This is a genomic window from Flavobacteriales bacterium (assembly GCA_016779995.1).
Classification (GTDB): Bacteria; Bacteroidota; Bacteroidia; order Flavobacteriales; family UBA7312; genus UBA8444.
The window spans coordinates 1-50,024 of the sequence record JADHMO010000012.1 but is presented as its reverse complement, the minus strand read 5'-3'; the positions used below and the strand labels follow the sequence as shown (position 1 = coordinate 50,024).

Annotated in this window: 40 protein-coding genes; 24 read left to right on the top strand and 16 right to left on the bottom strand. The window is 31.7% G+C overall.

Annotated features, from left to right (window positions below):
- Positions 1-643 precede the first annotated feature (643 nt).
- Entirely contained in the window at positions 644-2,881 is a 2,238-nt protein-coding gene (locus ISP71_07515; protein ID MBL6663934.1) for a T9SS type A sorting domain-containing protein, read from the bottom strand.
- Positions 2,882-3,057: 176 nt separating this feature from the next.
- Between ISP71_07515 and ISP71_07510 the strand changes: the two genes are divergently transcribed.
- Positions 3,058-3,261, top strand: coding sequence for a hypothetical protein (locus ISP71_07510; GenBank protein MBL6663933.1), 204 nt, complete (start codon positions 3,058-3,060; stop codon positions 3,259-3,261).
- Positions 3,262-3,373: 112 nt separating this feature from the next.
- Here ISP71_07510 and ISP71_07505 read toward each other — a convergent pair whose 3' ends face one another.
- The 5 genes from ISP71_07505 to ISP71_07485 all read right to left on the bottom strand — a co-directional run bounded on the left by ISP71_07505 (position 3,374) and on the right by ISP71_07485 (position 8,849).
- The gene (locus tag ISP71_07505) at positions 3,374-3,805 is read right to left on the bottom strand and encodes a hypothetical protein (protein MBL6663932.1); all 432 of its coding nucleotides are present in this window, start codon (positions 3,803-3,805) and stop codon (positions 3,374-3,376) included.
- A gap of 159 nt (positions 3,806-3,964) precedes the next feature.
- Complete coding sequence (locus ISP71_07500; GenBank protein ID MBL6663931.1) at positions 3,965-4,441, bottom strand: hypothetical protein; 477 nt, start codon at positions 4,439-4,441, stop codon at positions 3,965-3,967.
- A gap of 45 nt (positions 4,442-4,486) precedes the next feature.
- Positions 4,487-5,251 carry a hypothetical protein gene (locus tag ISP71_07495; GenBank protein ID MBL6663930.1) on the bottom strand — a complete coding sequence of 255 codons (765 nt, stop codon included), beginning with the start codon at positions 5,249-5,251 and terminating at the stop codon, positions 4,487-4,489.
- A 1-nt stretch (position 5,252) separates the two neighbouring features.
- The gene (locus tag ISP71_07490) at positions 5,253-5,717 is read right to left on the bottom strand and encodes a hypothetical protein (protein ID MBL6663929.1); all 465 of its coding nucleotides are present in this window, start codon (positions 5,715-5,717) and stop codon (positions 5,253-5,255) included.
- A gap of 141 nt (positions 5,718-5,858) precedes the next feature.
- Positions 5,859-8,849, bottom strand: a complete 2,991-nt coding sequence (locus ISP71_07485) for a lamin tail domain-containing protein (GenBank protein ID MBL6663928.1) — start codon at positions 8,847-8,849, stop codon at positions 5,859-5,861.
- An 81-nt stretch (positions 8,850-8,930) separates the two neighbouring features.
- Here ISP71_07485 and ISP71_07480 point away from each other — a divergent pair, with 81 nt between their 5' ends.
- Together ISP71_07480 and ISP71_07475 are read left to right on the top strand one after the other, a co-directional pair.
- Positions 8,931-9,968, top strand: coding sequence for an endonuclease/exonuclease/phosphatase family protein (locus ISP71_07480; protein ID MBL6663927.1), 1,038 nt, complete (start codon positions 8,931-8,933; stop codon positions 9,966-9,968).
- 2 nt (positions 9,969-9,970) lie between these two features.
- A complete protein-coding gene (locus ISP71_07475; GenBank protein ID MBL6663926.1) occupies positions 9,971-10,675 on the top strand; it encodes an SDR family oxidoreductase in 705 nt (234 codons plus the stop codon).
- 3 nt (positions 10,676-10,678) lie between these two features.
- Here the strand turns inward: ISP71_07475 and ISP71_07470 are convergent, their stop codons facing one another.
- Genes ISP71_07470 through ISP71_07450 form a run of 5 tightly spaced genes read right to left on the bottom strand, consistent with a single transcriptional unit; the run spans position 10,679 to position 16,719 of the window.
- Entirely contained in the window at positions 10,679-10,888 is a 210-nt protein-coding gene (locus ISP71_07470) for a hypothetical protein (protein ID MBL6663925.1), read from the bottom strand.
- On the bottom strand, positions 10,881-11,693 hold the full coding sequence (murQ, locus tag ISP71_07465; protein MBL6663924.1) for an N-acetylmuramic acid 6-phosphate etherase: 813 nt from the start codon (positions 11,691-11,693) through the stop codon (positions 10,881-10,883). Before murQ ends, ISP71_07470 begins: the two co-directional genes overlap by 8 nt.
- On the bottom strand, positions 11,694-14,111 hold the full coding sequence (locus ISP71_07460; protein ID MBL6663923.1) for a transketolase: 2,418 nt from the start codon (positions 14,109-14,111) through the stop codon (positions 11,694-11,696).
- Between the two features lie 45 nt (positions 14,112-14,156).
- Positions 14,157-15,011: a UbiA family prenyltransferase gene (locus ISP71_07455; GenBank protein ID MBL6663922.1), complete on the bottom strand. Its 855-nt coding sequence runs from the start codon at positions 15,009-15,011 to the stop codon at positions 14,157-14,159.
- A 7-nt stretch (positions 15,012-15,018) separates the two neighbouring features.
- Positions 15,019-16,719 (bottom strand): M61 family metallopeptidase, encoded by a 1,701-nt coding sequence (locus ISP71_07450; GenBank protein MBL6663921.1) that lies wholly within the window; start codon positions 16,717-16,719, stop codon positions 15,019-15,021.
- A gap of 140 nt (positions 16,720-16,859) precedes the next feature.
- Between ISP71_07450 and ISP71_07445 the strand changes: the two genes are divergently transcribed.
- From ISP71_07445 to ISP71_07345, 21 genes are all read left to right on the top strand, one after another.
- Positions 16,860-18,707 (top strand): type IIA DNA topoisomerase subunit B, encoded by a 1,848-nt coding sequence (locus ISP71_07445; protein MBL6663920.1) that lies wholly within the window; start codon positions 16,860-16,862, stop codon positions 18,705-18,707.
- Positions 18,700-19,179, top strand: a complete 480-nt coding sequence (locus tag ISP71_07440) for a hypothetical protein (GenBank protein MBL6663919.1) — start codon at positions 18,700-18,702, stop codon at positions 19,177-19,179. Before ISP71_07445 ends, ISP71_07440 begins: the two co-directional genes overlap by 8 nt.
- A complete protein-coding gene (locus ISP71_07435) occupies positions 19,176-21,803 on the top strand; it encodes a DNA gyrase/topoisomerase IV subunit A (protein MBL6663918.1) in 2,628 nt (875 codons plus the stop codon). The genes ISP71_07440 and ISP71_07435 overlap by 4 nt, the downstream gene beginning before the upstream one ends.
- Before the next feature lie 46 nt (positions 21,804-21,849).
- Positions 21,850-24,228, top strand: a complete 2,379-nt coding sequence (locus ISP71_07430) for a choice-of-anchor B family protein (protein ID MBL6663917.1) — start codon at positions 21,850-21,852, stop codon at positions 24,226-24,228.
- Between the two features lie 9 nt (positions 24,229-24,237).
- Positions 24,238-25,059: a prolyl oligopeptidase family serine peptidase gene (locus ISP71_07425; protein ID MBL6663916.1), complete on the top strand. Its 822-nt coding sequence runs from the start codon at positions 24,238-24,240 to the stop codon at positions 25,057-25,059.
- 37 nt (positions 25,060-25,096) lie between these two features.
- Positions 25,097-25,840, top strand: a complete 744-nt coding sequence (locus tag ISP71_07420; GenBank protein ID MBL6663915.1) for a polysaccharide biosynthesis/export family protein — start codon at positions 25,097-25,099, stop codon at positions 25,838-25,840.
- Between the two features lies 1 nt (position 25,841).
- Positions 25,842-28,184, top strand: coding sequence for a polysaccharide biosynthesis tyrosine autokinase (locus ISP71_07415; GenBank protein ID MBL6663914.1), 2,343 nt, complete (start codon positions 25,842-25,844; stop codon positions 28,182-28,184).
- On the top strand, positions 28,184-29,350 hold the full coding sequence (locus ISP71_07410) for a hypothetical protein (protein ID MBL6663913.1): 1,167 nt from the start codon (positions 28,184-28,186) through the stop codon (positions 29,348-29,350). Before ISP71_07415 ends, ISP71_07410 begins: the two co-directional genes overlap by 1 nt.
- A 1-nt stretch (position 29,351) precedes the next feature.
- On the top strand, positions 29,352-30,500 hold the full coding sequence (locus ISP71_07405; GenBank protein ID MBL6663912.1) for a glycosyltransferase family 4 protein: 1,149 nt from the start codon (positions 29,352-29,354) through the stop codon (positions 30,498-30,500).
- 7 nt (positions 30,501-30,507) lie between these two features.
- Positions 30,508-31,665 carry an O-antigen ligase family protein gene (locus ISP71_07400; protein MBL6663911.1) on the top strand — a complete coding sequence of 386 codons (1,158 nt, stop codon included), beginning with the start codon at positions 30,508-30,510 and terminating at the stop codon, positions 31,663-31,665.
- On the top strand, positions 31,640-32,734 hold the full coding sequence (locus ISP71_07395) for a glycosyltransferase family 4 protein (protein ID MBL6663910.1): 1,095 nt from the start codon (positions 31,640-31,642) through the stop codon (positions 32,732-32,734). The genes ISP71_07400 and ISP71_07395 overlap by 26 nt, the downstream gene beginning before the upstream one ends.
- 46 nt (positions 32,735-32,780) lie before the next feature.
- Positions 32,781-33,908 (top strand): glycosyltransferase, encoded by a 1,128-nt coding sequence (locus tag ISP71_07390; protein ID MBL6663909.1) that lies wholly within the window; start codon positions 32,781-32,783, stop codon positions 33,906-33,908.
- Positions 33,909-33,919: 11 nt separating this feature from the next.
- A complete protein-coding gene (locus ISP71_07385; GenBank protein ID MBL6663908.1) occupies positions 33,920-34,483 on the top strand; it encodes an aminodeoxychorismate/anthranilate synthase component II in 564 nt (187 codons plus the stop codon).
- Positions 34,484-36,585: 2,102 nt separating this feature from the next.
- Positions 36,586-36,669, top strand: a complete 84-nt coding sequence (locus ISP71_07380; GenBank protein MBL6663907.1) for a PD40 domain-containing protein — start codon at positions 36,586-36,588, stop codon at positions 36,667-36,669.
- Between the two features lie 349 nt (positions 36,670-37,018).
- Positions 37,019-38,143, top strand: coding sequence for an N-acetylmuramoyl-L-alanine amidase (locus ISP71_07375; protein MBL6663906.1), 1,125 nt, complete (start codon positions 37,019-37,021; stop codon positions 38,141-38,143).
- Positions 38,143-39,129 carry an MCE family protein gene (locus ISP71_07370; GenBank protein ID MBL6663905.1) on the top strand — a complete coding sequence of 329 codons (987 nt, stop codon included), beginning with the start codon at positions 38,143-38,145 and terminating at the stop codon, positions 39,127-39,129. Before ISP71_07375 ends, ISP71_07370 begins: the two co-directional genes overlap by 1 nt.
- Positions 39,130-39,138: 9 nt before the next feature.
- Positions 39,139-40,446 (top strand): (Fe-S)-binding protein, encoded by a 1,308-nt coding sequence (locus ISP71_07365; protein MBL6663904.1) that lies wholly within the window; start codon positions 39,139-39,141, stop codon positions 40,444-40,446.
- A complete protein-coding gene (locus tag ISP71_07360; GenBank protein MBL6663903.1) occupies positions 40,439-40,864 on the top strand; it encodes a phosphoheptose isomerase in 426 nt (141 codons plus the stop codon). The genes ISP71_07365 and ISP71_07360 overlap by 8 nt, the downstream gene beginning before the upstream one ends.
- 3 nt (positions 40,865-40,867) lie before the next feature.
- Positions 40,868-41,656 carry a (Fe-S)-binding protein gene (locus ISP71_07355; protein ID MBL6663902.1) on the top strand — a complete coding sequence of 263 codons (789 nt, stop codon included), beginning with the start codon at positions 40,868-40,870 and terminating at the stop codon, positions 41,654-41,656.
- Positions 41,657-41,658: 2 nt separating this feature from the next.
- Positions 41,659-42,126 carry an ABC transporter ATPase gene (locus ISP71_07350; protein ID MBL6663901.1) on the top strand — a complete coding sequence of 156 codons (468 nt, stop codon included), beginning with the start codon at positions 41,659-41,661 and terminating at the stop codon, positions 42,124-42,126.
- A gap of 44 nt (positions 42,127-42,170) precedes the next feature.
- Positions 42,171-43,334 (top strand): hypothetical protein, encoded by a 1,164-nt coding sequence (locus ISP71_07345; GenBank protein ID MBL6663900.1) that lies wholly within the window; start codon positions 42,171-42,173, stop codon positions 43,332-43,334.
- Positions 43,335-43,341: 7 nt separating this feature from the next.
- Here ISP71_07345 and ISP71_07340 read toward each other — a convergent pair whose 3' ends face one another.
- The 5 genes from ISP71_07340 to fahA form a co-directional block, all read right to left on the bottom strand.
- Positions 43,342-44,808, bottom strand: a complete 1,467-nt coding sequence (locus ISP71_07340) for a hypothetical protein (GenBank protein ID MBL6663899.1) — start codon at positions 44,806-44,808, stop codon at positions 43,342-43,344.
- Between the two features lie 31 nt (positions 44,809-44,839).
- The gene (locus ISP71_07335; protein MBL6663898.1) at positions 44,840-46,105 is read right to left on the bottom strand and encodes an adenylosuccinate synthase; all 1,266 of its coding nucleotides are present in this window, start codon (positions 46,103-46,105) and stop codon (positions 44,840-44,842) included.
- Between the two features lie 10 nt (positions 46,106-46,115).
- Positions 46,116-46,568: a transcriptional repressor gene (locus tag ISP71_07330; GenBank protein MBL6663897.1), complete on the bottom strand. Its 453-nt coding sequence runs from the start codon at positions 46,566-46,568 to the stop codon at positions 46,116-46,118.
- A gap of 68 nt (positions 46,569-46,636) precedes the next feature.
- Positions 46,637-48,856 (bottom strand): bifunctional (p)ppGpp synthetase/guanosine-3',5'-bis(diphosphate) 3'-pyrophosphohydrolase, encoded by a 2,220-nt coding sequence (locus ISP71_07325; GenBank protein MBL6663896.1) that lies wholly within the window; start codon positions 48,854-48,856, stop codon positions 46,637-46,639.
- Positions 48,853-50,024: fumarylacetoacetase (gene fahA / locus ISP71_07320; protein ID MBL6663895.1), on the bottom strand; the 1,172-nt coding region annotated here is incomplete at its 5' end. The genes ISP71_07325 and fahA, both read right to left, overlap by 4 nt.

Below are 50,024 nucleotides of genomic sequence, written 5' to 3'. Positions count from 1 at the left end.
ATTAGAAACTGAGCTTTTCACTCTTTGCTTATTAGAGTTCCAATTCTTTTTGGAGCATTGTAAACCAATTGTTGTTTGCAATCGTTTACCGTTATAGCTTATGCTTAAAAGTATATTATCTCTAGTCCCTATGTAAAAATTGACTTTCACATCTCAAAAATAAGTGTTTAACAGTTTGTTTAACACTTTTTTGGTTACCTAGTTATTCACGGATGAACTGAGTTTTTGACAGATTTTATAAAAACTTTAATTTACTAGGTTATATTGTCAATCCTTGTAAATCCTCGTAAACTATTTGGGAGTTCCGTCCAGACCGCTAGAGGGAGTTTGCGCTCCCTTTTTTTATGTCTATTTTTCACCAGTGATTAGGCTTGTAAGCAATTGAATATCAGTTTTTTATAACTTTTCAAACTAATTATTTTTTACCCATTTAAACCCACATAAGCCCATATAAATTGGTGTTTGGTTGACTAAGCGTTGACTAAAACCACATAATTTTGTTGAATGAAAAAAAACTAATTAACTATGGCAACAATTAAGTATGTGTTACAAGGGGATTCTTCTATTTCACTAAATTTATTGGTAGTGATAAGTAGAGTGGGGTGTAATAAAAAACCCCCACTAAAAAGTGAGGGTTTAGAATTTACTGAAGAATCAGTTTATGATTACTTATTCTATCAGAGGTTTTAATAGTGAGGTTGTAAACACCTTTTTGCTCATTAGATAAATCTATTTGAGTATAAAGCTCCCCTAAAGTATTTATAGATTCAAAATAAACTTGCTCTCCTAAGATATTTGTCACTAAAATTTCAGTTTCAGAATCTGAGTTAAATTCAAGATTAAAAATGTTAGATGAGGGGTTAGGGAATATATTTACATCAATTAAATTTTCATTAATTGAAGATATATTTTGACATACTTGTTCACAATCGTTTAAAGTAGAAAATTCACCACTTCCATCTAATGGGTCTACACAAGCATCGTTAACACAATTCCAACTATCTTCAATTATAACTGAACAGTTAGATTCGCATTCTTCTAGAGATTGAAAATTTCCACTTCCGTCAGATAATTCAACACAAGCAAATTCATTATTACAAGACCAAGTGGATTCATTTTCATCACAAATATCTGTTCTTTCTGCTGATCCAATATCTTTTATGTTAACAGGAACTTCTGTATTAACAATTGAACCCTCAAAATTAGGGTCGCCATTGTCGTGTGCTATACTACAATAATCTGCTAAAAGGTAAGGTGTTATTGATGAATTATCATCAATCAATGAAAGATTTAAATCAGAAATACCATCAAAATTAGTTTCAGGTAAATTGTTTAATGAATTACTAAAAATATTATAACCAGAAGCAATTATAGAACTTCCAAATGTAAAGTTAATATGACCAACTATACTATTATAAAAAGTTACAGAGCCTGTCTCCTCAGGCTGCCATTGAATAAGATTTAAACCAATTTCATTTTGATAAAATGTTGAAGATTTAACGCTGATATCAGTTCCAGAACCAAAATAAATTACATTATCATTATTGTAAAATGTAGAATTTTCAATTTCTAAATTACCTCCAAATTGATAAATCATATAATTAAATGAATAAAAACCACCTTGGTTATTACTAAAAAATGACGATTTTATAAAAGTGTTACAATTTTGACATTGTTCGTTATCAATTACTAAACTTAAATTATCATTATCTTTTAAAATACAAGAAACTAAACTTAAGTTATCTATGTCATTTGTTGATAAATTCCCATTGAGTGAACTTTCAATAAAAGTGTAATTATCAACTAGTTCATTTCCATTTAATAGAATATCACAATCAAAAATATTTTTATTAAAATCTAGGCTGTAATTAGCATCATAACTATCCAAAGAAAATGTCATAAAATTGTTTTGTGATCCATTTGATGATATTGTTGAATTATTAATGCTTATTAATTCTAACGCTAAAGATTCAAAATTGTTTATATCGACATTTTCAAGATTTCCCTGACCACGAAATTCTAAAAAACAATTATTAAAGTTAGAATTAGCTATTTGTAAATCAGTAAAAATTTCATAACCTAAGCTAGGGTTAAAATTTAAATTAGAATTGTAAAAAGATGATGAATCTATATTTAAATTTATGTTTTCACCTAGATAATAATAAGACATATTGAGGCCATTTGAATTTGAAATATCAAAATTATTAAATGTTGAGTTAAAAATTTCTAATTTTTCGATTGCTGTATTGGTGATAATCTTTGAATTATTAAATTCTGAATATGAAATTGATATATCAGAGGACCCATTTAATATAAAATCATCTATAAATGTATTTATGTTATTTCCATAGCAAAAACTTAAATCAAAATTTATATTGGGAGAATGTAAATAAAATAATTTACCAGGAATATTTATAAAATTACTATTTTGAATGTTAATATTTATATCGCTATTTTCAGACTGAATTGAAAAGATTTTAGCACTTGATTCAATATTATAGGCATATGAATTTATAAATTGAAAGTCATTGTATATGTGGAAAAAAACAAAATCTTGTAATGAATTAGGATGAATGTCAATACTATCAATTATTAACTCACCGTAAGAAAAAAAGGAGTTATCAAATTTAATCAATGATGATGTTTGGTCATCAGCATTACCAACAATTCTAATGTTGGCATTAGAAGTTAAACTGCTTGATAAAGTAATTGTTTGATTATTAATACTCTCATCAAATCTAATAGTAGTTCCATCAGATGCGTTAATAACTGCATCTCTAAGAGAGCCTGGACCAGAGTCATTAGTGTTAGTAACATAAACAGTTTGTGAAATTCCAATAAATGGAATCAATAAAATAAGTAGAGTAAATAATGTTTTCATAATTGAATAGTTAAGTGCCCTCAAATCTAATAATTTAGTTTGAATGAAATAGTACAATATAAGTACTTATGTAAAGAGCTTAGGAGCTAACTAATAAGTCACTAAGTTTATTGGTAAGTGATAGGATAGAATTAGAAATTTAATATATTTGAATCTAATTATTAAACTTAACCATTATGAATTTCAAATTAATTTTATCAATTCTTTTTATTTCATCTTTTACATTTATGTCTTGTGGTAAAAAATGTGTAGAATGTGCAGATTGCCCTTCAGAAGTTACTTTAGACCAATCAGAAGTATGTGAAAGTGACTTTGATAGTAAAGATGAATATGACCAAACTGTTGCAGTTATCGAGGCCTTTGGTTGTGAATGTAAATAGATTTAAATTAAAACCCTCACTAAAAAGTGAGGGTTTAGAATTTACTGAAGTATCAGTTTTAACTGCAAGTTTAAAATTTCTTTAGAATAGTTGGATTAGACTGAGATGTAATCTAATCTGCAATAATACCATACATTTCACCAATAGTAGTGTTATTAGGACAAAGGTCTGTTGGAAAATTAGCATACCCTATTGAATAACTTCTATTTTCATATAGGCTCCCGTTAAGATATGTTTTTGCATTTACATCTACACATCCATCATTATTTGCATAGTCAAAGTATAATTGCATCATGTAATAAAATGTAGTTCCACTTAATGCTGTGGCAGAAAATGTATTAGTAGTAAATGAAAAACTATTGGAGTTGGCTGTAAAAGATTCACTTCCAGCTTGAGTCATTACATTAAAGGACCTACCATTTCCATTTGTAATATCAAAAATTGTATAAACTAAATTTTCATTCATAGTAACTTCTTCTTCATCACCACAAGAGTAAAAAGTTGAGATAGTTAAAAGGATAAGTAGATAAAAAAATGCTTTCATAATTGAATAGTTAAGTTGCTTCAAATCTAATAATTTAGTTTGAATGAAGTAAATAATTAACAGTTTTGCTAAAAAAAGCTTAGGTAGGCAATTAAGTTTATTAACAGACCAAATTTTCAGCTTTTATATTTAAGAAAGACCAGATGCTCAATTCCTTAACTATTTTGTTGTAAAGTAATTATCAAAATAATCAATAGAAAACTTCTTATAGTTTAAAGTTTTATGTAAGCTGATGAATTCATCTCTAATCCTTTTTCTATTAGCGATTTTCGTTTCGTTAGAATGATTATATATTAGTAAAAATACACTAACAATATCTTCGTAACTGTATCTAATTTCGTCAAAATTAAATAATTTGAAATATTGTTTTTCAAGATTTTTCTCTTTGGTGAACTTGTAATAAAAAGAGCACATTAAAAAATAAATATTCAGATAAAATAACATGTAGTCACTATTGAATATTTGATTTTCATTTTTGAAATAATCTATGACATATTTCATTATTGTAATGTTCTTATCGATGATAGCGATAACAGAGATTTCTAGAAAATAATCAATATTTTTCTTTTCTAAAATATTATGTTTTTCAGAGTAATTATGTAATAAGTCGTTAATATTATCATAATTTTTAGCCATAATTTTCACGGACAATAGACGACTACACAAAACAGGGTGTAAATTTTAGCTAAAAGCCATCTTTTCAAAATTATCTTCAACTTTTTCATTATTTAGATGTTTTTTGAATTCTAAAATAGCTGAAGTAAAAAGCTTAATCTCTTTGTCTCTTGAAGTTTCATTGATGTACTTGGCCCACTCTCCATAGTAGCTATTTATACTACTATAATCAACAAATATTAAGAAGACAATCCTTAGGAAATTGTTATTTTGCAACAACTCTTGATTTACTACATTTTTTTTTCTAAAAATAATTCCAATAGAATTTCCTAAGCTTAAAATTTCATGATATGAAAAGGTCTCATATTGTAATTCTTTCAGATAAAATATATTATTCAAGGCCTTGAATTGTTTATTGTAAATAAGTTCTCTGATAAGTAGAGACAATAAGCTTATATTATCTTCAGAACTTTTTCGAATATCTTTTACTAGTTGATTAAGCTCTTTTTGTTCAGGTTTATTGATGACTTTGTATATTCGATCAGAAATTGTAAGTCTATTTTTGTAAGAATAAGTTTGTATATAGTGTGAGTAACTTTTATAACCATTAAAACGAGCTAAAATATCAAGAGTTTTAGTTCGAGTATTTACATAAGGTGCCAAGCCATAAATTCGACGAATAGTGTTGTAGTTAACGTATTCGTCAATGGTTTCGAGAATAATTTCAGAAAGAAGGTTACAATTACCTAAGCTATTGACTTTAAATTTTACTTTATCCTCGGTATTATTTTTTAATTCATCGAAAAAGTATGTATGCTTAACTTTGTACATTTTAATCGACTTTCATTTTGTTAATGTTATCGATTAAATTTCTTCTTTCATCTTTACTTAAAATAGAAACATTTATGCGATGCTTATTTTTTGTTTTGATTGTTATCAAAAGACTTTTTTTGAGACCTAGAAAGCTTGATTTATCTTTGACGCTAATTGTAGGAAGCTTTGGAATTTGAATGGTCTTTGTTTTATCTTTAGAAAACCATAAAAATACATTAGTAGATTTTATTTTCAATAAATCCTCATCAGAGTAAATAGTGATTTTATAAATTCCAACGATTGATAGTATGGCTGGTATAAGGGTGGGTAAAATCAGTAATATTATATTACTTTTAATGTTAGTACTTATCATTCCATTGGTATTAATCAGTATAATAAAAGATAATACATAAAATGCTAGTATTTGATAATACAAAAGCATTAAAAATAAAATTTTAACTTTTGAGCTAAGGTTTTTTTTCATAAAATATTAACAACTATAAATAAAATATTAAAGTATGTTATTGTTTAGACGCAATTTGAGAATACTATATTAGAATAATATATGTCGAAAGCAAGTACCTATTTAGTACAAATTATAAAAAAAAATAAAAACAACACTTTTCTAGTGTAGAAATATGGTTTTATGAATAGAAAGTGAAACTGTTTTTGCTGAAATTATATAAATAGCCTTAGGTAAATTGCTCAAATCAATTCTATGTTTGTAAGAATTTGTTTGTGTTTGTACGTCTTGAAAAACAATTTGACCGATATTATTAGTAATTTTAATTTCTACATCTTCAATTGATGTTAGGCTAAGGTTTACATTAAAGACCTTTTGAGATGGATTGGGATAAACATGGAATACATAATCTTGATTCGCAATTCGATTAGATCCAAGTGTATAAAATTCTAAAGCTGTAAATGGTGTAGCCCAAGACGTACCATTACTACCACATGCTCCTCTAATTCTCCATGAATAATTACCTGTTGTTAGACCGAATTTGGTTTTTGAATTTGAGTAAGCTGATACATCATTCCATGCCCATGTTTGTCCTGTTGTAAGATTGTTAAGCTCTAAAAAATAATGGTCTGGATAGCCGTTAGTAGGGGTGTCCCATAACATTGTAATAGTCGTATTTGCTGCATTGGATGTAGTTGACAAATTATAAGGTGTTTTGTCACAAATATCTTCAGTAGTGAAAGAACTATACTCTCCCCAAGATGAGTGATACATTAAGTCAGAATTTCCAAATTCATCAACATTGCCAGTACACCACGCTTTGGTATGCCATTCGTAATTGGTATTAGCCTCAAAATTACCTTTTAGCACGTTGATACTATTACTACCATTAACATACCTATATTCTGATGTTCCTACTTTTCGAATTTTGCCTTTAGATTGCCATATATCAAAATCACCATTTGGAGAATCTGCTGTGAGTGTCACCCAATTGGCTTCCGTAACCACAGCTAAGTTTTCAAGGTTAGGACAGTTAGGGAGTGTAATGAAATTGGCTATCTGTGACCACGCCGATTGGCATATTACATTACCTTCATCATCTATTACTCTAGCTCTAATAGACCAGTCGTAATTTGTATTGGCTTGTAAGAAGTAGCGAGTCCTAGAAGTCCCACTATATGGATTTGTATTTTGTGTTCCTGCAGTCATAACCGTCCAAGAGCTACTGCCAGTGGGTCTGTAACGAATCATATAATAGGAGGGGAGCTCTTGAGGTTGACTCCAATTGAATTGCACTCTGTTGTGAATGATATTGTCAACATATAATCCACTAGGCACATAGTCACAAGGGCTATCTTCGATAATGCAACTACTATCATCTAAAGTTGCATCAGGATTATAATTAGATGCTAAAGGATTCGTACAGCCACTAATGTATTCACAGCTACCATCATTAAAATAAGCATTAGGATTGTAATTGGTAGCAATTTCATCAGTACAACCTAAATAACAACAAATACAAGAGCCGTCATCGACTGTTGCTTGGTCATTATAATTAATGGAATTAGGGTCTGTACAACCTTGAATGATAATGTCACAAGGAAAGTAATGTTGTCCTAAATCAGACCAATCGTTATTTGGTAATACTTGCCATTCAGAATTTTCGGCAGTACTTCCAGAAGATGCTGTCCAATCTTCGTTTCCTTGACTAACAGAACACTTTCTAACTAGAGTGTGGTCTTTTGTAGCATTAGAAACTCCAGCTACTGACCAGCCATTTCCTGGGTCACCGTTCCAATCGCCAATTCTATCTACTACGGTATATCCACCAGCTGATGGGCTTGTGTTAGTTGAGGGCTGATTTCCATATACTAAAGCTATACCATCATCTCCATTACTGAGGTGTGTGGTGGTCATATCAGCAACAGCTAAAATAGCAGCATCAGAATAGGGGTGAGCTACAATGAAAACGCCATTGGCAGGAACAGATGAGCCAGTATCAAAATAGTGCCAAGAATCATACACTCCTACTTGAGTAGGAGCATTTACCACTAGTGCCATAGCGTAATTTTCTAGACTAACTGCCGATGATGTAGGATTGTAGATTTCGAGGTATTTGTTATTGGAAGAACCTTCGGCATATTCAGAGAAAAACAGCACCATATTATCATTGCCAGTATCGTAGGCGCAAGAACCATCATCGGTAATTGCATCAGGATTATAATTGAGTGCTAAAGGGTCGGTACAACCGTTAGTATAAACCAAACTTATACCCACAGGCATGTGGTCGGTAATAAATGCATCGTAGGAACTAAAACCACCACTAATATAATTATCTACTGGTATGGTAGTAACATCACTTTCGCCAGAGTTAAACTCATCAAAAAGCTCATTGGTAATGAGAATGTGGTCAATATGACTTGGCCAGTTTGGAAAAGAAAAATTCTGAGGATTTCCTGTTGCAATGCTCATATCAGCAAACAGGTAATTATCGCTATCGTCAATGAAATTTTGAAAAACATTATCGTCAGTATTATCGTCCAATTCATCGTTGTAATCACCAATAACCAATACATTTTCACTAGATAAATTATTGTCTATATAGGATTTAATATGGTTTAGGGCAACTAACCTTCTGTTTTCCTCATCTGATGAATCTGAGGTGTTCAGGTTGCCGTCACCACAGCATTTAAGGTGTACATTAATGATATAATACTCAATGTTGTTTTTTTCTACATGTATCAAATAAGGAGGTCTTCCAGCGAAAGCATAACTATAAGTGCTAGAAGATAGTATGGCATACTCATCAATAACGCTAACATCATTTTTGACTGCAAAAGCCATATTTATACCTCCATAGTTAGCATCTAGCACATAGCCGGTATAGCCCGATGTAGATTCCATCATAGTATTGAAAGCCGATATATTGTTTATTTCTTGAAAACCGATGATTTCTGATTCTAGTTCAACGATAATGTCAGAAACATAATTCTCAGTCGTACCATCTACTTTAGGAAAGCTTTCCAAATTCCAAGTAATGACATCGAAAGTATTGTCATTACCAAAGCCTAAGTTACTCAATGATTGAGCATAGTTAGTTATGTAAAATAAAAGGAGTACAACTATGAATAGACTTCTATTGAAATGAACCATAAAGGATAAAGATTATTAAAAGGCTAATTTAATAAGAATATTCGTAGTTATTAGTATAGCTTTAAATTGTAAATTTGCCCTATGCGTAAAACCTTAATACTTCTATTTCTTTTTGTTTCAACGTTTACATTTTCTCAAAGTTTATCTGACCTCGTTTTTGGTGCTGAAGGTTCTTTTGAAGTAGTCACGTGGAATCTAGAATTTTTCCCAAAAAACAAGCAAACTACTATTGATTCGACTTCGGTAGCTATGGCTGCTATGCAAGCTGATGTTTATGCTTTACAAGAGATAAATGACGAAGAAGCTTTTCAGGAACTAGCTAATAGCTTAGAAGATTATACAGGCTACATTATACCCAATAATTACAATAATTTAATTCTAGCCTATTTAGTACACAAAGATGTAGAAGTCATTTCTCATTATTCTATCTTAAATTCCAACCAATACTCCAATAATTTTGCAGGCAGACCACCCTATTTAATAGAGCTTAGTTTTAGTGGTATGACCTTTTATATCATAAACATACACCTCAAATGTTGTGGTGATGGTACATTAGACGAATCGGACTCAGGCGATGAAGAAACTAGAAGACGAGCAGCCAGTAATGCCATAAAATATTATATAGACAACAACCTCTCAGATAAAAATGTTCTCATAGTAGGAGATTATAACGATTTGATAGAAGATAACATCAGTAACAACGTCTTTCAATCCTTTATAGACGATAGCGAGAATTATCTGTTTACTGATACACCAATTTTGGATTTTCCTACTTCACAATGGTCTTTTCCTTCTTGGCCTTCACACCTAGACCACATAATCATTACTAATGAGCTTTTTGATGAGTTTAATAACGCATACAACTATGTGACAACCATGAATATGGCGCAATACTTTAGTAATGGTTTTTATGGTTACGACAACTGCATCTCTGACCATTTGCCAGTAGGCATACGACTATGGCCATACACCTCAAATATTGATGACAAAGAGGCCAAGCCCAACCAACTTAAGGAGATAAGAAACCTTGAGGGAAAGACTATACAACCTACATCTAATCAGCTACAATTTCTGATTTATAAAAACGGTTCAGTTGAAAAAAACATCACTTTAGACTAAATATGAATTTAAAAGGTAAACACATACTTCTGACTGGCGGTAGTCTAGGAATAGGCAAAGAAACAGCCAAAATTTTAGTACAAAAAGGAGCGAAAGTTTTGATTACGGGACGGTCTGCTCAAAGACTTGAAGAAGCTGCTAAATATACGGGAGCTCAAACCCTAGTTTTTGACATTTCAGACCAAGAAAATATTTCTGATAACGCTCAACAATGTATAGAAGCTTTAGATGGTAAAGTAGATGCTTTGATTAATAATGCGGGAATAGGTACTTTTCAGAAAATAGAAGAAGTTACTTCATCTGATTTTGAACAAATTTTCAATACCAATGTTTTTGGACTGGCTTTATTATCAAAATCCATCATATCGGTAATGAAAGAACAAGAGAGTGGTACTATTATCAATATTGGTTCTTCGGCTAGTGTAAAAGGTTTTGCTGGAGGAAGTGTCTATGCCGCTTCTAAATTTGCTGTCAGAGCCTTAACACAATGTTGGCAAGCAGAATTGCGACCATTTAATATACGCGTTTGTCAGTTGAATCCTAGCGAAGTAACTACGGCTTTTTATAACCAAGAACGTCAAGAAAGGGCAGAAGTGCACAACAAACTATCTCCTAAAGAAATAGCACATTCTATTTTGTCCGTTTTGGAGATGGAAGATAAAGGTTTCATTACGGAGCTTAACGTATGGGCAACTAATCCGTTTTAGAATTTACTTCTCTTTATCAAAAAAAGCGTCTAGTGTGGTTTTTAGCCCTTTGTAGGCAAAGAAAAATAAGCAAAGGATAAAGAATATACCAAGCCCCTTTAGAAATAAATTATCTTTACTATCGGCTATGTATAAGGTCATGGCAGCAGTGAAGATGAAGAATATGGACATGGATATCCACATCATACCATTGGCTAATTTTTGTTTATCCATTGTTTTGGTGTTTTTCAATGGCAGCACGTACACTACCACATTCGTTTAATAATTCTTTGGCAAGTTCGTAATCTAAACCCGTTTGTTGAGCAACCATTAGAGTTCCTCTGTCCACCAATTTGTTATTGCTCAATTGCATATCCACCATTTTATTTCCTTTGACACGTCCTAGCTTAATCATTACAGAGGTGGAAATCATATTCAGGACTAATTTTTGGGCTGTACCTGCTTTCATTCGTGTTGAGCCTGTTACGAATTCGGGCCCTACCACTACCTCAATGGGGTGATGAGATACTTTAGATAAAGCAGAGTCTGCATTACAACAGATACAAGCCGTAAGTATCTGATGCTTATTGCATTGTTCTAAGCCCCCAATAACGTAGGGTGTTGTGCCAGATGCAGCAATACCAATAACCGTATCTAAGTCATTGATTTGGTATTCTTTCAAATCTTTCCAAGCTTGTTGCTTATCGTCTTCAGCAAATTCTACAGCTTTACGGATAGCCGAATCGCCACCAGCTATAATACCAATAACCCAATCGTGTGGTACACCAAAAGTAGGAGGGCACTCAGAAGCATCTACAATGCCTAGTCTTCCAGATGTTCCTGCACCAATATAAAATAAACGACCACCTTGAGCCATTCTAGAGTATATGGCATCAACCAAAGGTTCTAACTTAGGAATAACTCTTTCAACGGCAAGTGAAACCCCTTTGTCTTCTTGATTGATTCCTTTTAAAAGACTAAGTGTATCCATCTTATCTAGATGGTTGTGATTGGAATCTTGCTCGGTTGTTTTGTTCATTTATAGTGTTGGATATTGAGTAGGGTTGTGGTCGTGCATTATGGCATAAACACTTTCAAAAATATCGTCTGCATTGGGTTTAGAGAAGTAATCGCCATCTTCGCCATAGGCTGGTCTGTGGTCTTTTGCAGATATGGTTTTAGGCTCACTATCTAAATAAAAATAGCCTTTTTGTTCTTCTAATACTTTTTGCATCATGTAGGCCGTAGCACCTGCCGAAACATCTTCATCTATAAATACAACTTTATTGGTCTTTTTCAAACTTTCTACAATGGAGTGCTTAATGTCAAAAGGCAATAGAGATTGTACATCTATTACTTCACACGAAATTTCTACTTTTTCTAATTCTTTGGCAGCTTCAGAGACTAATCGCCAAGTAGAGCCATAAGTTACTAAGGTAATGTCACTCCCTTGTTTTGTAATTTCTGGAATACCTACAGGAATGGTAAATTCTCCTAAGTTAGCAGGTAATTTCTCTTTGAGTCGGTAGCCGTTCAAACATTCTATGACAATAGCTGGTTCATCACTAGCTAAAAGGGTGTTGTAAAAACCAGCCGCTTTAGTCATATTTCTAGGGACTAATACATGCATACCTCTTAGACCGTTAAGCATCATACCCAAAGGCGAACCAGAATGCCAAATACCTTCTAGTCGATGTCCTCGTGTTCTAATGATAAGGGGTGCTTTTTGTTGCCCTTTAGTTCTGTAATGTAGAGTTGCTAAATCGTCAGATAAGCCTTGAAAGCAATACAATAAGTAGTCTAAATATTGAATTTCAGCAATCGGTCTCAGCCCTCGCATAGCCATACCAATACCTTGACCCAAAATAGTAGCTTCTCTAATGCCTGTATCCGATACTCTTAATTCGCCAAATTTTTGTTGTAAACCTTCCAACCCTTGATTAACACCACCAATCTGACCGCTATCTTCGCCAAAAATCAGTACCTCAGGCTTATCAGCCAAAATACGTTCGAAGTTATCTCTTAAAATGACTCTAGCGTCCACTTCTTCAGATTGTTCATTGTAAGTAGGGCTAACTTCTTTAACTTTAAGAATAGATTGTTCAGATTGACTGTATAGGTGTGAACTGTATCTTTCTTGGTTTTGTGTATTCCAATCCGATAGCATTTGCTTAAGCTGTGCCTTAGCATTGGTGTCTTCACCTCTAACAATACGTAAGGCGGAACGAATAGCACCAAAAATATTTTTTCTGTGGGGGTTTAGTTTAGCATCAAATTCTAATTGTTCTTTAATAGGCTTTATAAACACACCATTTGGACTTTCATCTATTAGCTTATCCAATAAGACAACAGCCTGATTGAGTTCTTCAAGGATAGGATTCTGATAGGCTTTCCAAGCCATATTTTTTTGTTTAGAAACCTCTTTTTTGATATCGGCTCTCATTTGTGTTAACTCATCGTCTGATGCAATAGAATTGGCAATTAACCATTCTTTAAATAACTCTATACAATCGTAATCGTTTTCCCATTGAAGCCGCTCTTTCGACTTATATCTTTCGTGAGAGCCAGAAGTAGAATGACCTTGTGGTTGAGTCATTTCAGTAACGTGTACCAAAACAGGTAGGTGTTCTTTTCTAGCTAATTTTTCAGCTTTTTCATAAGCTTCTATCAGAGCAGGGTAGTCCCAACCCTTAACTTTAATTATTTCAAAACCTTTATCTTTTTTATCTCTTTGAAAACCCTTTAGAATTTCAGAAATATTTTCTTTAGTGGTTTGGTGTTTGCTATGTACAGAAATACCATAACCATCGTCCCATACGGAAACAACCATAGGTATTTGTAGTACACCAGCGGCGTTAATGGCTTCAAAAAAATGTCCTTCTGAAGTTGAGGCATTGCCAATAGTACCCCAAGCAATTTCATTGCCATTTTTAGAAAAACTCGTCCATTCTTTTAGCAACTTATTTTCTCTAAATACTTTGGAGGCTTGTGCCAAACCTACCAATCGAGGCATTTGTCCAGCAGTACACGAAATATCAGATGCAGAATTGTATTGCTCAGTCAAATTCTTCCAGCTACCATCTTCATTTAAGGACTGAGTAGAAAAGTGAGCTACCATTTGTCGTCCACCAGATTGTGGTTCGGCATCAATATCGGCGTGACCGTACAAAGCAGCAAAAAATTGTTGTACTGTTAATTCGCCGAGTGCCATCATGAGCGTTTGGTCACGGTAATATCCTGAGCGAAAATCGCCTTTCTTGAAGCATCTTGCCAAAGCAATTTGGGCTAACTCTTTACCATCGCCAAAAATACCAAAGCTACCTTTACCAGAAAGAACTTCTCTACGACCCATCAAACTCATCTCTCTACTTTCACAAGCTATTTTATAATCTCTTAAAACAGAAGATTTAAAATCATTGAAAGTCAGTTCTTGAGTATCGGATTTCTTAGTAGCCATAAATCTTGGGGTTTGATGAGGCGAAATTAAGAAAAAAATGAGGATTTAGAAGAGTAGTCCTAAAATGACAAATGCACCAAAAATAATAGAGGCAATTCCATTTGTAGTAAAGAAAGCTAAATTGACTTTAGAGAGGTTTTTTTCTGATACCAAACTGTGTTGGTAGAACAGTAATAATGTAAATATTACGAAACCTATCCAATACAAATATTGGGTTTCTAATAGTTGTCCTGCGTAAAATAAACTAGCTGCTGTAACAAGGTGTAAAAAACGACTCAACAGGAGTGCATTTTTTCGACCTAAGGCTACTGGAATTGAATGTAATTGATGTGCGCTATCAAATTTATCATCTTGCAAAGAATAGATAATGTCAAAACCTGCTACCCAAAATAGCACTGCAACAGAAAATAATAGAGGTACTAATGAAAATTGAGCCGATACTGCTAGAAATGCACCTATTGGAGCTAATGATAATCCTAGACCTAATACTAAATGACATAAGGCCGTAAACCGTTTGGTATAACTATATCCTAAAATAACCAATAAGGCAATGGGCGAAAGGTAAAAACAAAGTGTATTGATAAAGTAGGTTGTAGCTACAAAAGCTAAACTGTTAAAAATAACAAATAGTAAAGCCGATTTTGGCTTAATTGTACCGTTTGGAATTTCTCGAACTTGTGCTGTCCTAGGGTTGTCCAAATCTATATCTCTGTCGATGTAACGATTGAACGCCATAGCTGCTGAACGAGCAAATAGCATACATAAGAGTACATAAATTAAAGTGTGCCATTCAAAACCATACTCCTTACTGGCTAAAAAGAAACCAATTAGAGCAAATGGTAAAGCAAAAATAGTATGACTAAACTTGATAAGTGATAAGTAATTTTTAAAGGTAGCCATAGTTAAATTATTTAGCCCAAACGGTTCTGTATAGTAATTGTTTGTCATCGGCATTTTCTAGCTTTTGTAGCTGATAAATAGGGTAGTAGTGACCACATTCTAAATCCATTTCACTAATGCCAAATCGTTTCTTTATTTTAATGCTCACTGTTCCTGTGCTATCACTAAGTAAGTCATTCATTGTTTTGTCTTTGGTTTCAATACCATTAATACTCATTACTTCATCATCAACAGCAATGCCATTAGCATCGGCAATACTGTTATTTTGAACTTTTTTAATGATGTGTTTACCATTATCTACTATGGATATAAAACCAAACTTATCGGCGCTTAAGTTGGGGTTATTAATTTTTACCAATTCAAAGCCAACAACCTCTAGGGCTGATTTTAAACTGTTTGTATAATCTTCTATTCCATAAATGTGATTGCTGAACACTTCACTTACTTTCAAGCCACCGTACTCAACACAAAGTTGTTGAAAGTCATCTTCTGTATATCCAGTAATTGAATACTCATCATACAATCGTTTCATGACATCATTGAGTGAATATTTGCCGTCAGAATTTTCTATGATAAATAAATCAATCATCAGCATATTCAAAGCGCCATCAGCATAAATGGAAGTTTTTCTATTGGGTATTCCTAGAGAATAGCCGTCTAGCCATGAATCAAAACCACTATCAGCAACTGACATATTGTGTCTACCATCGTTTTCATAATGACGTTTTAGGTTTTCATCTTGAGTTTTTAGAAATTGTTGCCAATTAAATACACCACTTCGTTTTAACATCAAATCTCCCATGTAGGTAGTTACCCCTTCAGCCACATAGCCTAGTCTTGAGTAATTTTCCTTGCTGTAATCATAAGGCAACATCTCCTTTGGTCGAATAGCCTTGATGTTCCAGGTGTGATACAATTCGTGAGAACAAATGCCTAAAATGTTGTCGTATTGTTTTTCAAAAACATCTTCGACATTACCCATCAAGATAACAGTTGAATTGGTATGCTCTACTCCATGATAACTTCTGTAAGGGGTGATTTGAAACAAAAAATGATAATCATTGACAGGTAAGCTGCCAAAATTTTTGACTTGCTCAATAGTAAAAGCCTTGAAGTCAGCGGATAATTTATCTAGCTTAGGATGGCAAGGTCCTTGAATCCATATATGGTAAGTAACACCTTCTACTTCGTAACTGACGTATTGCATACTGTTTGAAGCAATAAAGGGAGATTCCGCCAATACATCAAAATTTTCGGCTACAAGTGTGCCGTTATTTTCTTTAATACCACAAGCAATTTGATAGTCATTTGGTATATCTAGTTCAAGACTATATTTTTCATTTTCTCTCCCTACTACATACATACAGCAGTTTACTGGATTGACGTACAACTGGTTTTGGTCTAAATACGATGAACCAGCATCAAGAACATTTGCATAATAGTTGTAGGTAATGGTCACTTCTTCAACACCATCACAGGCGACTTCCCAAAGGTCTTTAGTAATTTTTCTGAATGGTATTTCATTTCCATTTTCATCAAAAGCGTTCCATTTTTGGATGTTTTTTGCAAAGTCTGCTAACTCATATCTACCGGGTCTCCAAGCTGGAAGTTGAAATGAAAGTGATTTTTCGCCTCTAGTCTTGACTTTTAAATCAATATCAATGAAGTGTTTGTGTGCATTTTTGTATGAAAATAGATATTCAATCATAGTGCCAAAATTAAGTTTCAAAGATACGTTTTCTTAGTTGAAAACTCTGTTAATAAAGTTGAGCCATTTAGAAGTGATTTTGAATAGTCTTTTTTAATTTTACAATCCTTTTTTATAACACCAAGAACTAAAGCTAATCAATGGCAGAAAATCAGTATACAGAAGACAACATTCGTTCCTTAGACTGGAAAGAGCATATCCGTCTTCGCCCTGGAATGTACATTGGTAAGCTAGGAGATGGCTCATCTGCTGATGATGGTATATATATCCTTATCAAAGAAGTCATCGATAATTCCATTGATGAGTATGTGATGGGTAATGGAAAAACTATTGAAGTTTCTATCCGAGATAAAAAAGTCACTATAAGAGATTATGGTCGTGGCATACCTCTAGGAAAAGTTATCGATTGTGTATCTAAAATAAATACAGGAGCTAAATACGATTCTAAAGCCTTTAAAAAATCAGTTGGACTGAATGGTGTAGGTACTAAAGCTGTTAATGCACTTTCTAGCTATTTCAAAATTCAAAGTGTTAGAGAAGAACAAAGTAAACTAGCAGAATTTGAAAATGGTGTTATCATCAATGATGCACCAATTGAAAGTACTTCTAATAGAAAGGGTACTAAAGTTACTTTTATTCCTGACAATACCATTTTTGGTAATTTCCGCTTTCTTAATGAGTATGTGGAAAAAATGCTTTGGAACTACTGTTACCTTAATCCAGGTTTAACTATAATTTATAATGGAGAGAAGTTCTATTCTGAAAATGGACTTAAGGATTTATTAGACCAAAATATCGACTCTAAAATTGTTTATCCCGTTATGCATCTAAAGGGAGAGGACATTGAGGTGGCAATGACACATTCACAAAAGGGTTATGGCGAACAATATTTTTCATTCGTAAATGGTCAGCACACCACCCAAGGAGGTACACATCAAGCGGCTTTTAGAGAGGCTGTTGTTAAGACTGTAAGAGAGTTTTACGGCAAAAATTTTGATGCCGTTGATATCCGCCAAAGTATTGTTGCGGCAGTGAGTATAAAAGTTATAGAGCCAGTCTTTGAATCCCAAACCAAAACAAAATTAGGTTCTAATGAGATAGGTCCAGGAATGGTGACTATTAGAACCTTTGTTAATGATTTTATCAAAACGCAATTAGATAATTATCTTCACAAAAACCCTCAGACGGCAGAGTTGTTTTTGAAGAAAATTATTGAAGCAGAAAAAGAAAGGAAAGCACTAGCAGGTGTTCGTAAGTTGGCTAAAGAACGTGCTAAAAAAGCTAATTTACACAACAGGAAACTTAGAGATTGTCGGATCCATTTCAATAATGAGAAAAATGATAGAAGATTAGAAACTACGTTATTCATTACAGAGGGAGATTCAGCAAGTGGTTCTATCACCAAAGTAAGGGATGTGAATACACAGGCTGTTTTTAGCTTAAAAGGTAAGCCTTTAAATTCTTACGGACTTACCAAAAAAATAGTCTATGAAAATGAAGAGTTTAATCTACTACAAGCCGCTTTAAATATTGAGGATGGCCTAGAGGGATTGAGGTACAAAAATGTAGTTATTGCTACTGATGCCGATGTTGATGGTATGCATATTAGACTGCTGTTGATTACATTCTTTTTGCAATTTTTTCCAGAGCTTATCAAGGACGGTTATTTATACATTCTTGAAACTCCATTATACAGAGTTAGAAATAAAAAAGAAACTATCTATTGTTATTCTGAGGAGGAAAGGGTTAATGCTTTAGAAAAACTAGGAAGAAGCCCTGAAGTAACACGATTTAAGGGCTTAGGTGAAATATCGCCTAATGAGTTTAAGCATTTTATAGGAAAAGACATGAGGCTTGAACCAGTAATCATTGGTAAAAAAATGAATATTGAAGACATGCTTTCTTTTTACATGGGCAAGAATACGCCAGAAAGACAAGAATTTATTATCGAAAATTTAAGAGTTGAAAAAGATATTAGTTATGAATAATAATAAAGACATTTTTTCAAATGATAATAAACTCTTTTTGATAAAGAGTATTTATTTAATTATGCTAGTGTCATACTTTATTTTTTTTGTTTTTCTATGTTTTACTAATGGCAGTATCCGCTATTTTCTTCAACAAAATATGTTATATATTTTATTACCTATGGCTCTACCATTATTATTGTCATTAGTAGGCTTAAATGATTTTAAAATTGAAAAAAATGCTGAACACTTGAAAATTTACTCCAGTTGTATTTTTATGAGTGAATTTTCTGAAAACTATAGAGAGAAAATTATAGTCAACATCAAAGAACCATTTGAAAATAATATTTCTACATCCCATTTTGGATTAAGAAAATCTTTAGTTGTCAGACAAATGATAAAAAATAAATCAGTGAAAAGTAAAGTTAACATATCTCTTTTATCACGAGCAGAGCAAGAAGATTTAAAACAAAAATTAAATTTTAGCAAATAGTGGAAAATAATTCAGAACATAACAATTTGCCACAAGACATTTCTCACGTCAATGGAATGTATAGGAATTGGTTTTTGGACTATGCTTCTTATGTTATTTTAGAACGTTCTGTCCCCTTAATTGAAGATGGTCTTAAGCCAGTACAAAGACGTATTCTTCATGCTTTAAAAGACTTAGATGATGGCCGTTTTCATAAAGTTGCCAATGTAGTAGGTCATTCTATGAAATACCACCCGCATGGAGATGCTTCTATCTACGATGCTATGGTTCAAATCGGTCAAAAGGATATACTTCTTGACTTACAAGGAAACTGGGGAAATACCCTGACTGGAGATAGTGCAGCGGCAGCTAGATACATTGAAGTAAAACTATCCAAATTTGCACTAGAAGTAGTGTACAATGCCAAGATTACAGAGTTTACTCCATCGTATGATGGGAGAGGAAAAGAACCTGTCGCTTTACCTGTCAAATTCCCATTATTATTAGCTCAAGGTGTTGAAGGTATAGCAGTAGGTTTATCGACAAAAGTATTACCCCACAACTTCAATGAATTAATTGATGCCTCGATTAAAATTTTAAAAGGTAGCAAACCCAAAATATATCCAGATTTTCCAAATGGTGGACAAGCAGATTTTTCTAACTATAATGACGGTAAGCGAGGAGGAAAAGTCAGAGTCAGAGCTAGAATTTCAGTTTTAGACAGTAAGACACTTAAAATTAGTGAACTACCGCATGGAACCACAACAGTTTCTTTGATAAACTCTATTCTCAAAGCTAACGATAAAGGAAAAATTAAGATTAAAAAAATAGATGATAATACTTCTGAAGGTGTCGAAATTTTAGTCTATTTACATCCAGGAATTTCACCAGACAAAACTATCGATGCCTTATATAGTTTTACAGATTGTGAATTAGCCATTTCCCCATTAGGCTGTGTTATTGACAGAGACACTCCACGTTTTATGGGAGTTAGTGAGATGCTACAAGTATCGACACAGAATACCCTTGAGTTGTTAAAAAAGGAGTTGGAAATAAACCTTAAAGAGCTACAAGAAAAATGGCATTTTTCCTCTTTAGAAAAGATATTCATTGAAAATCGTATCTACAGAGATATTGAAGAATGTGAAACCTGGGAATCTGTAATCCAAGCCATTGACAAAGGACTTAAACCTTTTACTACTCATCTTCTTAGAGAAGTAACTCAGGATGATATCGTTAGACTTACAGAAATAAAAATTAAGAGAATATCAAAGTTTGATAGCTTTAAAGCAGATGAGGATATTCTAAAACTTGAGGAGCAAATTGCAGTCATTAAAAATCACTTGGCTAATCTAGTCGATTATGCGGTTGATTATTTTAAAAATCTGAAAAAGAAATACGGTGAACACAGGGATAGAAGAACAGAAATAAAAACTTTTGATAATATTATTGCGACCAAAGTTGTTGCTAAAAATCAAAAACTTTACGTCAATAAAGAAGAAGGATTCATCGGCACTAGTATGCGTAAAGATGAATTTGTTTGTAATTGTTCTGATATCGATGAAATAATAGTATTTAGAAAAGATGGTAAAGTCGTAGTTACCAAGGTTGATAAAAAGACCTTTGTTGGTAAAAATATCATACACGTTGCTGTGTTTAAGAAAAAAGATGATAGAACTACTTACAACATGATTTATACCAATGGGGTTACTAAAAACTCCTACATGAAGCGTTTTCACATCACTAGCTCAACAAGAGACAAAGAATATGACCTTACCAAAAATGGAAAAGGGGAAGTCATTTACTTTTCTGCAAACCCAAATGGTGAAGCTGAAAAAGTTACCGTTCACTTAAGAGCATTACAGCGTCTAAAAAAGCTAAAAATTGATATCGATTTTTCTGAATTAGCTATAAAAGGTAAGCTATCTATGGGTAACCTTGTTTGTAAAACCCCCATCAAAAAAATTGAACTTAAAGAAGAAGGCGTATCAACATTATCTGCTAGAAAAATTTGGTTTGACGATGTGATAAATAAACTGAATATAGAAGAAAGAGGTAAGTATTTAGGCAAGTTTGAAGCAGATGATAAAATACTTGTTGTTCAAAAATCTGGTGTTTTACAACTCATCAACTTCGATTTAGGTAGACATTTTAATGATGATATTTTACTAATTGAAAAGTGGAAAAAAGAAAGACCGCTTACAGCAGTTTACTTTGACAATGCCAAAGACTGTTACTATGTAAAGCGATTTCTCGCCGTTAATAATGACAAAGCAACTTCTATAATCAGTGATTCTAAAGGTTCATTTTTAGAAATTATTACTTCACATCCTGCTCCTGAATTGGATATATCTTTCATTAAAGAAAGAGGTAAAGAAAGGAAAGAAGAAAATATCATTTTAAACGATTTTATTGCCATTAAGGGAGAAAATGCTCAGGGTAACAAATTGAGTTCTAAAAAAGTCCATAAACTCACTTTAATTGAGAAAGAAATCGAAGAAGAAGTTGTTGTTGATGATGTTAGTGCTTCAGAATTATCCGATGAAAAAAATGAGTCAGAACCAATAGAAAATGAAACAGATTCTGAAACTAAAATTATAATTGACGAGGATAGTACTGACAATCAGTTTAAACTTGAGCTTTAAATAGCTCAATTCCTTTTTGAAGTATATTTGTACCAAACTGCACATTATGAAAAAGCTATTAATTCTACTAATTCTAACCTTTTCCTTTTCTGTTTTTTCACAAAGTAGTAGCAACATATCTCTTGTTGGTTCTTTAGATTATCCAGGTACGAAAGGTAATGATGTTTGGGGCTATGTAGATTCTACTGGTACTGAGTATGCTTTGGTAGGACTGCAAAATGGTTTTTCAGTGGTAAATTTATCAGTCCCATCTAATCCTACAGAATCATTTTTCATTCCAGGAGTTCAATCCATTTGGAGAGATATTAAAGTATGGGGGCATTACGCTTATGTTACTGCCGATGAAGGCTCAGATGGTCTGTTAATTGTTGACTTGAACGATATGACTGGGGGTACATACCTGTATACAAATAATGATTACTCAGGCAATTTTATGTTCTCAAAAGCCCATAACATTTATATAGATGAATTTGGTAAAGCCTATATATTTGGAGGTAATGTAGGTGGAAGTTCTCAAAACAATGCTGGTGCGCTTATTTTAGATGTAACTGACGTTTCTTTAGAACAAGGTAATATTGTGTTGCCAGAAATTTTAGGCTTATTCGATGACTTCTACTTACATGATGGTATGGCTCGTGGTGATACCCTTTGGGGCTCAGCAGTTTATGAAGGTTACTTTTTTGCTATAGATGTTTCAAACCCTTCAAATCCAGTAATTTTTAATGATAGTCTAGCCTTTCATGAAACGCCTAACGCCTTTACTCACAACTGTTGGATTTCTGATGATGGTAAAACCTTATTTACTACTGATGAGAAAAGTGGTGCATACATAGCGGCATATGATGTTTCAGACTTGAGTAATATTCAAGAGATTGATAGAATTCGTTCATCTCCAGAAATAGCTACAGTTATTCCACATAACGTACATGTTTACGGGGATTTTCTCGTCACTTCATATTATAGAGATGGTATAGTTATACATGATATTTCTCACCCCAGCAATATGGTGGAGGTAGGGCATTATGATGCCTTTTCAGGAGGAGGAGATGGCTTTGATGGTTCGTGGGGTGCATACCCTTATTTACCATCTGGACTAGTGCTATCTGTAGAAATAAATAGTGGTCCAAATGGAGAAGGACAACTTTTAGTTCTTGACCCTGAATATGAAAGAGCAGCTTTTCTAGAAGGTCTAGTCAAAGACTCACTCTCTGGAAATCCTATACCCAATGCGACCATTAGAATTTTAACCTATAATATTATTAGTGCTTCTACAAACTTATCTGGTAATTACTTTATGGGTATAGATAACGCAAACACCTATGATGTAGAGTATAGTAAAGACGGTTATTTTACTGATACATTAGAAGTCACTTTAGTTAACGGAGAAATTGTAGTTCAAAACATAGCTTTATTACCAAAGGAATCTTTTTCTAAAACAGGTAAAATTGTAGATAGTCAAGGTAACGGTATTCCTAATTGTAATTTGATGATTTCTAGCAACTTTTTTAATGACTCATTAACAACCAATCAGCTAGGTGAGTTTATACTAGACACGCTTTATCAGTCAGACTACACCTTTTATTATGGTAGTTGGGGTTATCGTACAAAATGCGATGTTCTTACTATATCAAATGATAGCTTACCTTTACTATTAAATTTAGAGGATTCATATTATGATGATTTTACCTTTGATTTTGGTTGGCTTGTTAGTGGTAACTCATCGAGTGGTGTTTGGGAAATAGGAAATCCTAATCCTACTATTGAAAATGGTGAAATCTATAATCCAAGTGATGATATTTCTGGTGATTGTTACAGCAATGCTTTAGTTACAGGAAATGCTTTAGGAGGTGGAGCCACAGCAGATGATGTAGATGACGGCTATACCTTAGTAACTTCACCAATATTTGATTTAACAACTTATAATAATCCTACAGTAAGGTACTTTGAATGGTTTGCTAATGGAAGCGGTTGGTCAGATGGTGATGATTCCCTAAGTGTGTACCTTTCTAATGGTATGACCTCAAAACTAGTTTCAACTACTATTGGACAATTGAATAACCAATGGATAGAGAAAAATATTAATATTTCTCAATTTATAATTCCTACATCCGAAATGAGAATTTCATTTAAGGTTTCTGATTACAACCCATACAATCATTTGGTAGAAGCTGGTATAGATGGATTTGAAGTTTATGAAGACAATTCTGTATCTACTAACTATGATTTAGCCATTGACGATTTTATATATCCTAATCCAGCCGAAAATCAGATTAATATTTCCATTGTCGGATTAAAGAATATATACAATCTTTCTGGCAAGTTACTTCTTTCAACTAATGAAAATGTTATTGATGTCTCAATGTTAAAAGCAGGAGTGTATTTTATAAATACCAACGAACAATTTTATAAATTCGTTAAATTATAAATTATTCCTATGAAGACTTTTGTTATTCCTAGTCAGAGAAACAAAAACATAACTCTTGATATAAATTTTACTAAATCTAAAAATAGTCCTTTAGTAATATTTAGTCATGGCTTCAAAGGTTTTAAAGATTGGGGGCCATTTAATACCGTTTCCAATATTTTTGTAGAATCAGGATTAAATTTCCTGAAATTTAATTTTTCTCACAATGGTGTTTCTTCTGAAAAGCCACTTGATTTTACCGATTTAGAAGCTTTTGGCAACAATAACATTTCAATTGAATTAGAAGATTTAGAAAGTGTTATTGAATGGGCTAAAAATAATTTAGAACAAAAAGTTGATTTAAGTCGGATTTATTTATTGGGGCATAGTAGAGGTGGAGGTATTTCTATTTTAAAAGCAGCCTCAAATTCTATCATTAAAAAACTAGTATCATGGGCAAGTGTAAGCGATTTTGAAAAAAGAATCGAAAATGATAAAGTTAATCTATGGAAAGAGAGAGGAGTAGTTTATGTTTTTAATAGTAGAACGAACCAGCAAATGCCACTCTACTATCAATTTTATGAAGACTATATAAATAATAAATCTCACTTTTCTATTCCTAAAGCTTGTCGAAAGTTATCAATTCCTACATTAATAATACATGGCGATAATGATCAAACAGTAGATTTTGCTGAAGCACAGGAATTATATGCAAATATTTCAAATTCTATGTTGTTGAAAATTAAAGATTCTGATCATGTTTTCAATGCTAAGCACCCTTTTGATGTAAATTTTTTGCCAAATCAATTAAAAAAGGTAATTGCTGAAAGTATTTCTTTCTTTAAAATTTGAAATCCATTATATTTGTAGGTACTCAAACTACCTAAACATGTTTAGAAATACCACTTTTTACCTTTTCTTAGTTTTTTTGTTATCTTCTTGTATTACAAATAAGGATTTAGATATTTTTCATTCTAAGAACAATTCTAAATTAAATATTGTAGAAAATAAAACTATATTATCAGATGGTGATTTACTTTATGTAGAGATTAAATCTTTGACGCCAACTAATTATGATTTCTTTAATAGAAGCCAAGATAATTCAACTTCTAGATTAATTAATCCTCATATTTACGGCTTTTTAGTAAACGATTCAGGCTATGTATCTTTACCTATTTTGGGAGAAATATTTGTTAGAGGAAAATCTCTAGAAGAAACAGAAAAAATAATTAAAAATGTAGCTAAAGATTATTTTTCTAATCCCTTTGTTAAGGTTGTCTTTCTTAATTTTAACGTAACTATTTTGGGAGAGGTGAATAGCCCTGGCACAAAAAATATTATTGAACCATCAATGAATCTTATTGATGTTATTGGATTGGCAAATGGTTTTACTTCTACTGCAAATAGAAAGAAAATTAAAGTTATACGTCTTGATGGTGAACAGCCAGAAATTTTTTATGTTGATTTAACAGACTTGAATACAGCAAATACCAATAAATTCTTTGTTAAATCTGGTGATGTGATTAACATTGAGCCCGTCAAAAAACGATTTTTTGTGATTAATAGTTTATCCTCTGGATTATCTGTATTAATCTCAAGTTTAACCCTTTACTTTTTACTTACAAACGAATAAAATGGCTAAATTATTAGATGAAGATTTTATACCTATTAAAAAGTTTGCCTTTTTAATTTTAAAAAACTGGCAATGGTTTGCATTAAGTATATGTTTATCCTTGCTAGTATCTTTACTTATTAATAGATATTCTGCAAATATTTTTTCAAATTCTATAAAGATGAATGTTAGCAATTCATCTAGTGTAATAGACCCTTTAGAATCTGTTTTGGGTGAAAAAACATCAAAATTTAATTCAGTAAATTTTTCCGATAAGATTTTTATGATTACTTCTTATCCTTTGGTTTATAAAACTGTAAATGATTTAGGATTTAATGTAGAGTATTTTATTCAAGGTAACATAAAAACTGCAGAATCATACAAATACAGACCAATTACATTTAGTCCTATAGATTTTAATCAGAAGTACGGTCAGGAATTTAGTATAAAGTTATTAAATCAATATCAATATACCATTGAGTCTAGTGTAATGGCTAAAAAGACTTACCAGTTTAATGAAGTTGTTAATTCGTCTTATGGTTCTTTTTCAGTATCACTTAATGATTATTTTGATTTAGGAAAAATCAATGATTATCCATCATTAATTGTTAAGGTTAAAAATCCGCATTCTATCACTAAACTCTATAAGAATAAGATTAAAGTAAACAGAATATCGAATGATGCATCTATCATAAACATCACAGTAAAAGGAGAGGATTTGGTAAAAGAAACTGAATTCCTTAATAAACTATGTGAGAATTATATTCAAAATGATTTAAACACTAAAAATGAAGTTTCTACAAACACAATAAATTTTATTGATAAACAATTGAATGAAATTAAGGATTCTTTGAATCTAATTGAAGCTCAACTACAGTTATTCAAAAAAAACAATGGGGTTGTTCAAATTAGTGTTGAGTCTGAAAATTTTTACGATGATATCAAAGGTCTACAAAATGAAAAATCTAAACTCTTAATTGAGAATAAGTACTTGAATTATTTATCTGAATATTTATATAAAAAATCATCATTTAAAGATGTAATTATTCCAGTAAGTTATGGAATTTCTAATAATCTTTTGAATGATTTGACTACTGAATTAGTTGATTTACAACTAGAAAGAGATCAGTTAAACCCCAATGGGAATTTAATAAATCCTATTATATCTGAACTAAATGCTAAAATTGATAGATTGAAGTCAACACTTAATGATATGATTTCAAATTTGAAGTCTAAAAATAGTATTTTAATCAACGATTTTAGCAATCGAATCAAAGTTTCAGAGGATTTGTTAAAGACTTTGCCTAGTGTTGAAAGAGAGCTCATCAATATAGAAAGACATTATGATTTGAGTGAAAATATTTATTTACTACTAATGACCAAAAGAACTGAAGCTGGAATTTTAAGTGCTGGTAATGTTTCTGATGCTAAAGTGGTTGAGCCAGCAATTATACAATCAGGAGTTTTGGTTTCTCCTAATAAATCTCAAAATAATATTCTAGCATTGTTGATAGGTATATTTTTACCATTCACAGTATTTACTCTTATTGAATTATTTTATACTAGAATTACAGGGCCAGGAGATATAGAAAAGAATTCTAAAATACCTTACCTTGGATATGTTGCAAGTAATAATACTGGTTTTGATTTGATTGTCAATGAAAAACCTAAGTCAAGAATTTCTGAATCATTTAGAAACATCAGATCCAATATAGAATTTATCCTTCCAAAACACAAACTTGGTAAGACTATGTTGTTTACATCTTCAATTAGTGGTGAGGGAAAAACATTTTGTGCTAAAAACATTGCAACAGTTTATGCTATTTCTGGTAAAAAGACCATTGTAATTGGTGCTGATTTAAGGAAACCAAAAATGTTTTTGACTTTTACTGAAAATAACGATGTTGGACTATCAACTTATCTTTCAGGTATTTCTAGTAAAGAAGAAATCATATTTAATTCCAAAATTGAAAATCTTGATTATATAAAATCTGGACCAATCCCTCCAAACCCTGCTGAGCTTTTAGGAAGAGACATGATGAAAGATTTAATTAAGGATCTTCAAAATAAATATGATTATATAATTATTGATTCTCCTCCTGTATTTATTGTGTCAGATTCTATGGCACTCATGGAATTAGTTGATTTGAATGTATATGTTTTAAGACAAAATTACACCAAACGTGAATTATTAAATTATGCAAATAGCTTCTACGATTCTGAAAAAATAAAAAACATTTCCATAATTTTAAACGATGTCGATTTTTCTAATAACTATGGTTATAACTATGGCTACAATTATGGTTATAACTACGGTTATAATTATGGCTATAATTATGGCGGTGGGTATTATGATGAAGAATAATGAAAATTTATAACTATTTAAGATTTTTTTGTTCATCTTCTTTTTATCATTCATTAAGTGTTATCTCTTACTTAAAATCTAATGATAAAACTGATGTTTTTCTTTATTACCCTCAGCACTTTAGTTTTCAATCAAACTATCCTTTATTCCTTTCTCCTTTGATTGAAAGTATAGAGAAAAATGGACTAAGTAGTATAGTTATTGAAGAGCCCAACATTGATATTAAAAACAAACGCTCAAAAGATGTAATGCCATTTGATTTTATTTGGTTTTTAGTCATAGTATTGAGAAAGTTTTACAAGGGAAAAAATTATAGTAAAATTGATGTAAAAATTGGCAAGCTATTATCAAAATTTTTTGGAATTAGACGTGATGTAAAAAATATCATAACTGTTTCACAAAGCTTTCAGTCTATTTTTAAAGGAATGTTTCCAAAGGCTGTACTTTATGATTATCAACATGGGCTAATTTCCTCTAAATATTATGGTTATATTAATGGTAATTCAGTTGCTGAACATATTTTAAAAAATCAATCCAATGTTTTGCTTTATGGTCAAGGGTTTAGAAATAAATTATTGTCGCTTGATGGAGGAGAATATTTTAAAGAGCATTCTTTTGTAATTGGATCCATTTATAAAGAGTACAGTAAACCGAAGTTAACTTTTAACGGAAACATTTTATATACATTACAGTTTACGAAAAGTCATTCCAAAGAGTTCAATGAGCTACTTTTAAATAAAACTATTGAATGTTTTGATAAAATAAAATCACATAAATTAGATATTGTACTATTTCTTAAAGAACACCCTAGATTTGAAAACTGTCTGTCAACAGATGTTCTTTATGAGTATGATTTCGTTAAATGTGCTCCGCACAATTTAGATGATTGCTTTGAGCTTTGTAGTTTGCATATGACTGAATATTCATCAGTACTTTTTGATTCACTGAGAGCTGGCATACCAACAGTATTGACAGCTTTTACAAAGGAGATGAGTATTTATGAAAACGAATATCATTTTCCATCTGATGAGATGAGTATCATTGAAAAATTCAAACAAATTAAAGATGATTCATTTTATAAAAATATGATTAGTAAACAGATAAAATGGTCTAAGGTATTGTACGAACCCTTTAACGAAAAACATTTCATTGAAGTAATTAAATAAAATGAATAGCTATATAGTAATAACGCCTTTTTTCCCTTCATCTGAATCATTTCGTGGCTCATATTTATTAGATCAGGCAAAAGCTATTCAGGCCAATTCAAATTATAATTTATTAGTAATTATATTATCTCCTTTTTTAGAAAAAATTCAAGAGGATTATATAATAGAAGGTGTAACTTGTAAAACCTTTAGACTTATTGATTTCCCATCTTTTATTTTTCCATCTTTTTTTAATAAAATCAATCTCAAGAGATTTGATATGTTTTTGGAGGAAAATAAAATAAAAGTTGATAGTAAATCCATTATTCATGGACATATAAACTATCCATCTCTCAACTTTTTAGATTTTTTTTCAAGAAAATTCTCTTGCAAAACTATTTTACAACACCATGGATTAGATGTTTTACAAAATGAAACAGGTATTTCTATTCCATTGTTAAAATGGATTCAAAATAAGCTTATTTTAAAGCGTTTTAACAGACTTTCAGGGCATGTAACCACACATATTGCTGTTAGTAGTGTTGTTAGGTCAAATCTTATTAAAATTAATCCTAGACTTGAAAATAAAATCTATATATGTGTAAATGGAGTTGATACCACAAAGTTTTATGTAAACTCATCAAAAAAAATGAATAACACTAAATTCATAATTGGATGTGTGGCTAACTTTTGGGAATTAAAAGACCAAATAACTTTATTAAAGGCAGTAGATGTTTTAAAAAGAAAAGGGATTAATAATTTACATTTAAAGTTTGTCGGTAGTGGCAAAACATTAAATAAGTGTGTTCAATATGCTAAGAAGAATAATATTGACTGCGAGTTTATAAATGAATTAAAACACACAGAATTATTATCATTTTACAATGAGTTGAATCTATTTGTCTTACCATCAAAATATGAAGCTTTTGGATGTGTTTATTTAGAAGCTTTAGCTTGTGGTGTACCCTTTATTGGGGTTAAAAATCAAGGTATTGAAGATGTCGTTAAGAATGACCTTAAAAAATATCAGCTTATAGAAGCTGGGTCTTATCTTGATTTATCAAAATTGATTTACTACTTTTATTCAAATGAATTGACAATCCAATTTGATACAACATATTCGATTGAAAATACTATAAAAAAAATGCTAAATCACATAACAGCTCAATAGAACTAGGATGAGTAATGTAATTAAATATTTAGCCTTTATTTTTCTTTTAAACAATATATTCTTTGGTTTTAAAGACTTTAATCAATTATCTGAGAATTCATTCCTTATAATAATGGGTTTTTCTTTATTGCTTACAATTTATTCAATAAAGATTCTAAAGAATGTAGTTTTTGATAAATCATTCAAAATATTCTTTTTTCTGAATTTTCTGAATTTAATCTATTATCTTTTTATTGAAATAGGGGATTTAGAGTCTTTAAAATATTTGGCTGCTAGATTTGTACAATTCTCTATTTTCTCAATTTCTGTATATCTATTGCAAGATGATTTCGCTAATAAATTTGTCAAATTTTTAAAATTTGTAACTATTGGGAGTCTATTGGCATCATTAGCATTAAAATTTCCAGATTTTGAATCTAGATATCAGGGGATTTTCTTTAATCCTAACGAGTTTTCTATTATAATGGTAATAGGCTTTGCTCTTATATTATTTACTGAAAAGAGAACAACTATCAACTATTCACTGATGTTGTTATTTTTATTTGTTATTGTTATCTCAGGTTCACGCTCAGCAATTGCGGGTCTTGGAATAGCGATTATTACTTACATCTTACATCATAAATCACGAAACTTACTAAATATCTTTTTTATTGTTGGTTCATTATTACTATTCTCTTTTTTTGGTGGTCAAAACAATGCAATTCAAAGAATGCTTGAATTTGATTTATTAATTAATAGAAAATATGAATACTTGTACGCTATAGATACATTTTTACAAAAACCATTATTCGGTCATGGACTAAAAAACTATGCCTATATCGATTTTTCATTAATACAGTTCGATGATGTGAAAATAAATTTTGGTGCACATAATGGATATATTTCAATATTAGTTCAGTATGGCGCTATTTTTTCAACACTATTTTTCTCTATATTAATTTATAATTTGAATAAAATATATAGAGCAAAAATTGAAATTTTTGGAGAGAATATTTTACAGACTAAGTTTCTTTTTTTCTTGATTACTTATGCTTTATTTAATGGTTTGTTTGAAAATACTATTATTGGTATTAACTTCTTTCAAACTAATTTGTTTTGGCTGACATTAGCCTACTTTTTATACGTTTTATATCAAAAGGATGAAAGTAATAGTATTTCTGACTGAACCGGCTTCATATACAATTGATTTAGCTAACATGGTTTATTCGCCTAACGATATAAACTACAAATTTTTATATACTTCTTCTTATTCAAATCCAGACACTTTAGAACAGTTTGATGACAATTTATTTTTAGATAAACTATCCGTTATTTCTCGTTTCAAAACGCTAAAGAAAGATTATGATGAAAATGATGTTGTTCTATTCAGTGGATACACTTCAATTTCATTTCTTTTATTATGGATTATTCATGTCTTTTCTAAACATAAAAAACCTATTTCTCTCATTTCTGACACTCCCCTAAAAATACCTTCAAATCCTTTTAAGCGTATGGCTAAAAAATGGTATTTGAACTATTTATTTAAGAATCCATTTTTAAATGGTTTGGCTGGAGGAAATAACACCCAAAAGAATTTGTTTAGATATTATGGAATGCCATCTGAAAGAATACATTTTTTACCAATGGTTGTTGATGTTAATCAGTTTAAATTTTCTCCTATAAGAAAAAGAAATGAAGTGTTTACATTTCTTTTTGTTGGACGTTTCATACCATTGAAGCAGATAGAAATTATCATTGAGGAGTTTTTAATGAAGTTTGAAAAAGATACATCTGTACAATTGATTCTTGTTGGAGATGGACCAAAATACGCTAGTATTTATGAAAACTATTCTAAATACACTAATATTTTGTTTAAAGGTCGATTGACTGCAATGGATTTAAAACGTGAATTTGAATTAGCTCACGTTTTTGTATTAGCTTCCAATAATGAAAATTGGGGCTTAGTCATCAATGAGGCTATGTCGGCATCATTAGCAGTTTTATCTAATCTTGGCATAGGTGCTAACTACGATTTAATTCAAGACAAGGATACAGGATTAATTTTTGATGCCTCTAAAAAGGGAGATTTGGCAAATAAAATGCAAATTTTACATAGAAATAAAGAGCAATATCAAGTCTTAACTAAAAATGCCTATTCTTTAATGCATGAATATTGGAATTTTAACTTATATCACAAACAGTTAAATTTAGCTTTAACAAAAATTTTAAAATCGAAACAAATTGATAATTTTTGAAAATAGTTCTTTTTAATTAATTGTATTTTGCAAAACATTTTTTAAAATGAAATTAGTTGTTGTTATCCCATATTTTTACCCTGCATATATTTATGGCGGACCTGTTTTTGCTGCATATCATTTATGTCAAAAAGTGGTTGAGCATGGGGTCAATGTAGATGTAATAACAACAAATCTTAATGGTAAGGGAAAGCTAGATGTTGTGCCTAATATTTTCACTTCTCAATCTGGGTTTAATGTCAAGTACTACAATAAATGTTTGTTACCATTTTTCTCATTTAAAATGATTCTCGGATTGGCAAAAGACATAAAAGATGCTGACGTTGTTCATGTACAGTCTATATATTCGTTAAGTACTCCTTTTGCTTTATTTCATTCTTATCTTCAAAATAAGGTTGTTTTTCTATCTCCTAGAGGTAGTTTAACTCCTTGGTCATTCAACCATAGAGGTTTTTTAAAAAAGCTTTGGATTAAATTATTAATTAAGCCATTTCATAAACGTATTTTTTGGCATGCTACTTCAGAAAAAGAGATTGGAGATATTCAACATTTTTTTCCAAAAGCTGATATTGAATTAGTTAGTGATGGTGTAAGCTTTGAAGAAAGTCAGATAAAAAGTGAGTGTAATACTAAATGGCAAAACAGTTTTTACATTGCGTGTTTAGGAAGGCTTCATAAAGTCAAAGGTTATGATATTATGCTGAAAGCTATGCCACATATTTTAAAAACTCATTCTAATTTAAAATTATTTATTGCAGGTATGGATGAAGGGGAACTAGATGAACTCATAGACCTTTCTCAAGCCTTGAATATTCAAAATAGTGTAGAGTTTGTGGGACAACTTGATGCTGATGATAAGAATTGTTTTTTAAAACATGCACAATGCTTAGTTATGCCATCTCACACTGAAAATTTTGGTTTGGTAGCGGCTGAAGCCTTATTCCAAAATACACCAGTAATAGCCTCTAAACATACTCCTTGGGAAGTATTAGAAACGAAACAGGCTGGTTTTCATATTATTAATACTCCTCAAGCGATATCACAAGCGGTGATAAGAATACTTAAAGATATAGAATTGTATAGGAAAAATACTAACCGTGTTGTAGAACAATTTTCTTGGAGTAAAATTGCTAAAACCTATAAATCAACTTTAATAAAAATATCTAAACGTTAATCCATCACTTAATGAAGGTTTTATTAGTTGATAATTACGATTCCTTTACTTTTAACTTGTTTCATTTATTACAAGATAAAGTATCTGTAGTAGATGTGGTTCGAAACGATAAAATTGATTTTGATAAAGTAAATCAATACGATAAAATTGTTTTATCTCCAGGTCCAGGATTACCTTCCGAGAGTTCGTTACTTAAACCTCTAATTGCAAATTTTGCTTCTAAAAAAAGCATTTTAGGTGTTTGCTTAGGGCATCAAGCAATAGGAGAGGTCTTTGAATGTAAGTTGTTAAAAATGAGTAAAGTAAGACATGGTGTTAAGTCAATATTGACTAATTATGACAAGTCGGATTACCTTTTTAGAGGATTAAAAGAACCCATTGAAGTAGGTCATTATCATTCTTGGCATTTGGATAAAAACAGTATTTCAGATTCAATTAAAATAACAGCCCAAAGTGAAGAAATAATAATGGCATTGTCACATCAGCAATTTGATGTTAAAGGGCTACAATTCCATCCAGAGTCAATATTAACGCCACAAGGAGGAAAGCTAATAGACAATTGGATAGCCTATTGATAGTCATACCAATCTTTCTTCTTTTCCCATTTTAAATCTTGCAATACTGAAGCTTTAACTCTTATAGTAAAATTATAGCTTTGTCTGTATCCAAATGGAATCCACTTGACTAACATTTCCCAGCAATGCAAATCTCTATAAATGTTTAAAGAGGTATAACTCAAATCTTTAGCATCAAAATCATATCCAGAGTTAAAGCCAATTTTCCATTTTTCAGTCAATTTCAAATCACCTGAAAAGTTTAACGATTGGTTCAACTTTTGAGTAATAGATTGTTTATTGTAACTCATCGTATAATTTACACTCAAATTCCAAGGAATATTAAAGTCTACATAATCTAGCCAGTGTGCGATATTATTATCTTCATTTTTTGCTCCTCCGTTTAATCTAAAATTTAAACTTGCATTAGCATTAGTTAATCTAGCAGGAAGATATGTTTCAGAGAAATAATATTTGTTGACTCTATTGCCATTAACAATTTGATAAGGGTCGTATGAACCATTGAAAGTAATATCAAATTTATTAAATAATCGAGTTCTACCGTTGATATTAATGTTGGCAAATCGCATAGAATCTGCCAATAAGTTATAGCTTGAGGAAATATTTAACCCTTCTAGTAATTTAATCTTTTTTATGGGGTTAATGGTATCCTTTGAAAGTGCTTTCATTTCAAGAATATTGCCTAGGGAAAATCGTAATGAACCATTCGATTGACTTCCTGGAGTTCCGTAAATACCATTTTGATAGTAGGAGTATTGCTGTAAGTTACCAAGAGTATCAATTTGAACTTCGTCATAAAAGTTGAAATTTTCTGAAGAAAAATCAGGAGAATAACTTAGTGAAACAGAGGGGTTAGCAACATGTCTTATTGCTTTTATTCTTTTGTTTTTAAAATTTACAATTCCATAAATCTTTGTACTAGCTGACAGACTGTAAGAGTAATTAAACGCTCTATAAAAACCATTTACAGTATCGGTATTTAGTTCGTTATCAAGCCATTGTTTTTCTGTTCTATCGAAATACCACCTTTCTCTGTAACTGAAAGAAGGGGAGATATTAATGTATTTAAGGACTGTAAAAGAAGTAGAAATAGGAATATTATGCATAACTCCATTTCTGAACTTAGTTAATGTAGATGGCTGAAAAAGTAAACTATCGGCTATAGAAATACTATTCTTTAAGTTAGTAGAATAATTGATATATAATTTATCATACCATTTAGGCTTATTACTGTTATTAAAACGCTTTAAGGGATAGAAACGATTTAAGTTAAAACTCATCTCTGGCAAACTTAAATTTACTTGTTTAGAAAGGGTGTTTTGACTATGTCTAAGGTTCATGGACATATTCGCAGATTTCCAATTTCTTGAATAAGATAAGTTAGATTGAAAGGTGTTGCTTAGATAATCCTTATCTGAAAATGAATTGTTTTGCTGATAGGAGCTACTTCCAGCATTAATGTTTGCGGAAAATCGTCTATTTAGATTAGCTTTAGGGTCTTGTTGATGTTTCCAACGAATAAAAAAATCTCTTCTGTCTGTATTATCACCAACTAGAGTATTGCCACTTTTTAAGCTAGAGTAGCTAAGATTAACATTTCCTTGATAGCGGTATTTTCTCTTGTAATTAGAATTAACCTTTAAATTCCAAGAACCTTTAGTGTAAATATCTCCAATAAGTGATAAATCCACATAGTCGTTAATAGCAAAGTAGTACCCGCCATTTCTTAAAAAGAAGCCTTGATTGGAAGATTCTCCATAAAATGGAAAGATGATACCTGAACTTTGTTTTTTCTGATTTGGAAAAAAGCCAAATGGTATGGCAAGTGGAGTAGGGACACCATTAAATTCTAATACTGCTGGACCAGTAATAATTTTCTTATTGGGTATGGTTTTAATCCTTTTTGCTTTAATAGAAAAATGTGGTGTTTCGGCATCGCAAGTGGTGTACCTACCACGAGAAGTAAATACCACATCATCTTGATTTTTCTTGACCTTTTCTCCAAGAATATAGCTATCACCCTCTTGAGTGCGAACCTCTTTGATAATACCTTTTTTAGTATTGAAATTATAAGTTATCTCTTTTGAAGTAAAGCTTTTACCATCTTCAGTAAAGACGGGATAACCGTAGTTTTCACCAGTACTATCATTGACAAGACTTTTGGCAAAAACAATATTTTTATCTGAATCAAGTTCAATATATGCGGCTTGAAGTGTTATGCTTCCGTATTTAATTTCAGCGTTATTGTATAAAAATACTTTGTTATTTTGAATATCATAATCGATAGAGTCTTTAGCAGAACTTATAACCAGTTCATCAATTTTATCGGCTGAAATTAAATTAGAATTAAGAACGATAGAATCGCTTTTAATTTCTTGTGCATTGCTTGTTGAAAAAACAAATAATGAGACTAAGAAGTAGCACATAAAATATGCTACTTTTGAGAATGATTTTGAAATGTAAAGGTGCTTTTTCAACTACACTTGTATTTGGATTCAAAACTAATCATTTCTACTATTTAAAAAGCTTGATATTATGAAACGCCATTATTTTATATTTCTTGCTCTAATAATGCTCTTTTTTGCTAGTAGTGTTTTAGCTCAGAAAAGTGTTGTTCAAACTATTGTGCTAGATGCTGGTCATGGGGGTATAGATTCTGGAGCTCCAGGCACAGGAAGGTATGCCAAAACAGAAAAGCACATTGCCCTTGATGTGACTCTTAAATTGGGAGAATATCTAAAAGCAGCCTATCCAGAAATGAAAATTGTTTACACTAGAACTAACGACACTTTCCCAACTCTAAAAGATAGAACAGACTTGGCTAACAATTCCAATGCCGATTTATTTATTTCTATTCATTGCGATTCTTTTACAAAGACATCTGCCAAAGGAAGTTCTTCCCACGTCATGGGTTTACGTTATACAGAAGCTAATTTAAGAGTTGCTCAAAAAGAAAACTCCGTAATTTTTCTTGAAGACAATTATGAAGAAAATTACGACGGTTTTGATCCAAACTCACCAGAAAGTATTATTGCTTTTTCTCTTAGTCAAACTACATATCTAGACCAAAGTATTCTAATTGCTCAGAAAATTCAAGAACAATTTAGAGAAAGAGTTAATAGAACAGATAGGGGAGTTAAGCAAACCCCATTATGGGTTACACGAGCCACTAACATGCCTAGTGTTTTGGTAGAATTGGGTTTTATTTCAAATCCTAGTGAAGAAGACTTTTTAAACTCTGAAATTGGACAATCTTATATGGCTTCGGCAATTTTTAGAGCTATAAAAGACTATAAAAAAGAATTAGAATTGTCATCGCCTAATCTAGCAGTAACACCAGTTTTAAACGAAACAAAAATTGATTCCACAAAGTTATTACCAAAAAATGAAACCACTCAAAAAGGTGTTATATTTAAGGTCCAAATTAAAACCTCTTTAGAGGATAAAGAAATTGCATCAATAATGAATTTTAAGGTAGATGTTTTCAAAGAAAAAAATATGTTTAAATACACTATCGGTAATGAAATGCAATTAGAAAAAGCTAAAGAAATCCAAAAAATAGCAGTTGAAAATGGCTACAAAGACGCTTTTGTCATAGCCTTTTTAAATAATAAGAAAATAGGAATTTCTGATGCTATAAATTTTCAAAAACAACAATAATGAAAGCAGAATTAAAGATTGGTATTATCGGTATTTTCTCTATTTTATTACTCATTTGGGGAATTAATTTCTTGAAGGGTAATAACATTTTTGGAAACTCTAATGAGTATTATTCCACTTATAAAAATATAGATGGTCTTGAGTCTTCAGCTCCTGTGAGAATAAATGGTTTGACGGTTGGAAATGTAACTGAAATATATTTTCATCCCAATAATTCAGGTGACATCATAGTTCAATTTACTCTGAATGATGATATCAGATTTCCTAGAAATTCAGTTGCCAAAATATATAATTCGGATATAATGGGTACAAAAGCGGTTCAGTTAGTTTATGGCAATTCTAATTTATATGCCTCTCCTGGTGATACATTATTCGCTGAAATAGAAAACGGCCTCAAAGATGAAGTGAATAAACAAGTACTTCCATTAAAGAATAAAGCAGAAGAACTCATTTCATCTATTGACTCTGTTATGACAGTAATTACTACTGTATTGGATAAAGATGCTAGGGAAAGTCTTTCAAGTAGTTTGAGAAGTCTTAATAGGACTTTTAGCACTATGGAGTTGGCAATGGTAAAATTGGATAGTGTAATTTATAAAAATGATTTAAGAGTAACTACTATACTTCAAAATGTAGAGTCTATTACTACCAACTTGCATAACAATAACGATATGATTGCAAGAACCTTAAAGAATTTCGAATCTATCTCAGATTCTTTAGCTAAATCTAATGTCAAAAATACGATCAATAATTTAGATAAATCGCTAGCAGACTTTGATAAAATTCTTCAAAAAATAGAAAAAGGTGAAGGAACTATTGGCTTACTTTTAAACGATAAAGAAATGTATAACAACTTAACTAGTGCTTCCAAACAACTTGATTTATTAATTGAGGACATGAAAAAACATCCTAAGCGTTATGTAACCTTTTCTTTGTTAGGTGGAAGAAGAACAGCTTTTGAAGTTACAAAAGATACCATTAAATAAGTTTAGTTTATGGGGATAGGACAAGTCATTTTCATATTAGTATTTATTGGATTTACGCTTTTGTTTATTAAAAACTTTAGAAGAATTCTTAGAAACATCAATTTAGGTAGAGATGTAGATAGAACAAACAACTCCTCAGAACGATGGAAAGTAATGACTCGTGTTGCTCTTGGGCAATCTAAAATGGTTAGCAGACCTATAGCAGGTTTTTTACACCTTTTAATTTATGTTGGTTTCGTCATCATAAATATTGAGGTTATTGAAATAATAATTGATGGAATTTTTGGCACACATAGAGTGCTATCTTTTTTAGGACCTTTTTATGCTTTCATAATTGGGGCTTTTGAGATATTAGCTGCTTTAGTTCTTATTGCTTGTGTCTTTTTCTTGACTAGAAGAAACATAATGCGTATTCCAAGATTCTGGAGTAAAGAAATGCAGGGTTGGCCTAAAACCGATGCAAATCTAATTTTAGTATTTGAGATAGTTTTAATGTTTGCTTTTCTATTGATGAATGCTAGCGACTCTTTGTTGGTTGCTATGAATTCTGTTCATTACAATGTAGAGTTTGCAAACCCTATAAGTCAATATTTCATTCCTTTAATTGATAATTTACCAGAAAGCAGTTTGATATTTGTCGAACGTATTTGTTGGTGGTTTCACATTATAGGCATTTTAGCATTTTTAAATTACTTAGTCATTTCTAAGCATTTACATATCATTTTAGCTTTTCCAAATACCTATTACTCTAACATAGAAGCTGATGGTAAATTAGCTAATATGGATTCGGTGACTAATGAGGTTAAAAAGATGCTAGACCCTAATATAGACCCTTTTGCTGCTAGTGATGATGCTGCACCAGAACGCTTTGGTGCTAAAGATGTTCAGGACTTAAGTTGGATTCAATTAATGAATGCTTACAGTTGTACAGAATGTGGTCGTTGTACTTCAGAATGTCCAGCAAATCAAACCGGAAAATTACTCTCTCCACGAAAAATAATGATGGATGTGAGAGATAGGCTTGAAGAAGTAGGTAAAGGAATTGATAAAGATGGGGAAACATTTAACGATAACAAATCCTTGTTGGATTCAATAACTAAAGAAGAATTATGGGCTTGTACTTCATGTAATGCCTGTGTAAATGCCTGTCCTATAAATATTGACCCCTTATCAATAATTATAGATTTAAGAAGATATCTAGTGATGGAAGAATCAGCCGCACCGATGGAATTGAATACTATTTTTACTAACATAGAGAATAATGGTGCGCCTTGGCAATTCTCTATGTCAGACCGATTGAATTGGAAAGATGAATAACAAGATTAATTTAGAAGACAAAATTGTAAATGGACAACATATAAGTCCAGTATTACCAGAACATGTTAAAAATTATATGATTGATATCGATGGCACTATATGTGACGATATCCCTAATGAAGAGCCTGAAAGAATGGCTACTGCAGAATTATATCCAGATGCTTTAGTGACTTTGAACAAATGGTATGATGAAGGACACATCATTACTTTTTTTACTTCTAGAATTGAAGAACACCGAGAAGTAACAGAAACATGGTTAAAAAAGCACGGATTTAAATACCACGGTATGCTTATGGGCAAACCTAGAGGAGGCAATTACCATTGGATAGATAATCACTTGGTAAGAGCGACTCGATATGAAGGTAAGTTTACAGATTTAGTAGAAAAAAATGTAACTATTCAAGTATTTGAAAAATAAGATATGAGTGAATTAGTAGTACCAACAATGGCAGAACTTATGGCCAAAGGAGAAAAAGCAGAAGTTCTTTTTTGGGTAGGTTGTGCAGGAAGTTTTGATGACAGAGCAAAGAAGATTACAAAAGCATTTGTCAAACTTTTAAATAAAGCAAATGTCAAATTTGCTGTGCTTGGTACTGAAGAAAGTTGTAGTGGTGACCCTGCAAGACGAGCTGGAAACGAATTTTTATTCCAAATGCAAGCTATGGCAAATATTGAAGTCATGAATGCTTATGAGGTTCAAAAGGTGGTTACAGCTTGTCCACACTGCTTTAACACCCTAAAAAATGAATATCCAGACTTAGGTGGAAAATATGATGTAGTACATCATACTCAATTGCTGAAAGAGTTGTTAGACAATGGCAAACTAACTATTGAAGGAGGAAGTTTTGAAGGTAAGAAAATTACTTTTCATGACCCTTGTTACTTGGGTAGAGCCAATGATGTTTATGAAGCACCAAGAGAATTGATTCAGAAACTTGATGCCGAATTGGTTGAAATGAAACGTTGCAAAGCCAAAGGCTTATGTTGTGGGGCGGGAGGTGCTCAGATGTTTAAAGAGCCAGAAAAAGGCAACAAAGACATTAATATTGAGCGTACAGAAGATGCTTTGGCCGTAAAACCTGAGTTTATTGCTACAGGCTGTCCATTTTGTAATACTATGATGACAGACGGTATCAAAAACAAAGAGAAAGAAAATGACATTCAAGTCATGGATATTGCTGAAATGATTGCTCAAGCTCAAGACCTTTAAACATGTACGTTCCTTACGATCAAATAAGCTCTGATGCTAGAGTATGGATTTATCAATCTGATAGGGCTTTTAATGCTGCTGAAAAGACAGATATAGAAAGTCAACTCACCGATTTATGTAACAATTGGAATACCCATGGCACAGCATTGCATTGTTCATTTCAGATACACGATTGGTTCATTTGCTTGTTTGTAGATGAAAGTATGCAGGGGGCAAGTGGTTGTTCTATTGATAGTTCGGTAGCAGTAATCAAAGCTATCGCTAATCAATACAATATCGACTTTTTCAACAGAATGAATATTGCCTTTTTGGACGGCGAATTAACTCAGGCATTACCTCTAGCAGAGTTTAAAAAACAGCTTACTCCTCAAACAGTAGTGTATAATAATTTGGTAAGGACCAAAAGTGAATACGAAAGTAAATGGAAAGTGCCATTATCAGAAAGTTGGTTAGCTAAGTATATTTCCTAAACTATATAATTTTCATACATTTGTTATACCTTAAAATTAATGTCATGAAAACTAAAATTGCATTACCTCTTTTATTTCTAATCTTTATATTTTCTAATTTAAATGCTCAAATTGAAAATGAAATAAAATCATTTTCTGATTCCACAACTGAATTTGTGAATAATGGTAGAAAGCTATTGATTCAATCCATTGCCAAAGAAGACTATGAAAAAGCAAAAGAAATTAGCCAATATTTAACTGAATACACAGCAGATAAAGCCTATTCTGCTTTTTACTATTTAGAAAATTTAAATATTAGTTTACTCACATCAGATTTTTCTGGCTTTTTAGAAAAAGTTGAAAATTATGAAAAATACAAGAATCAAATGCTTTATCCAGATTCTTACGAGATAGGCAATGTATTGCAAAAAGAAATTTACAATAAAAAAGAAAACATATTAAGTAACTTAAAAAAGACTTCTATAGAAAGTGAAGGGAAAAGAATAATAGATATTTATTTACACCAAGTTATAGAGGGTTCTAAAAATGAAGAATATTCTAAATTATTAAGGAACTATAAAAGTGATTTTCCAGAAACTAAATATTCTGAATTTGTACAGAAGGGATTGCCTAAAAAACATAATCCAGCCTATTTTACGTATACATTTGGCACAGGTGGTGTTGGCTTAACTAATAATTTAAAAAATACATTTTCTACTAACCTAATTTTTAACATGTCTATGGATTTAAGAATTAATAAGGTATTTGCTAGTTTTTATCTTAATACTACTAACTTTAAAGTAAAAACTCCATTTTTTGGATATTCAGATAATAATGAATCCGTTAATTTTGAATTGAACGAATCCATAACATATTTCAAAAGAGGTATATTTTTGGGTTATTTCACGGATAATTCTGAAAGGCTAAACTTTGCTCCGTATATTAACCTATCAGCGACTTCATTGGAGAGTAATAAATTTGAACCCTCTGAACATGACAAGGAATATGTTTTAATAAATAACTTCACTTATGGAGTTGGTTGTCGTGCAGAAATTAAAATAGCTCAATTTGATGCTAAATATCCGTATTATGGAATGCTTAGTCCAAAACATCATTTTGCTTTGGCACTAAATGTTGGATACGATATCATTTCTCAATCAGATGAATTTTTTGAAGGTAATTTGTATTACGCCAATATTGGTATAGTTTGGGGTTTTGGTGATTTTTAGCTAAAAACTACTCCCAAATATCTTCTTTGTCAATAATACGTTCCGAATAACGTTCTTCAAAGCCTTCTAGCCTTTTCCATTTTTGTGGTAATTCTTCTATTGGATAAATGGTTGCATTGGGTTGTTTTTGAAAAGATATACGATGTATTTCTTTGTTATCCACATATATATTCATTTGGCTACAACTAACCGTATTAATACCAGAAATTTTATCTTCCTCATCTTTGATAACATAAACGGCTTGTCCATTACCATTAACATTAATTTTATGCAGTTCATTTCTTTTAAAGAAGCCCATCATATTTCTACCTTTAATTTGGTTGTATAAATCCAAGCTATCTTCAGAAATAATAAAGGCATTTTGCAAGAGATTCATTTTGTCAATGGCATTGTTTTTAATTTCTAAAATAACATGCTCTGAGCTTAATTGATAATTGTCCGACCAAAGTATGGGTTCGTTATACATTTGAATGGTTGAATCCCTCATATAATAATAGAGTAGCTGACATTTACCCTGCAAATTTTCACTATAAAATTTAGCACCTGTAAAGGCTTTGATTTGCTGGTGTTGTAAGCTATCTAAATTGGCAATAATAGTATCAGAATGTAGGTATAAGGTATCGTCATCAAAATCAGCCACTAATAAAGGTTCTATGGTAATTATTGAACTGTCTAATTTTTCAAAATATTCAGCTTTATGACCATATATTGTGTAATCGTTAGCCGTATCTTCTATAGCTATGTTATTCAAGGCTTTACCGTAGCCATTTTTTCTATCGTAAAACAAGATATCTCCAGATAATTTTTGATTATCATTTTTAAAATAAGCATTACTACTAAATTCAGATTTATCGGTGAGCGTATTATACCAACCGTCTTCACAATAAATGAAGTTACTATCCGATGTTATGGTTGTAGGTCCATAAAAATAAGCTATCTCTGATTCTGTATTGTAGTGTAGGGTGTCACACTCGATGAGATATTCAGGATTGTCTAAAGTGACATCGCTTTTAAAGACTAGAGTTTTTGAAGATGAAAGATAATCTCCCTTTTGGCTTTTTAAAACATTTTCTTTATTAGTGATTATTGCTCCTGAATAATAGGAAGCGATGTTTGTTTTTAAAAAATAATGCAATTCTTCTGTTTTTAATTGCATATCTCTATCTTTCAATACAATATTGCGTTGTAATATAGCTTTGTGGTTAGAGCCGTTATAATCTAGTTTTTCTCCATATAAATGGATGCTATCTCCTTTATTGATATGTATATTGCTGTAGGCTTCAAAACGATTTTCCTTAAAATAATGCCAAGCACTATCGCAATTCATTATAGCACCTTCGTGCATAAATCTAACATCACCGACTAATCTTCGAATATCGGGGTATTTACTCTGGTCAAAGTAGGTGTAATTGGCGTTAATAATCTCTAATTGACTTTTTTCTTGAGCATATATCACATTAATGAATACTATCATTAATGCCATATTTCTAAGTAAAATCAAATGCTTATCTGTTAAGAGTTTGGGTTCTATCAGGGCCAACCGAAACCACTACAATAGGTGTTTCTAGTTCTTTTTCAAGAAAATCGATATAGTCTATCAATTGAGATGGAGCATCATCAAGAGAAGACAATTGAGTTAAATCTTCTTTCCAAGCGGCTAATTCTTTATAAACAGGCTCAATAGTATCTTCACTAGCATCAAAGGGTAAATAGTCAATTAATTCACCATTGTATTTGTAGTGTGTACAAACTTGAATGTTTTCCAAGTTACTAAGCACGTCTGCTTTCATCATCATTAACTTAGTAACGCCATTAATAGCAATAGCGTATTTAAGAGCGGGTATATCTATCCAGCCACAACGTCTTTTTCTACCAGTAGTTGCACCAAATTCATTACCGACTTTTCCGATAAATTCGCCTACTTCATCAAACAATTCGGTAGGGAAGGGGCCACTACCAACTCTTGTACAATAGGCTTTGAAAATTCCATAAACATCACCAATTTTATTTGGTGCTATTCCTAATCCTGTACAAGCACCAGCAGAAATGGTATTAGAAGAAGTTACAAAAGGATAGGAACCAAAATCAATATCTAATAAAGTACCTTGTGCGCCTTCAGCTAGTATCTTTTTACCTTCTTTTTGTGCTTGATGCAAATAGTGTTCACTATCAATGTGGGTAAACGACTTTAATACTTCTATGCCTTCAAACCATTCTTTTTCTAAACTATCTAGCTCAAAATCCATAAAATCATTATCCAACATGCGTTTATGTTTAGCTACAAGTTTATCATAACGATTCTTAAACTCTAATGAATTGATATCGCCTACTCTAAGACCATTTCTGCCTGTTTTGTCCATATAAGTAGGTCCTATTCCTTTTAAAGTAGAGCCTATTTTGCTTTTACCTTTGGCTTTTTCAGAAGCAGCATCTAATATTTTATGAGTAGGTAGAATAAGATGGGCTTTTTTTGAAAGCAATAATTTTTTAGTTAAATCGACTTCCATCTTATTAAGGGCATCTATTTCCTTTTTGAAGATAATGGGGTCTATAACCACTCCATTACCAACGATGTTGATGGCGTTTTTATGGAATATACCAGAGGGTATAGTATGTAACACATGTTTTATTCCATCAAATTCAAGGGTATGACCTGCGTTAGGACCTCCTTGAAAACGAGCAATAATGTCATAGTCTTGAGTAAGTACATCAACAATTTTACCTTTTCCTTCATCGCCCCATTGTAGGCCTAGTAATACATCTACCGACATCTATATATATTTATTTTTTTGATTGACACTTTTCACATAAACCATAGAGGTTTAAGGAATGATTTGAGACTTTAAACTTTAGCAGTTCTTCTACAGTATTTTTAATATTTTGTATTCTTGGGTCACAAAACTCAATTACGGATTTACACGATGAACAAATCAAATGGTCGTGCTGACCACTAATTAAGGATTTTTCATATTGAGATTGGTTTTTACCAAACTGATGTCTTCTAACTAATTTACTATCAATTAAAAGCTCAATAGTATTATATAAAGTAGCTCTACTTACTCTATATTTTTTGTTCTTCATTTTTATGTACAAGGTCTCAATATCAAAATGACCATTGTGGTCGTATATTTCCTGCAAAATTGCAAAGCGTTCAGGAGTTTTACGCTGACCATTTTTCTCAAGATATTGAGTAAAGATTTCTAATACAGATGAAGTCGATTCTATCCTAGACATTTGTAATAATGTAAAGGGTAAAAATAACTTTTTTTTGAAAAGAAAGAGGACTAATTTTTCAACACTTTTTAAAGACGTTCTACCGACTCAACACCTTCAATACTCTCTAATTTGTTAATAAGATTTTCGAGGTGGACTTTATTAATTACGATTACAGAAATTCTACCATCAAAAATACCGTTGTTTGATTTGATATTAATGGACGAAATATTCACATTCATTTCGTTAGAAATGAGTTTAGTGATTTTATTGACTAAACCAATTTGGTCAAAGCCGTTTATACGTAAAATGGCTGAGTATTCTAGATTTTCAATAGTAGCCCATTTGGCTTTTAAAATTCTATAAGCATATCTAGATTGTAGCTGAATAGCGTTAGGACAATTGACATTATGAACCTTTATTCCCTCATTGATAGTTGTAAAGCCAAATATCTCATCACCACCGATGGAAGAACAGCATTTAGCAAGTTTGTAATCTAGTATTTGTTTATCATTACCAAAAAGTATAGCAGGTTGACTATTGGCACGTTTTACTGTTTCACTGTTGCCAATATTCTTTTGTTCCTTCTTAGAAATTTTACTTTTTAGCAAACCATACCAACCTTGATTTTTGGTGTTCACATAAGAACGGATATGCTTATTATTAAGCTTACCAACACCAAAAAGATAGTACATGTCAAGGCTGTTTTTAAGGTTAAAAAACTTCAACATTTCATTTTCGGTATTATGATTGAAGTTAATTTTTATATGCCTTAATTTCCTTAATAATAATTCTTTTCCTTCTTGCCCTATTTTCTTTTTTTCTTCTTTCAGAGCGTTTTTGATTTTTGACTTTGCTCTAGAAGTTTTAACGAAACTTAGCCAATCTTCCTTTGGTGATTGTTTATTAGATGTTATAATCTCTACTTGGTCTCCACTTTTTAGTATGTGAGAAAATGGTACTAGTTTACCATTGACTTTAGCACCTAAACAATGGCTACCAACTTCTGTATGTATTTCATATGCAAAGTCAAGAGGAGTAGCATCTTTAGGTAATGTTTTTAAGTCGCCATTTGGAGTAAAAATGAATATTTCTTCAGAGAAAAGATTCATTTTAAAATTATCCACAAAATCTATGGCATTGGAATCTGGATTTTCTAATAACTCTCTTATTCTATTAATCCAATTATCAAGATTTGATTCTTTCGAAGATGAGTCTTTGTACTTCCAATGGGCAGCAAAGCCTTTTTCAGCGATATCGTCCATTCTTTCAGTTCGAATTTGTACTTCTACCCATTTTCCATTAGGTCCCATAACAGTAGTGTGCAGAGCTTCATACCCATTGGCTTTTGGGGTTGAAATCCAATCTCTTAATCTATCTGGATTAGGCTTGTAAAAATCAGTGACAATAGAGTAAGCTCTCCAGCAAAAAGCCTTTTCATCTTCTGGATTAGCTTGAATGATAATCCGAATAGCAAATTTGTCAAATACTTCTTCAAATTCTACACCTTGTTTCAACATTTTATTTCGAATAGAAAAAATGGATTTAGGTCGCCCTTTAATGGTGTAATTAAATTCTTGTTTATTTAATTCTTCTTTTAGCGGGATTGTAAATTTATTGATGTAACGAACTCTTGATCGTTTACTTTCAGCTAATTTCTCTGAAATAGCCTTATAAATTTCAGATTTGGTATATTTTAATCCTAAATCTTCTAGCTCTGTTTTAATAGCATAAAGCCCTAACCTATGAGCAAGAGGGGCGTAGAGGTACAATGTTTCAGAGGCAATCTTTAACTGTTTATGTTTAGGCATAGAGGCTAGAGTACGCATATTATGCAATCTGTCAGCTAGCTTTATAAGAATAACTCGAACATCGTCAGAAAGGGTGAGAAGCATCTTTCTAAAATTTTCAGCTTGCATAGATACGTTTTGATCGTATACATCAGAAATTTTAGTTAATCCGTCTATAATTCTTGCTGCCTTAGAGTCAAAAATACGTTCAATATCTTCTAAGGTATAATCGGTATCTTCAACAACATCGTGTAATAAAGCACAAATTATAGAAGTTGTACCTAAACCAATGTCTTTAGCAGCTATCCTCGCAACATCAATTGGATGATAAATGTAGGGCTCACCAGATTTACGACGCATATCTTTATGAGCCTCAACAGCAATGTTAAAAGCTTTACGAATACGTTTTTTATCTTCCTTATCGGTTTTATCACTACAATCTCTAAGTAATCCTCTGTATCTATTGAGAATTTCTTTTCTTTCTATGTCAAGATTTATAGACTGCAAAGTGAAGGTTATTTAGAGGGGAGTACTTTTGTTCTAACTTCACCAAATCCAATTCTAACATTGTCTTTAGTGCTATATGCTTTCATTATAACGGTGTCACCATCGTTGATAAATTTACGTTCGCTGCCATCAGGCATTGATAATGGTTTTGTACCTTTCCAAGAAAGCTCTAACATTGAGCCATAGGCACTTTCATCATTTCCAGAAATAGTTCCTGAAGCCATCATATCACCAGCGTGGATGTCACAGCCATTTACGGTATGATGGGCTAATTGCTGATTCATATTCCAGTACATGTATTTGTAGTTGGATTTTGAGACAGTATGTGCAGAGAAGTTATCGGATTCAATCTGAACTTCTAAATTGATATCAATGTTTTTATTTCCTGTAAACTTTAAATAAGGTAGAACTTCAGGCTTCTGTTCTTCACCTTGACATCTGAAAGGTTCTAATGCATCTAATGTAACAATCCAAGGCGAAATAGAGGAAGCGAAGTTTTTAGCTAAAAATGGTCCTAATGGCACGTATTCCCATTTCTGAATATCTCTTGCAGACCAATCGTTGAAAATAACCATTCCGAAAATATAATCTTCAGCTTCATCTATTGAAATAGAATCACCCAACGGTTTTCCTTCACCAGTAATGAATGCCATTTCTAATTCAAAATCTAGTAATTTACAAGGTCCGAAAACAGGTGCTTTTGCATCTAAAGGTAATTGTTGACCTTTAGGTCTGTAAATATCTGTGCCAGATAGTATTATGGACGATGCACGACCATGATAGCCTACAGGTATATGTAGCCAATTTGGCAACAAGGCATTGTCAGGATCTCTAAACATACAACCCACATTATAAGCATGTTGGCGAGAAGAATAAAAGTCTGTGTAATCTCCAACTTTTACTGGCATACACATTTCTACATCTTGTAAGTCAAATAAGGCAGAAGTAAATTTATCTTTATTATTCTCATCAGTAAAAATTTCAGATATTCTATTCCTAACAGAACGCCAATCTGATTTTTTCTTTTTAAGAAAGTCGTTTAAAAAATCTTTGTCAAAATAGTTTTCAGAAAGGATACCATGAAATGCCCCTAGTTCATACAACTTTGATAGGTTTATTACTGTATCACCAATTCGGCTTACTCCGAATTTACTGTTGTTAATATTTGCTATTCCGAAAG

Bases quoted from the DNA above. Each gene is read 5' to 3' on its own strand.
- ISP71_07505 (MBL6663932.1), bottom strand. From the start codon at position 3,805: ATGAAAGCATTTTTTTATCTACTTATCCTTTTAACTATCTCAACTTTT.
- ISP71_07340 (MBL6663899.1), bottom strand. From the start codon at position 44,808: ATGATAGTATTCATTAATGTGATATATGCTCAAGAAAAAAGTCAATTA.
- ISP71_07390 (MBL6663909.1), top strand. From the start codon at position 32,781: ATGAAATTAGTTGTTGTTATCCCATATTTTTACCCTGCATATATTTAT.
- ISP71_07455 (MBL6663922.1), bottom strand. From the start codon at position 15,011: ATGGCTACCTTTAAAAATTACTTATCACTTATCAAGTTTAGTCATACT.
- ISP71_07345 (MBL6663900.1), top strand. From the start codon at position 42,171: ATGAAAACTAAAATTGCATTACCTCTTTTATTTCTAATCTTTATATTT.
- murQ (MBL6663924.1), bottom strand. From the start codon at position 11,693: ATGAACAAAACAACCGAGCAAGATTCCAATCACAACCATCTAGATAAG.
- ISP71_07425 (MBL6663916.1), top strand. From the start codon at position 24,238: ATGAAGACTTTTGTTATTCCTAGTCAGAGAAACAAAAACATAACTCTT.
- ISP71_07400 (MBL6663911.1), top strand. From the start codon at position 30,508: ATGAGTAATGTAATTAAATATTTAGCCTTTATTTTTCTTTTAAACAAT.
- ISP71_07405 (MBL6663912.1), top strand. From the start codon at position 29,352: ATGAATAGCTATATAGTAATAACGCCTTTTTTCCCTTCATCTGAATCA.
- ISP71_07335 (MBL6663898.1), bottom strand. From the start codon at position 46,105: ATGTCGGTAGATGTATTACTAGGCCTACAATGGGGCGATGAAGGAAAA.
- ISP71_07330 (MBL6663897.1), bottom strand. From the start codon at position 46,568: ATGTCTAGGATAGAATCGACTTCATCTGTATTAGAAATCTTTACTCAA.
- ISP71_07370 (MBL6663905.1), top strand. From the start codon at position 38,143: ATGAAAGCAGAATTAAAGATTGGTATTATCGGTATTTTCTCTATTTTA.
- ISP71_07375 (MBL6663906.1), top strand. From the start codon at position 37,019: ATGAAACGCCATTATTTTATATTTCTTGCTCTAATAATGCTCTTTTTT.
- ISP71_07355 (MBL6663902.1), top strand. From the start codon at position 40,868: ATGAGTGAATTAGTAGTACCAACAATGGCAGAACTTATGGCCAAAGGA.
- ISP71_07460 (MBL6663923.1), bottom strand. From the start codon at position 14,111: ATGGCTACTAAGAAATCCGATACTCAAGAACTGACTTTCAATGATTTT.
- ISP71_07510 (MBL6663933.1), top strand. From the start codon at position 3,058: ATGAATTTCAAATTAATTTTATCAATTCTTTTTATTTCATCTTTTACA.
- ISP71_07495 (MBL6663930.1), bottom strand. From the start codon at position 5,251: ATGTACAAAGTTAAGCATACATACTTTTTCGATGAATTAAAAAATAAT.
- ISP71_07420 (MBL6663915.1), top strand. From the start codon at position 25,097: ATGTTTAGAAATACCACTTTTTACCTTTTCTTAGTTTTTTTGTTATCT.
- ISP71_07470 (MBL6663925.1), bottom strand. From the start codon at position 10,888: ATGGATAAACAAAAATTAGCCAATGGTATGATGTGGATATCCATGTCC.
- ISP71_07430 (MBL6663917.1), top strand. From the start codon at position 21,850: ATGAAAAAGCTATTAATTCTACTAATTCTAACCTTTTCCTTTTCTGTT.
- ISP71_07385 (MBL6663908.1), top strand. From the start codon at position 33,920: ATGAAGGTTTTATTAGTTGATAATTACGATTCCTTTACTTTTAACTTG.
- ISP71_07475 (MBL6663926.1), top strand. From the start codon at position 9,971: ATGAATTTAAAAGGTAAACACATACTTCTGACTGGCGGTAGTCTAGGA.
- ISP71_07415 (MBL6663914.1), top strand. From the start codon at position 25,842: ATGGCTAAATTATTAGATGAAGATTTTATACCTATTAAAAAGTTTGCC.
- ISP71_07365 (MBL6663904.1), top strand. From the start codon at position 39,139: ATGGGGATAGGACAAGTCATTTTCATATTAGTATTTATTGGATTTACG.
- ISP71_07500 (MBL6663931.1), bottom strand. From the start codon at position 4,441: ATGGCTAAAAATTATGATAATATTAACGACTTATTACATAATTACTCT.
- ISP71_07360 (MBL6663903.1), top strand. From the start codon at position 40,439: ATGAATAACAAGATTAATTTAGAAGACAAAATTGTAAATGGACAACAT.
- ISP71_07350 (MBL6663901.1), top strand. From the start codon at position 41,659: ATGTACGTTCCTTACGATCAAATAAGCTCTGATGCTAGAGTATGGATT.
- ISP71_07450 (MBL6663921.1), bottom strand. From the start codon at position 16,719: ATGATTGAATATCTATTTTCATACAAAAATGCACACAAACACTTCATT.
- ISP71_07480 (MBL6663927.1), top strand. From the start codon at position 8,931: ATGCGTAAAACCTTAATACTTCTATTTCTTTTTGTTTCAACGTTTACA.
- ISP71_07410 (MBL6663913.1), top strand. From the start codon at position 28,184: ATGAAAATTTATAACTATTTAAGATTTTTTTGTTCATCTTCTTTTTAT.
- ISP71_07445 (MBL6663920.1), top strand. From the start codon at position 16,860: ATGGCAGAAAATCAGTATACAGAAGACAACATTCGTTCCTTAGACTGG.
- ISP71_07490 (MBL6663929.1), bottom strand. From the start codon at position 5,717: ATGAAAAAAAACCTTAGCTCAAAAGTTAAAATTTTATTTTTAATGCTT.
- ISP71_07395 (MBL6663910.1), top strand. From the start codon at position 31,640: ATGAAAGTAATAGTATTTCTGACTGAACCGGCTTCATATACAATTGAT.
- ISP71_07485 (MBL6663928.1), bottom strand. From the start codon at position 8,849: ATGGTTCATTTCAATAGAAGTCTATTCATAGTTGTACTCCTTTTATTT.
- ISP71_07440 (MBL6663919.1), top strand. From the start codon at position 18,700: ATGAATAATAATAAAGACATTTTTTCAAATGATAATAAACTCTTTTTG.
- ISP71_07515 (MBL6663934.1), bottom strand. From the start codon at position 2,881: ATGAAAACATTATTTACTCTACTTATTTTATTGATTCCATTTATTGGA.